Origin of the sequence: Pseudomonas sp. 382, assembly GCF_002759075.1 — a bacterium.
Lineage (GTDB): Bacteria > Pseudomonadota > Gammaproteobacteria > Pseudomonadales > Pseudomonadaceae > Aquipseudomonas > Aquipseudomonas vlassakiae.
In genome coordinates this window covers 168,567-226,237 of sequence record NZ_PEMX01000007.1, presented here as the reverse complement: position 1 = coordinate 226,237, position 57,671 = coordinate 168,567, and the positions used below count along the sequence as shown (strand labels likewise).

At 62.2% G+C, this 57,671-nt stretch carries 41 protein-coding genes and 2 pseudogenes (2 of these 43 cut by a window edge); 21 read left to right on the top strand and 22 right to left on the bottom strand.

All coding sequences use genetic code 11. From position 1 onward, the window contains the following. Window positions 1-8: the 3' portion of a YkgJ family cysteine cluster protein gene (locus tag CQW31_RS11230; RefSeq protein ID WP_003249225.1), read on the top strand. Its footprint begins 397 nt before the window's first position; the window shows 8 of its 405 coding nt (coding positions 398-405); the start codon falls outside the window, past its left edge; it ends in the stop codon at window positions 6-8. A 173-nt stretch (window positions 9-181) separates the two neighbouring features. On the opposite strand, the gene CQW31_RS30885 is transcribed toward CQW31_RS11230, so the two are convergent. Continuing rightward, window positions 182-772, bottom strand: coding sequence for a hypothetical protein (locus CQW31_RS30885; protein WP_143524214.1), 591 nt, complete (start codon window positions 770-772; stop codon window positions 182-184). 520 nt (window positions 773-1,292) lie between these two features. Here CQW31_RS30885 and CQW31_RS11225 point away from each other — a divergent pair. Both CQW31_RS11225 and CQW31_RS11220 read left to right on the top strand, forming a co-directional pair. Beyond that, window positions 1,293-1,571: pseudogene (locus CQW31_RS11225) on the top strand (hypothetical protein); the annotation flags it as partial. A gap of 171 nt (window positions 1,572-1,742) precedes the next feature. Further along, a pseudogene (locus tag CQW31_RS11220) lies at window positions 1,743-1,976 on the top strand (DUF3077 domain-containing protein); the annotation flags it as partial. A gap of 7 nt (window positions 1,977-1,983) precedes the next feature. On the opposite strand, the gene CQW31_RS11215 reads toward CQW31_RS11220, so the two are convergent. From CQW31_RS11215 to thiI, 3 genes are all read right to left on the bottom strand, one after another. Then, window positions 1,984-3,408: a PhoPQ-activated pathogenicity-related family protein gene (locus CQW31_RS11215; RefSeq protein ID WP_054884262.1), complete on the bottom strand. Its 1,425-nt coding sequence runs from the start codon at window positions 3,406-3,408 to the stop codon at window positions 1,984-1,986. A gap of 186 nt (window positions 3,409-3,594) precedes the next feature. Beyond that, window positions 3,595-5,415 carry a translational GTPase TypA gene (gene typA / locus CQW31_RS11210; RefSeq protein WP_054884261.1) on the bottom strand — a complete coding sequence of 607 codons (1,821 nt, stop codon included), beginning with the start codon at window positions 5,413-5,415 and terminating at the stop codon, window positions 3,595-3,597. Between the two features lie 127 nt (window positions 5,416-5,542). Further along, window positions 5,543-6,997, bottom strand: a complete 1,455-nt coding sequence (gene thiI, locus CQW31_RS11205) for a tRNA uracil 4-sulfurtransferase ThiI (protein WP_099814488.1) — start codon at window positions 6,995-6,997, stop codon at window positions 5,543-5,545. 505 nt (window positions 6,998-7,502) lie between these two features. Between thiI and glnA the strand changes: the two genes are divergently transcribed. The 4 genes from glnA to ntrC all read left to right on the top strand — a co-directional run bounded on the left by glnA (window position 7,503) and on the right by ntrC (window position 12,382). Then, complete coding sequence (glnA, locus tag CQW31_RS11200; protein ID WP_099814487.1) at window positions 7,503-8,909, top strand: type I glutamate--ammonia ligase; 1,407 nt, start codon at window positions 7,503-7,505, stop codon at window positions 8,907-8,909. Window positions 8,910-9,061: 152 nt separating this feature from the next. Continuing rightward, window positions 9,062-9,598: a chorismate mutase gene (locus CQW31_RS11195; RefSeq protein ID WP_054884258.1), complete on the top strand. Its 537-nt coding sequence runs from the start codon at window positions 9,062-9,064 to the stop codon at window positions 9,596-9,598. 265 nt (window positions 9,599-9,863) lie between these two features. Beyond that, on the top strand, window positions 9,864-10,949 hold the full coding sequence (gene glnL / locus CQW31_RS11190; RefSeq protein WP_054884257.1) for a nitrogen regulation protein NR(II): 1,086 nt from the start codon (window positions 9,864-9,866) through the stop codon (window positions 10,947-10,949). Beyond that, on the top strand, window positions 10,946-12,382 hold the full coding sequence (ntrC, locus tag CQW31_RS11185) for a nitrogen regulation protein NR(I) (RefSeq protein ID WP_054884256.1): 1,437 nt from the start codon (window positions 10,946-10,948) through the stop codon (window positions 12,380-12,382). The genes glnL and ntrC overlap by 4 nt, the downstream gene beginning before the upstream one ends. A 358-nt stretch (window positions 12,383-12,740) precedes the next feature. Here the strand turns inward: ntrC and CQW31_RS11180 are convergent, their stop codons facing one another. After that, window positions 12,741-13,178 (bottom strand): hypothetical protein, encoded by a 438-nt coding sequence (locus tag CQW31_RS11180; protein ID WP_099814486.1) that lies wholly within the window; start codon window positions 13,176-13,178, stop codon window positions 12,741-12,743. Here CQW31_RS11180 and trmL point away from each other — a divergent pair. Continuing rightward, window positions 13,177-13,638 (top strand): tRNA (uridine(34)/cytosine(34)/5-carboxymethylaminomethyluridine(34)-2'-O)-methyltransferase TrmL, encoded by a 462-nt coding sequence (trmL, locus tag CQW31_RS11175; RefSeq protein ID WP_054884254.1) that lies wholly within the window; start codon window positions 13,177-13,179, stop codon window positions 13,636-13,638. The two genes, CQW31_RS11180 and trmL, sit on opposite strands and share 2 nt — an antisense overlap. A gap of 161 nt (window positions 13,639-13,799) precedes the next feature. Here trmL and secB read toward each other — a convergent pair whose 3' ends face one another. Genes secB through CQW31_RS11155 form a run of 3 tightly spaced genes read right to left on the bottom strand, consistent with a single transcriptional unit; the run spans window position 13,800 to window position 14,995 of the window. Then, a complete protein-coding gene (secB, locus tag CQW31_RS11165) occupies window positions 13,800-14,285 on the bottom strand; it encodes a protein-export chaperone SecB (protein ID WP_054884253.1) in 486 nt (161 codons plus the stop codon). A 40-nt stretch (window positions 14,286-14,325) separates the two neighbouring features. Further along, complete coding sequence (grxC, locus tag CQW31_RS11160; RefSeq protein ID WP_054884252.1) at window positions 14,326-14,580, bottom strand: glutaredoxin 3; 255 nt, start codon at window positions 14,578-14,580, stop codon at window positions 14,326-14,328. A 1-nt stretch (window position 14,581) separates the two neighbouring features. Continuing rightward, window positions 14,582-14,995 (bottom strand): rhodanese-like domain-containing protein, encoded by a 414-nt coding sequence (locus CQW31_RS11155; protein ID WP_054884251.1) that lies wholly within the window; start codon window positions 14,993-14,995, stop codon window positions 14,582-14,584. Between the two features lie 206 nt (window positions 14,996-15,201). Here CQW31_RS11155 and gpmI point away from each other — a divergent pair, with 206 nt between their 5' ends. The 5 genes from gpmI (at window position 15,202) to CQW31_RS11130 (ending at window position 21,846) form a co-directional block, all read left to right on the top strand. Next, the gene (gpmI, locus tag CQW31_RS11150; RefSeq protein WP_054884250.1) at window positions 15,202-16,737 is read left to right on the top strand and encodes a 2,3-bisphosphoglycerate-independent phosphoglycerate mutase; all 1,536 of its coding nucleotides are present in this window, start codon (window positions 15,202-15,204) and stop codon (window positions 16,735-16,737) included. A gap of 141 nt (window positions 16,738-16,878) precedes the next feature. Beyond that, window positions 16,879-18,174, top strand: coding sequence for a murein hydrolase activator EnvC (locus CQW31_RS11145; RefSeq protein ID WP_054884249.1), 1,296 nt, complete (start codon window positions 16,879-16,881; stop codon window positions 18,172-18,174). Between the two features lie 79 nt (window positions 18,175-18,253). Next, window positions 18,254-19,588 carry a S41 family peptidase gene (locus CQW31_RS11140; RefSeq protein ID WP_054884248.1) on the top strand — a complete coding sequence of 445 codons (1,335 nt, stop codon included), beginning with the start codon at window positions 18,254-18,256 and terminating at the stop codon, window positions 19,586-19,588. A gap of 8 nt (window positions 19,589-19,596) precedes the next feature. Then, window positions 19,597-20,364: a divergent polysaccharide deacetylase family protein gene (locus CQW31_RS11135; RefSeq protein ID WP_054884247.1), complete on the top strand. Its 768-nt coding sequence runs from the start codon at window positions 19,597-19,599 to the stop codon at window positions 20,362-20,364. 78 nt (window positions 20,365-20,442) lie between these two features. Beyond that, complete coding sequence (locus CQW31_RS11130) at window positions 20,443-21,846, top strand: serine protease (protein ID WP_099814485.1); 1,404 nt, start codon at window positions 20,443-20,445, stop codon at window positions 21,844-21,846. A gap of 77 nt (window positions 21,847-21,923) precedes the next feature. On the opposite strand, the gene CQW31_RS11125 is transcribed toward CQW31_RS11130, so the two are convergent. Both CQW31_RS11125 and CQW31_RS11120 read right to left on the bottom strand, forming a co-directional pair. Continuing rightward, window positions 21,924-26,576, bottom strand: a complete 4,653-nt coding sequence (locus CQW31_RS11125) for a dermonecrotic toxin domain-containing protein (protein WP_099814484.1) — start codon at window positions 26,574-26,576, stop codon at window positions 21,924-21,926. Between the two features lie 124 nt (window positions 26,577-26,700). After that, window positions 26,701-28,647: a BCCT family transporter gene (locus tag CQW31_RS11120; RefSeq protein WP_256587393.1), complete on the bottom strand. Its 1,947-nt coding sequence runs from the start codon at window positions 28,645-28,647 to the stop codon at window positions 26,701-26,703. Window positions 28,648-29,179: 532 nt separating this feature from the next. On the opposite strand from CQW31_RS11120, the gene betI reads away from it, so the two are divergent. The 7 genes from betI (at window position 29,180) to trxC (ending at window position 40,636) form a co-directional block, all read left to right on the top strand. Then, window positions 29,180-29,833 (top strand): transcriptional regulator BetI, encoded by a 654-nt coding sequence (betI, locus tag CQW31_RS11115; protein WP_099814483.1) that lies wholly within the window; start codon window positions 29,180-29,182, stop codon window positions 29,831-29,833. A 37-nt stretch (window positions 29,834-29,870) separates the two neighbouring features. After that, entirely contained in the window at window positions 29,871-31,343 is a 1,473-nt protein-coding gene (gene betB / locus CQW31_RS11110; RefSeq protein ID WP_054884242.1) for a betaine-aldehyde dehydrogenase, read from the top strand. Window positions 31,344-31,420: 77 nt separating this feature from the next. Beyond that, complete coding sequence (betA, locus tag CQW31_RS11105; protein WP_054884241.1) at window positions 31,421-33,118, top strand: choline dehydrogenase; 1,698 nt, start codon at window positions 31,421-31,423, stop codon at window positions 33,116-33,118. A 246-nt stretch (window positions 33,119-33,364) separates the two neighbouring features. Then, window positions 33,365-35,107: a potassium/proton antiporter gene (locus CQW31_RS11100; protein ID WP_099814482.1), complete on the top strand. Its 1,743-nt coding sequence runs from the start codon at window positions 33,365-33,367 to the stop codon at window positions 35,105-35,107. A 35-nt stretch (window positions 35,108-35,142) separates the two neighbouring features. Beyond that, complete coding sequence (gene mscK, locus CQW31_RS11095; RefSeq protein ID WP_054884239.1) at window positions 35,143-38,451, top strand: mechanosensitive channel MscK; 3,309 nt, start codon at window positions 35,143-35,145, stop codon at window positions 38,449-38,451. Window positions 38,452-38,612: 161 nt separating this feature from the next. Next, window positions 38,613-40,073, top strand: coding sequence for a protein adenylyltransferase SelO (gene selO / locus CQW31_RS11090; protein ID WP_099814481.1), 1,461 nt, complete (start codon window positions 38,613-38,615; stop codon window positions 40,071-40,073). Window positions 40,074-40,201: 128 nt separating this feature from the next. Continuing rightward, window positions 40,202-40,636 carry a thioredoxin TrxC gene (gene trxC, locus CQW31_RS11085; protein WP_054884237.1) on the top strand — a complete coding sequence of 145 codons (435 nt, stop codon included), beginning with the start codon at window positions 40,202-40,204 and terminating at the stop codon, window positions 40,634-40,636. On the opposite strand, the gene CQW31_RS11080 is transcribed toward trxC, so the two are convergent. Both CQW31_RS11080 and CQW31_RS11075 read right to left on the bottom strand, forming a co-directional pair. Further along, window positions 40,633-41,406 carry a ParA family protein gene (locus CQW31_RS11080; RefSeq protein ID WP_054884236.1) on the bottom strand — a complete coding sequence of 258 codons (774 nt, stop codon included), beginning with the start codon at window positions 41,404-41,406 and terminating at the stop codon, window positions 40,633-40,635. The genes trxC and CQW31_RS11080 overlap by 4 nt on opposite strands. A gap of 82 nt (window positions 41,407-41,488) precedes the next feature. Further along, window positions 41,489-42,382 (bottom strand): LysR family transcriptional regulator, encoded by an 894-nt coding sequence (locus CQW31_RS11075; protein WP_099814480.1) that lies wholly within the window; start codon window positions 42,380-42,382, stop codon window positions 41,489-41,491. 164 nt (window positions 42,383-42,546) lie between these two features. Here CQW31_RS11075 and CQW31_RS11070 point away from each other — a divergent pair, with 164 nt between their 5' ends. Further along, on the top strand, window positions 42,547-43,734 hold the full coding sequence (locus CQW31_RS11070) for an MFS transporter (RefSeq protein WP_249342230.1): 1,188 nt from the start codon (window positions 42,547-42,549) through the stop codon (window positions 43,732-43,734). 138 nt (window positions 43,735-43,872) lie between these two features. Here CQW31_RS11070 and hemE read toward each other — a convergent pair whose 3' ends face one another. From hemE to pilM, 10 genes are all read right to left on the bottom strand, one after another. Continuing rightward, entirely contained in the window at window positions 43,873-44,937 is a 1,065-nt protein-coding gene (gene hemE / locus CQW31_RS11065; RefSeq protein WP_054884233.1) for a uroporphyrinogen decarboxylase, read from the bottom strand. A gap of 194 nt (window positions 44,938-45,131) precedes the next feature. Then, the gene (locus tag CQW31_RS11060; RefSeq protein WP_054884232.1) at window positions 45,132-46,550 is read right to left on the bottom strand and encodes an FAD-dependent oxidoreductase; all 1,419 of its coding nucleotides are present in this window, start codon (window positions 46,548-46,550) and stop codon (window positions 45,132-45,134) included. A 106-nt stretch (window positions 46,551-46,656) separates the two neighbouring features. Beyond that, window positions 46,657-51,102 carry a glutamate synthase large subunit gene (gltB, locus tag CQW31_RS11055; protein ID WP_099814478.1) on the bottom strand — a complete coding sequence of 1,482 codons (4,446 nt, stop codon included), beginning with the start codon at window positions 51,100-51,102 and terminating at the stop codon, window positions 46,657-46,659. A gap of 374 nt (window positions 51,103-51,476) precedes the next feature. Beyond that, complete coding sequence (locus tag CQW31_RS11050; RefSeq protein WP_054884230.1) at window positions 51,477-53,096, bottom strand: AAA family ATPase; 1,620 nt, start codon at window positions 53,094-53,096, stop codon at window positions 51,477-51,479. Window positions 53,097-53,111: 15 nt separating this feature from the next. Further along, complete coding sequence (gene aroB, locus CQW31_RS11045; protein ID WP_099814477.1) at window positions 53,112-54,209, bottom strand: 3-dehydroquinate synthase; 1,098 nt, start codon at window positions 54,207-54,209, stop codon at window positions 53,112-53,114. A 94-nt stretch (window positions 54,210-54,303) separates the two neighbouring features. Continuing rightward, complete coding sequence (gene aroK, locus CQW31_RS11040) at window positions 54,304-54,822, bottom strand: shikimate kinase AroK (RefSeq protein WP_054884228.1); 519 nt, start codon at window positions 54,820-54,822, stop codon at window positions 54,304-54,306. Between the two features lie 4 nt (window positions 54,823-54,826). After that, window positions 54,827-56,095, bottom strand: coding sequence for a type IV pilus secretin PilQ (locus CQW31_RS11035; RefSeq protein ID WP_082433459.1), 1,269 nt, complete (start codon window positions 56,093-56,095; stop codon window positions 54,827-54,829). Next, entirely contained in the window at window positions 56,019-57,038 is a 1,020-nt protein-coding gene (locus CQW31_RS11030; RefSeq protein ID WP_099814476.1) for a pilus assembly protein PilP, read from the bottom strand. The genes CQW31_RS11035 and CQW31_RS11030 overlap by 77 nt, the downstream gene beginning before the upstream one ends. Beyond that, on the bottom strand, window positions 57,035-57,571 hold the full coding sequence (locus CQW31_RS11025) for a PilN domain-containing protein (protein WP_042806286.1): 537 nt from the start codon (window positions 57,569-57,571) through the stop codon (window positions 57,035-57,037). The genes CQW31_RS11030 and CQW31_RS11025 overlap by 4 nt, the downstream gene beginning before the upstream one ends. Continuing rightward, window positions 57,571-57,671, bottom strand: the final stretch of a protein-coding gene (gene pilM, locus CQW31_RS11020; protein WP_099814475.1) for a type IV pilus biogenesis protein PilM. 751 nt of this gene lie beyond the right edge of the window; 101 of the gene's 852 nt are visible here — the last part of the coding sequence; its start codon lies off the right edge, out of view; its stop codon occupies window positions 57,571-57,573. The genes CQW31_RS11025 and pilM overlap by 1 nt, the downstream gene beginning before the upstream one ends.

Sequence of the window (57,671 nt, the reverse complement as noted above, 5' to 3'; positions counted from 1 at the left end):
GACGTTGACGGTCTCGCCAGGACTCAATAGACTTTCACCTGTCTCGATGTACACGGAGCTTCCGTCAGGAAGTGTCTAGACGCCGCCACCTGGTTCCGGCCGTGCCGGTTGATGGGTTTGGTCCCTAAGGGCATCCGCGATACGACCCCCTTCATTGGGGGTTTCGTATTTTTACAGACTGCTATCGCCTTACAGGCCGTCGAATCGGTTCATTTCTCAGTTTCTTCAGTATCAGCAACCAGCCTTTGATCTTTTCGTGCCGCTTCAGCGCAGTAGGCCTATTGGAAGGATGGCCAGGGTCACGCACATAAGCACTTTCCACATGGAGCTTCAGGCTACGGGGCGAGTCTCGACGCAAGTTGAAATACACCTCATATCGGCTGCCCTCCGGATACCCGAACTGATTACCCTCGATAGTCAACCAGTTGCTATGTCCAGTAAACAGGCATTGCCGGTCAGGCAAAGAAGCAATAATGGAAGGCAACTGAACTGACAGCTTGTGACGGTTAGGGCAGAAGGCACGGCGAATTCCCCGATGATCGATCAGCAAGTGATCGTGCCCCATATGATCGAAATCCAGTTCGGTACCTTGCTTTGGGCCATAGCTGACGCAATGACTTGAATATTCGACCGCCAGCGCTACTTCCTCCATCCCTTGGCCCGGGATCTTCAATTGATGTGAGAGTGGGCGCAAATGGAGCAGACTCCACGTACTGCCTGCGACCTCAATGTGGCCACGAGCCAAGTGCTCCTTCCACCCCTTGCCCTTCATTTTCTGCCTCAACCAATTGCCAGCAGGCAGCGTACTGAGGCAATCGGCTATTGCCAAAGACAGCTTGGTAAGTAATTGAGTACAAAGAAATATGTTGTAACCGACACTGGAAATATCAGTCTTCTAGACTGTCCAAAATCTAAGCTATACACCGCCCCAGCCAAGGCAACTAAAAACTTTTCCTCTATGCATCAAGAAACTTTCCCGCTCTAGATGCAGATAATTCCTACAGGTAGTAGCTGGCGACTTCAGTCCTAGCGAAATACCCTACTAACCCTGTCGACTCGCGTCTGATTGTTACTGGAAACCTGTCCCCCTAGGCTGTCCAGATCGCTGAATGGTTCAGCGATCGGGTGTGGAAACCCGGCAATTCATGAGAACTGCGACTGTCGTTATGGCGGTTGTACGCGGAAGGCCGCAAGGCCTGCCGGGGTTCTCATGCCTGGTTTTCCACTCCGTGTACAACCGCCACCCTTTCGTGTGGAAACGAGCGGGTGGGTAAATGACATGAGAACCAGCCATGAAAAAAATCTTCCCCGACCCACCCCACCACTTCGACCTCCCGGACGGCACGACCCTCACCCACGCCATCGGCGAAAGCCTCGTCCCCCTCGACCACGTCGTGGTCAACATCACCCACTACCTGATGATCGCCTACAACCACAGCCACCGCGCCCTCGATGGCATTGAGGATGAGCGCACGCGGGAGACGCTGGTGAATGGCTTGCGGGCCATGCAGCTGGCCTGGGGGCAGGCGGATGCCTTGTCGCTCGCCTTGGAGCGTGCCGGCAGCACGCATTGTTATCCGCCTTTTCGCGGGCATGCCCGCTCCCACAGGAACTGTGCAATGCCCGAGACCTGCGCCGTACCTGTGGGAGCGGGCGAGCCCGCGAAACCGGCGAAGCCGGTGCCATCCACAACAACACTCCGGGTGAAAAACCAATGACCGAAAACAACCCGAGCCCCCCCCGGCAAAACCTGCTTCTACCAAGGCGAAGAGCACAAACAACCCCTGTTCCAGATCTGCCCAGGCATCCCCTGCCAGGACGCCCGCGATCAAGCCTCCGAACTGCTGGGCTGCGTGCGCGACCTGACCCTGACCGCCGTGATGGACAACGACCCGCAACTGATCTGGGCCGCACATTACCTCAGTGCATTAGCCAAGGCCCTGCTGGACGACGCCGAACTGGGCATGCGGCACTGAACCAGCTTCACGCGCCTGCCGCCGGGAAGCTGCGGCAAGCACCACCGTGATCGGTCGGCGGATGCTCCGGATACGTCTGCGGCAGCACACTGATCGGACTGGTGGCGATGAAGCCATCAGCGAACTTCGCTTCGACGAACTGCGCCTGCCACCCCTTGGCTGGCGCAGTACGTTGCAGGGTGAGGTGTCGCTTGGGCGCCAGCGTCTCGGACTGGTAGCGCACCCCGCAGGCATAGCGGAAGTCGCGATCCTGGCTGTTGCTTGCCGTCCAAACCTTCACTTCCAAGGGCGGCTCGGAAAAGTCGACCGCCGTCAACCCGGGCTGTTCGCCCTCTGACACCTGCACCCTCGGCAGCGGTTTGCCATCGCGCAGGCGCGTTACCACCGGCACCAAGGTGCTGACCACCTGCTGACGCACCCCGCCGTGGTCCGAGTTCGGCAACACTCTCAGGCTGGTCTGGCCCGGCAGGCGCTGCTGATAATCGGTAACCGGGTCAGGCGCGAAGAAGTCATCACCGCTGGCAGACACCAGGTACTTGGGAATCGCCAGGCGCTGCCCCTCCTCATCCAGATACTGCATCGGGTCCATCATCGCCATCAGCCGCTCGAATGCAGGGGTACCCTGTTCGTACAGCACCCCAGCCTCCTGGTAAGGCCAAAGCGCGATAGGCAAGTGACCGCCATAGCGCTTGCGCAACCCGACCAGCATGGCCGAGGTGTCGGCCACGTCGATCACGCTGGGCACGATGGCCATCACCCGCTCATCGGCCAAGGCCGTGAGCCAGGCACTCCAGCCGCGCTTCGAGGCACCGGTGATGATGAAATGGTCCACCTTGAGCCCTTGCGCACCCAGCTCCCGCTCGGCCAGATCCATCGCCCGGCTTGCCGCCGCAGCCATCGGTACATGCAGTGGCAGTTCCGGCGCAGCCCCACGCAGCGAATGCGCCCAGGTATGGGCCACGGCGTCATCTTCGCGCAGGGGGTTGGCGACATCGCTGAAGGTCACATACTGGTTGGGCACATCGCTGATCATGACCACGGCCATCTGTGCCTTGAGGGCAACCTCACGCAACGCTTCACGGGCATGATCCGGCGATTGCGCCGGCCCGTGCCGCACGCCGTTGTTCACCACCAGCAGGGCTTTACCAGGCACGGCATTGCGCGGCATGTGCAGCTCGACATCGTGCTCCCAGCGACGCGGCTCAACCACCGGTTCTGGCTCCCACACCTGCGAAACCATCTGCAGGCGACGGAATTCGTAACCAGGTTCGGAGGCTTGTTCGAGCAGTCGAGCCTCCAGAGGTGCCTGGCGGACATTTTCGATATGGCAACGGGCAACTTCCTGCGGACGTAGCTCGCTACAGTCCTGCAGAGCGCTGGCATGGATACTCGCCATCAGGCAGGGGATGGCCAGTGCGTATCGGTATTTCATGGGCTTGCTTCCTATTACAGAAAGCATTCCACGCTAGGTAGCCCCGCAACCGTATACAAGGCTTGAAGGTTGCTTAAAGAAGCGCCCTACACCAGCTTGCGACGCAGACTACAACTTGCATCCCCAGACAAACAAAAACGCCCCCGGCCTTTCGACCGGGGGCGTTTTCATTCAGCCTGAGCTAACTCAGTTCTTGGCTTTCTTGGCAGCGCGGGTACGCTCGCCTTCGTCCAGGATCTTCTTGCGCAGACGGATCGACTTAGGCGTGACTTCGCACAGCTCGTCATCCTGGATGAATTCCAGAGCCTGTTCCAGGGTGTGGCGAACCGGCGGAACCAGGGCGATCACTTCGTCTTTGCCCGAAGCACGCATGTTGTCGAGCTTCTTGCCTTTGGTCGGGTTCACGCCCAGGTCGTTGTCACGGCTGTTCAGGCCGATGATCTGACCGTTGTAGATCTCCTGGCCGTGTTCAACGAACAGCTTGCCGCGAGCCTGCAGGGTTTCCAGCGAGTAGGTCAGTGCCTTGCCGGTCTCGACCGAAACAAGAACACCGTTCAGACGGCCGGACATCTGGCCCGACTTCATGGTGTCGTAGCGATCGAAGATCGAGGTCAGGATGCCTGCACCGTTGGTCAGGGTCAGGAACTGGTTACGGAAACCGATCAGACCACGGGCTGGAATGTTGTACTCCAGGCGAACACGGCCCTTGCCATCCGGCACCATGTTGGTCAGGTCGCCCTTACGCAGACCCATCTCTTCCATGACCTTGCCCTGGGATTCTTCAGGGATGTCGATGGTGACGTTCTCGAACGGCTCCTGCTTGACGCCGTCGACTTCGCGGATGATCACTTCAGGACGGCCCACGGCCATCTCGAAGCCTTCACGGCGCATGGTTTCGATCAGCACGGACAGGTGCAGCTCACCACGGCCCGATACCTTGAACTTGTCAGGGGAATCGGTTTCCTGAACGCGCAGAGCAACGTTGTACAGCAGCTCCTTGTCCAGACGGTCCTTGATGTTACGGCTGGTGACGAATTTGCCTTCCTTGCCGCAGAACGGCGAGTCGTTGACCTGGAAGGTCATCGAAACGGTTGGCTCGTCAACGGTCAGCGGCTTCATCGCTTCCACCGCATCCGGGGCGCACAGGGTGTCGGAGATGAACAGCTCGTCGAAACCGCTGATGCAGACGATGTCGCCAGCCTGAGCTTCTTCGACATCGACGCGGTGCAGGCCGTGGTGGCCCATCAGCTTGAGGATACGGCCGTTACGCTTCTTGCCGTTGGTGTCGATGGCGACAACCGGGGTGTTCGGCTTGATGCGGCCACGGGCGATTCGGCCAACACCGATAACGCCGAGGAAGCTGTTGTAGTCCAGTGCCGAGATCTGCATCTGGAAGGGGCCGTCACGGTCAACGGAAGGCGCCGGTACGTTGTCGACGATCGACTGGTACAGGGCGGTCATGTCTTCGCCCATGGCGGTGTGGTCCAGGCCGGCGATACCGTTCAGGGCCGAGGCGTAGACGACTTTGAAGTCCAGCTGTTCGTCGGTGGCACCGAGGTTGTCGAACAGGTCGAAGATCTGGTCCAGAACCCAGTCAGGACGCGCGCCTGGACGGTCGACCTTGTTGATCACGACGATCGGCTTCAGGCCGGCTTCGAAGGCCTTTTTGGTCACGAAGCGGGTTTGCGGCATCGGACCGTCCTGGGCGTCGACCAGCAGCAGCACGGAGTCGACCATCGACATCACACGCTCAACCTCGCCACCGAAGTCGGCGTGGCCGGGGGTGTCGACGATGTTGATGTGGTAGCCGTTCCAGTTGATGGCGGTGTTTTTCGCCAGAATGGTAATACCGCGCTCTTTCTCCTGGTCGTTGGAGTCCATGACGCGCTCGTCGTTGAGCTCGTTACGCTCCAGAGTGCCGGACTGACGCAGGAGTTTGTCGACCAGGGTGGTTTTACCATGGTCAACGTGGGCGATGATGGCGATGTTACGCAGATTTTCGATCACAACTGTATCTCGATCAGAGGATTCGGTTGCCGCCAGTGTAGGCGGCGAATATGTACGGTTTGAGGCTCAGCGGGCCCGATGGTCGGGAGGGCGATGGCGGATACTGCCGCCATACAGCCCTGGCGTCTTATGTCGGACGATAAACACGCACATTGGCATGTCCCTCACTGAGCAGGTGGTGTGCGTGCAAACGGCTCATCACACCTTTGTCGCAATACAGCAGGTACTGGCGCGTAGGGTCCAGGTGCTTGAACTTGCTGTTGATCGCGTAGAACGGCATGGCCTGGATTTCGATACCTTCCAGTGCCAGAGGTTCGTCTTCCTGGGCATCGGGGTGGCGAATGTCGATGACGATCTGGCCAGGCAGCGCCTCGGCCACTTCCTCGACCTCGATGTCCTTGCCCAGCTCGTCGATCACGTGATCGATGGAGATGAACTTGGCACGCTCCAGGGCACGCTCCAGCACGGCCATGTCGAACTGCTTTTCTTCATGCTCCATGCGGTGACGCTTGGCATGGGTGGTCGGGTTCACCGAGATCACGCCGCAGTATTCCGGCATGTGCTTGGCGAAGTCGGCGGTGCCGATTTCGGTGGCCTGGTCGATGATGTCCTGCTTGTGGCTGGCCAGCAACGGGCGCAGCACCAGCTTGTCGGTGGCCGAGTCGATGATCGACAGGTTCGGCAGGGTCTGGCTGGAGACCTGGGAAATCGCCTCGCCGGTGACCAGGGCATCGATCTGCAGACGGTCGGCCATGTGCGCGGCACCACGCAGCATCATGCGCTTGAGCGTCACGCCCATGTAGCTGTTGTCGACCTTGTTGAGGATCTCGCCGACCACTTCTTCGAATGGCACGCTGATGAACAGCACGCGCTGGCTGCTGCCGTACTTCTTCCACAGGTAGTGGGCAACTTCCATCACGCCCAGCTCGTGGGCACGGCCGCCCAGGTTGAAGAAGCAGAAGTGGGTCATCAGGCCACGGCGCATCATCTGGTAGGCCGCCACGGTGGAGTCGAAACCACCGGACATCAGCACCAGGGTCTGCTCCAGCGCGCCCAGCGGATAGCCGCCGATGCCGTTGTGCTGGTTGTGGATCACATACAGGCGCTGATCGCGAATCTCGATGCGCACCACGACTTCAGGCGTCTTCAGGTCGATGCCGGCAGCGCCGCACTGCTGGCGCAGCTGGCTGCCGACGTAGCGGTCGACGTCCATCGAAGTGAAGTCGTGATGACCGCCGCGCTTGCAGCGCACCGAGAAGCGCTTGCCGGCCAGCAGGTGGCCGAAGTGGTGCTTGCACTTGGCGACGATGTCGTCGAAGTCACCCAGCGGGTACTCCTCGACCTGCAGGAAGTGGGTGATGCCTGGCGTGCAGGTGAGGCGCGCGATCATCTCGCGCTGGACCTTCTCGTCCTCGACGCGGGTGACCACTTCGAGATTGTCCCAGACACCATCGACCGCGAGCTCTGGATCAAGATCCTTGAGCACGTTGCGGATGTTCTTGCCGAGCTGGCGGATGAAACGCTTGCGCACCGGCCGGCTCTTGATGGTGATTTCTGGGAAGACTTTGACGATAAGTTTCATTGGGTTAACAGCGCGCGCAAGGCCTGCCGAAAATGAGGGGCGCGAATTATAGCGGAAATTGCTCAGGATTTGACCAACTTTTGATCAGAAGCTTTCAGATAAATGCACAGGCCAGGTTTTGTGGCGCCTGTGCCGGCCCTTTCGCGGCGGTTCGGCGCTCCGACACGCCCGCTCCCACAGGGACCCACAAATTTCCAGCACTGTGCGGTCCCTGTGGGAGCGGGCTTGCCCGCGAAAGGGCCCTTAAAGAAAGCACAGCTGTCGAGCTATGCACTTATTTGGTGCTTTACCCTGAATTCCTGCCTCCTAAGGGTGCACTTTTGTCCGCTGCCACCCCGGCAAATGCCCGCAAACGCCCCTTTTTATCTCGCCCTCGCCATTTTCGGGCACTGGCATGCAATTTGCTCCCTTGTGAGGCAGGTAAGCTTGGCCGACTATCCGCGCCCGGCAACACCCTTTTTCCAGAGCAGCGGCCCACCGCGCTCTAGACCCTCCGGAGGACAACATGTCGAAGTCGGTTCAACTCATCAAAGATCATGACGTCAAGTGGATTGATCTGCGTTTCACGGACACCAAAGGCACTCAGCATCACGTGACCATGCCGGCGCGTGATGGCCTGGACGAAGACTTCTTCGAAGTCGGCAAGATGTTCGACGGTTCCTCCATTGCTGGCTGGAAAGGCATCGAAGCTTCCGACATGATCCTGATGCCGGTCGACGAGACCGCTGTTCTGGACCCGTTCACCGAAGAGCCGACGCTGATCATCACCTGTGACATCGTCGACCCGTCGAGCATGCAGGGCTACGATCGCGACCCACGTGCGATCGCCAAGCGCGCCGAAGAGTACCTGAAGAGCACCGGCATCGGTGACACCGTATTCGCTGGCCCAGAGCCAGAATTCTTCATCTTCGACGAAGTGAAGTTCCAGTCGGACATCTCCGGCTCGATGTTCAAGATCTTCTCCGAGCAAGGCTCGTGGATGACTGGCGCTGACGTGGAAGGCGGCAACAAAGGCCACCGTCCAGGCGTGAAAGGCGGCTACTTCCCGGTTCCGCCGTTCGACCACGACCACGAAATCCGTACCGCCATGTGCAACGCTCTGGAAGAAATGGGCCAGACCGTTGAAATTCACCACCACGAAGTGGCGACTGCCGGTCAGAACGAAATCGGCGTCAAGTTCAACACCCTGGTGAAGAAGGCCGACGAAGTTCAGGCCCTGAAATACGTCGTGCACAACGTTGCCGACGCTTACGGCCGTACCGCCACCTTCATGCCGAAGCCACTGTACGGCGACAACGGCTCGGGCATGCACGTGCACATGTCGATCTGGAAAGACGGCAAGAACACCTTCGCCGGCGAAGGCTATGCCGGCCTGTCCGACACCGCCCTGTACTTCATCGGCGGTATCATCAAGCATGGTAAGGCCCTGAACGGCTTCACCAACCCGTCGACCAACTCGTACAAGCGTCTGGTCCCAGGCTTCGAAGCCCCGGTAATGCTGGCCTACTCGGCTCGCAACCGTTCCGCCTCGATCCGTATTCCTTACGTCGGCAGCCCGAAAGCCCGTCGTATCGAAGCCCGCTTCCCGGACCCATCGGCCAACCCGTACCTGGCCTTCGCGGCCCTGCTGATGGCTGGCCTGGACGGTATCCAGAACAAGATCCACCCTGGCGACGCTGCCGACAAGAACCTGTACGACCTGCCGCCAGAAGAAGCCAAGGACATTCCGCAGGTTTGCGGCAGCCTGAAAGAAGCTCTGGAAGAGCTGGATAAAGGCCGTGCGTTCCTGACCAAGGGCGGCGTGTTCTCCGACGACTTCATCGATGCCTTCATCGAGCTGAAGAGCGAAGAAGAGATCAAGGTCCGCACCTTCGTGCACCCGCTGGAATACGAGCTGTACTACAGCTGCTGATCTGATTGGCGCCTGGCGCCGATCTGAATCACCGAAAACGGCCTTCTTCTGAAGGCCGTTTTTTGTTTAATGCCCATCTGTTTCAGATGCTTCCTACAAGCAGGGCACGCCTGACAGCGCACAATCACATCCCCGACAATAAGGAGATTGCCATGCGCGCCCTACCCTTCGTGCTTAGCTTCGCCATCACGCTAGCCGGCTGCAGCGCCCCCCCACAATCTGAATTCAACCCTTTGCTTTCGGCAATCGGGCAGCGCCTGGACTTGGCATACGCCGTGGCCGTGCACAAATGGGACAATGGCGTGCCAGTCGAGGCCCCCATGCGAGAACAAGAGGTTCTGCAGCAGGTTCAAGCTACAGCGCATGACTACGGCTTGCCTCCCGAAAGGGCAGCGGCCTTTTTCAGCGACCAGATCGAAGCCAACAAGATGATCCAGTACGGCCTGATCGACCGCTGGACTGCGCTGGGGAAGCGGCCCCCTCAGCAAGCCAGAGACCTTGCCGATGAACTGCGCCCGCGCCTGGACATGCTCCAGGCGACATTGCTGTTCGAGCTGGGCAACCTGGACCGCAAGCCGATGAACGACTGCCCTCGTCAATTGACCGAAGCATTGAACAGACACGCCGGCGACCCACTCCGGCACATGGCCCTGGTCCGCGCAACCGCACAATTGTGCGTAGGACGTTGACCCCAGCAATGCTCTATATTGGTGCATAAACGTACCGAGCGCTTCTATCTGCAGCCCAAAACAGGTCACTTGAAACGATAAATCAGGGCAATCTGATCCGAATAAGCGCAATTCCAGGTCTTTATCAGGCAATTCCGCTTCTTTTCGGAGCCTTGGTTTGTTTCTTGCATTTTCCTGTGCAGAGACTGGCATCCGCGGATCCGCCGCCTGCCCGGCCATGGCCGTGCCTTGCCTGACAAGCGCCAAAAGAGGTCAACGACGCCTTATGACCATCAGCGATGCACAGCACCGTCTGCTTCTGGACAACCTGACCACCGCCACACTCCTGCTCAACAGCGAGCTGCGGCTGGAGTACATGAACCCGGCAGCAGAAATGCTCCTGGCCGTGAGTGGCCAGCGCAGCCACGGGCAGTTCATCAGCGAACTGTTCACCGAATCGACCGAGGCGCTCAACTCGCTGCGCCAGGCGGTGGAACAGGCGCACCCGTTCACCAAGCGTGAAGCGCAACTGACCTCGCTGACCGGGCAGGCCATCACCGTCGACTATGCGGTGACACCGATCCTGCACCAGGGCAATACCCTGCTGCTGTTGGAAGTCCACCCGCGTGATCGCCTGCTGCGCATCACCAAGGAAGAAGCCCAGCTGAGCAAGCAGGAAACCACCAAGATGCTGGTGCGCGGCCTGGCCCACGAGATCAAGAACCCGCTCGGCGGTATCCGTGGAGCAGCACAGCTGCTGGCCCGCGAGCTGCCTGAAGAGGGACTGCGCGACTACACCAACGTGATCATCGAAGAGGCCGACCGCTTGCGCAACCTGGTCGACCGCATGCTCGGTTCGAACAAGTTGCCGTCGCTGGCCATGACCAACATCCACGAAGTACTGGAGCGGGTCTGCAGCCTGGTCGAGGCCGAAAGCCAGGGCTGCATCACGCTGGTGCGCGACTACGACCCGAGCCTGCCAGACGTGCTGATCGACCGCGAGCAGATGATCCAGGCCGTACTGAACATCGTGCGCAATGCGATGCAGGCGATCAGCTCGCAGAACGAGCTGCGCCTGGGCCGCATCACCCTACGCAGCCGCGCCGTGCGCCAGTTCACCATCGGTCATGTGCGCCATCGCCTGGCGGCACGTATCGAAATCATCGACAACGGCCCGGGCATCCCCACTGAACTGCAAGACACCCTTTTTTATCCCATGGTCAGCGGGCGCCCGGACGGTACCGGGCTCGGCCTGGCCATCACCCAGAACATCATCAGCCAGCACCAGGGCCTGATCGAGTGTGAAAGCCACGCAGGGCACACCGCCTTCTCGATCTTCCTGCCCCTGGAACAAGGAGCCACCGCCTCATGAGCCGAAGTGAAACCGTATGGATCGTCGATGATGATCGCTCCATCCGCTGGGTCCTGGAAAAAGCCCTGCAACAGGAAGGCATGACCACCCAGAGCTTCGACAGCGCCGATGGCGTCATGGGCCGCCTGGCCCGCCAGCAGCCGGATGTGATCATTTCCGATATTCGCATGCCTGGCGCCAGCGGCCTCGACCTGCTGGCGCAGATTCGCGAACAGCATCCGCGCCTGCCGGTCATCATCATGACCGCGCATTCCGACCTGGACAGCGCCGTGGCGTCCTACCAGGGCGGTGCTTTCGAATACCTGCCCAAGCCGTTCGACGTCGATGAGGCGGTGTCGCTGGTCAAGCGCGCCAACCAGCACGCCCAGGAACAACAGGGCCTCGATGTTCCCCAGGCCTTGGCCCGCACCCCGGAAATCATCGGCGAAGCGCCGGCGATGCAGGAAGTGTTCCGCGCCATCGGCCGCCTGAGCCACTCCAACATCACCGTATTGATCAACGGCGAATCCGGCACCGGTAAAGAGCTGGTGGCGCATGCCCTGCACCGTCACAGCCCGCGCGCTGCATCGCCGTTCATCGCCCTGAACATGGCCGCCATTCCCAAGGACCTGATGGAATCGGAGCTGTTCGGCCACGAGAAAGGCGCCTTTACCGGCGCCGCCAACCTGCGCCGCGGTCGCTTCGAACAGGCCGACGGCGGTACGTTGTTCCTCGATGAGATCGGTGACATGCCCGCCGATACCCAGACCCGCCTGCTACGGGTTCTGGCCGATGGCGAGTTCTATCGAGTTGGCGGCCACGTGCCGGTGAAGGTCGATGTGCGCATCATTGCAGCGACCCACCAGAACCTGGAGTCGCTGGTAACGGCCGGCAAGTTCCGTGAGGACTTGTTCCACCGCCTGAACGTGATCCGCATCCATATCCCGCGCCTGGCCGACCGCCGCGAGGACATCCCGGCGCTGGCCCGCCACTTCCTCGGCCGTGCCGCCCAGGAGCTGGCCGTCGAGCCGAAGCTGCTCAAGCCGGAAACCGAAGAGTTCATCCGCAACCTGCCGTGGCCAGGCAACGTGCGCCAACTGGAAAACACCTGCCGCTGGATCACCGTGATGGCGTCCAGCCGCGAAGTGCTGATCGGCGACCTGCCGCCGGAGCTGCTGAACCTGCCACAGGACGCAGCACCGGTGACCAACTGGGAGCAGGCCCTGCGCCAGTGGGCTGACCAGGCCCTGGCGCGCGGGCAGTCGAACCTGCTCGACAGCGCCGTGCCGAGCTTCGAACGGATCATGATCGAGACGGCGCTCAAGCACACCGCCGGGCGCCGGCGTGATGCGGCGGTGCTGCTGGGCTGGGGGCGCAATACCCTGACCCGCAAGATCAAGGAGCTGGGGATGAATGTGGATGGCGGGGATGATGATGAGGGTGAGGACCACTGATCTAGCGGTACACCTGTAACATCCCTGGGGCCGCTTTGCGGCCCCAGCCATTTCAGCCCCGATGCACCGATCCTGTGCCCGATGCACCTCACGAAGGCACAAATCCCCTCAAAACCCGGCCAAATCACCCTGAAAGCCCAGTATTGACGGGCTTTGCAAAACTGGCACGCCCCCTGCAACAGCTAATACATATCCAGTTTCGGGGGCCCTGGTACAGGCAGGCCGGGTGACCCCTCTTTTATTCGCAGTAACGCCGCTTTCGGGGACCTCGGTACAGGCAGGCCGGGCCATCCCCTCTTTAATTCGCTGTAAGCCCTTTTGGGGACCTTGGTACAGGCAGGCCGAGATATCCCCTCTTTTATTCGTGCAGTTTCACCTGCACCCGCCAGCGCCCAGCGTCCTCTGCACCGGCCCATTCGCCGTGCAGGGGACGCGCGGCGATCACCGTCAGCAGCAACCCCTTGTCGCTCTTCTGCAACCGCCAGCCGACCGGTTTGCCTTGCAGGTCCAGCTGACCACGCTGTGCCTTGCCCTCGGCCTCGAACAGCAGTGCCACAGTGCCTTCGACGTTTTCGCCATGCAGCTTGGGCGCTTCGTTGAACCACAGGTTCAGGCCATCCTGCACCACCTCGACCTGCTCCAGCACCCGTTCTTCAGGGGCAGTCAGACGGCCAATCATCAGCCCCAGCAAAACCCCGAACAGCGCCAGGGAAAGCAGCATGCGCGGCCAGGCCTTCGAACGCAGGTCGGGTTCAGGGGTAGAATGCTCGTCATCTTCACGTTTGGAGCCGTGCATGTTTCACGTCATCCTTTTTCAACCAGAAATTCCGCCGAATACCGGCAACATCATCCGCCTCTGCGCCAACAGCGGTTGCGCCCTGCACCTGATCGAGCCGATCAGCTTCGAACTGGACGACAAGCGCCTGCGCCGCGCCGGGCTGGATTACCACGAGTATGCCACGCTCAAGCGCCACGAAAGCCTGGCCGGATGCCTGGAAAGCCTGGGCAATCCACGGCTGTTCGCCTTTACCACCAAGGGCTCGCACCCGTTCCATGAAGTGGCTTATCAGCCCGGTGATGCGTTCCTGTTCGGGCCAGAGAGCCGCGGCCTGCCGGCCGAAGTGCTGGACAGCCTGCCGGCCGAGCAACGCCTGCGCCTGCCGATGCGGCCAGGGTGCCGCAGCCTGAACCTGTCCAATACCGTGGCAGTGACCGTTTATGAAGCCTGGCGGCAGAACGGCTTTGCCGGGAGCTGATCTTTAGCCTGTACCGGCGCTTTGCGGGCACGCCCGCTCCCACAGGGACCTCACAAAGCTTGATGACTGTGCAGTTCCTGTGGGAGTGGGCGTGCCCGCGAAGAGGGCAGCACAGGCAACAAAAAAGCGCCCCGAGAGGCGCTTTTTCGATACCGGCAGAATTACTGCACGGTCGGCGTTTCACCAGCTTCCTGCATGCGCTGCAGCTCTTGCGCGTACAGGGCGTCGAAGTTGACCGGCGACAGCATCAGGGCCGGGAACGAACCGCGGGTCACCAGGCTGTCCAGGGTCTCACGGGCATACGGGAACAAAATGTTCGGGCAGAAAGCGCCGAGCGTGTGGCTCATCGACGAAGCGTCGAGGTTCTTGATCAGGAAGATGCCAGCCTGCTGAACTTCAGCGATGAAGGCTACTTCGTCGCCGTTCTTGACGGTCACCGACAGGGTAAGCACCACTTCGTGGAAGTCGCCTTCCAGGGCTTTCTGCTTGGTATTCAGGTCCAGCGCAACGCTCGGCTCCCACTGCTGACGGAAGATCTGCGGGCTTTTCGGAGCTTCGAACGACAGGTCGCGCACGTAGATGCGCTGCATGGAGAACTGAGGGCTGTTGTCTTCTGCGGCAGCGCCGTTGGTCTGTTGGTCAGTCATGGCAGATCCTTAATCCTAATGTTTTTGAATGCAGTGCAAATCAGACTGCCAGCAGCGCGTCGAGCTTGCCGGCGCGCTCCAGGGCGTAGAGGTCATCGCATCCACCGACGTGGGTGCTGCCGATCCAGATCTGCGGCACCGACGTACGGCCAGCCTTCTGGCTCATCTCGGCGCGCACCTGGGGCTTGCCATCGACCTTGATCTCTTCGAAGGCAACGCCTTTGCTCTGGAGCAGGTGCTTGGCGCGCATGCAGTAGGGGCAGTAGTCGCTGGAATAGACGATGACGGGCTTCATATCACTTCACCAAAGGCAGGTTATCGGCTTTCCAGCTGGAAACGCCACCGCTCAGCTTGGCGGCAGTGTAACCAGCCTTGAGCAGCTCGCCGCAGACCGCGCCGGACTGCTGGCCCATCGCGTCGACGACGATCAGGGTCTTCTCTTTGTGCTTTTCGAGCTCGGTCATGCGGTTGGCGAGCTTGTCCTGCGGGATGTTCAACGCACCGACGATGTGGCCGGCGGAATATTCCTTGGACGGGCGGATGTCGATGACCAGTGCCTTGTCGGCATTGACCAGCGCGGTCAGCTGGCCGTTGCTCAGGCTCTGGCCGCCACGGCGCAGTTCATTGACGAGCAGTGCAACCAGCAGAACCACGAAGATCGCCACCAGGATGTAGTGATCTGTCGCGAATTGAATCAGGTGAGCAACCATCAGCGGTGTTCCAGGCGATTGAAAATGCCGGCCAGTATACACACCCCCCCAGTGCCACCAAAGCCCGATGGGCCGGAGGTAAAGGTACCTTCATGTTACCGGGCTGCCCGCGCCGGTCGGGTGACAGGACGATTATTCGCCGTTGATGGCGCATTTGCCCTAAAATGCGTGTCTTTATCATCTTTGAACAACCGTGAGTTTGATTGATGACGAGCACGCCCAAACCTCTGGTCCTGATCATCCTGGATGGATTCGGCCACAGCGAAAGCCCCGAATACAACGCCATCTATGCCGCCAACACACCGGTCTATGACCGCCTGCGCGCCACCCAGCCGCATGGCCTGATTTCCGGGTCGGGGATGGATGTCGGCCTGCCGGACGGGCAGATGGGCAACTCTGAGGTCGGGCACATGAACCTTGGCGCCGGCCGCGTCGTCTACCAGGACTTCACTCGGGTCACCAAGGCCATCCGCGATGGCGAGTTCTTCGAGAACCCGGTGCTCACCGGGGCGGTGGACAAGGCTGCTGGCGCCGGCAAGGCCGTGCACATCCTCGGCCTGCTGTCCGACGGTGGCGTGCACAGCCACCAGGACCACCTCGTCGCCATGGCCGAACTGGCCGCGCAGCGTGGCGCCGAGAAAATCTACCTGCACGCCTTCCTCGATGGCCGCGACACCCCGCCACGCAGCGCCCAGTCGTCGATCGAACTGCTCGACGCGACCTTCGCCAAGCTCGGCAAGGGCCGTATCGCGAGCCTGATCGGTCGCTACTTCGCGATGGACCGCGACAACCGCTGGGACCGCGTGAGCGCCGCTTACAACCTGATCGTCGACAGCGTTGCCGAATACACCGCCGATACCGCGCTGGCGGGCCTGGAAGCAGCCTATGCCCGCGACGAGAACGACGAGTTCGTCAAGGCCACGCGCATTGGCGAGGCGGTGAAGGTTGAAGACGGCGATGCGGTAATCTTCATGAACTTCCGCGCCGACCGCGCCCGCGAGCTGTCGCGTGCCTTCGTCGAGCCGGACTTCAACGAGTTCCCGCGTGCACGCCTGCCGAAAATGGCGGCCTACATCGGCCTGACCCAGTATTCGGCAAAAATCGCCGCGCCAGCCGCCTATGCGCCGTCCAGCCTGGACAACGTGCTGGGCGAGTACCTGGCAAAGAACGGCAAGACCCAGCTGCGCATCGCTGAAACCGAGAAGTATGCACACGTTACCTTCTTCTTCTCCGGTGGTCGCGAAGAGCCGTTCGAAGGCGAAGAGCGCATCCTGATCCCGTCGCCGAAGGTCGCCACCTACGACCTGCAGCCCGAGATGAACGCACCTGAAGTGACCGACCGCATCGTCGAAGCCATCGAGCAGCAGCGCTTTGACGTGATCGTGGCCAACTACGCCAACGGCGACATGGTCGGCCACACCGGCGTGTTCGAGGCTGCGGTGAAAGCCGTCGAGGCCCTGGATACCTGTGTCGGGCGCATCGTCGAGGCGCTGGACAAGGTCGGAGGCGAGGCCCTGATCACCGCCGACCACGGCAACGTCGAGCAGATGGAGGACGCGTGCACCGGCCAGGCGCACACAGCCCACACCAGCGAGCCGGTGCCGTTCATCTACGTCGGCAAGCGCAAGGTGCGGGTCCGCGAAGGCGGCGTACTGGCCGACGTGGCGCCGACCATGCTGAAACTGCTGGGCCTGGAAAAACCGGCAGAAATGACCGGCACTTCAATCCTGGTCGACGCCTGATTCACTGTCCAGGGGCCGCCTGGCGGCCCCTTTGCACATGAATTCCGGACAAACGCCCCGCTGCCCCGGCAGCGAGGCGTTTTTTTTGCCTGCCCGCACGGGCATACTAAGCCAGTCTCCATCCCCGGTACGCCAAACCCCATGCTACGCGCCCTGATCCTATTAGCCCTGTCCTGCCTGCTCAGCCCGGCATTCGCCGATGAGCGCGCGCAGACCCAGCAGCAACTGGACGCCACCCGCCAGGACATTGCCGAGCTCAAGAAGACGCTGAGCAAGCTCCAGGAAGAAAAAGCCGGTGTGCAAAAAGACCTCAAGGCCACCGAGACCGACATCGGCAACCTGGAGAAGCAGGTGGAGGCCCTGCAACAAGAACTAAAAAAGACCGAGGGCGAGCTGGAGCGCCTTGATACCGAGAAAAAAAAACTCCAGAGCGCCCGCGTTGAGCAACAGCGGCTGATTGCCATTCAGGCCCGTTCGGCCTACCAGAACAACGGCCGCGAGGAATACCTCAAGCTGCTGCTCAATCAGCAGAACCCTGAGAAGTTCGCCCGCACCCTCACCTATTACGACTACCTGAGCAAGGCGCGCCTCGACCAGCTCAAGGCCTTCAATGAAACGTTGCGCCAACTGGCCAACGTCGAGCAGGACATTTCCCGTCAGCAGGAACAACTGCTGGCGCAGCGCGCCGACCTCGACACGCGCCGCCAGGCGCTGGATGCCGAACGCAGCAAACGCCAGCAGGTACTGGCCAAGCTCAACAGCGACGTGAAAGATGGCGACCAGAAGCTGCAGGCGCGCCAACAGGACCAGGCGGACCTGGCCAAGGTGCTCAAGACCATCGAGGAAACCTTGGCGCGCCAGGCCCGCGAAGCCGAAGAAGCGCGCAAGAAAGCCCTGCTCGCCCAGCAGGAAGCCGAGAAACGCCGCCAACAGGAGGCCCTGGCCGCCCGTGCGGACAGGGAAGATAGCGAGCCGCCGAAAAAGGCCCGCACCACCCTCGGCCCACTGGTTTCCAGTGACGGCGCCAGCTACGGCGGTGCATTTTCTGCAGCCCGGGGAAAACTTCCCTGGCCGGTCAATGGTCGATTGCTGGCACGCTTCGGTGATGCGCGCGGCAGCGATGCCCGGGCCAAGTGGGACGGCGTGATGATCAGCGCCAGCCCAGGTACCCAGGTACACGCAGTGCACGGCGGGCGCGTGGTGTTTGCCGACTGGTTGCGTGGCGCTGGACTTCTGGTCATTCTCGACCATGGTAATGGTTACCTGAGCCTGTATGGCCACAACCAGAGCCTGCTCAAGAGCGCCGGCGACATCGTCAAGGCCGGCGAAGCCATTTCCACCGTTGGCGACAGCGGTGGCCAGGACAGCGCAGGCTTGTACTTCGCCATTCGCCAGCAGGGCCGGCCAACCGACCCTTCGCAGTGGTGCCGCGGCTGACACATTACATACGGCATGGCGCCATGCGCTGCGCCGATGCTCCGCAGGGAGCGCTTACAGGATCAGGAGTTCGTTCGACATGCTGCACTCGCCTCGCCTCACCCAGCTGGCCCTGACCATCGCCCTGGCGATCGGTGCGCCCCTGGCCAGCGCCGCGGAGCCGGTGAAGGCCTCGCCAGCCAAGACTGCCGCAGTGCCCGCCACCGAGGTGACCGCCAAGGCACCGCTGCCGCTGGAAGAGCTGCGCACCTTTGCCGAGGTCATGGACCGTATCAAGGCGGCCTATGTCGAACCTGTGGACGACAAGACCCTGCTGGAGAACGCCATCAAGGGCATGCTCAGCAACCTTGACCCCCACTCGGCCTACCTCGGGCCTGAGGACTTCCAGGAGCTGCAGGAAAGCACCAGTGGCGAATTCGGTGGCCTCGGCATCGAAGTGGGCCAGGAGGACGGCAATATCAAGGTAGTATCGCCTATCGATGACACCCCGGCATCGCGAGCCGGCGTGCAGGCCGGAGACCTGATCGTCAAGATCAACGGCGCCCCGACCCGCGGCCAGACCATGACCGAAGCGGTCGACAAGATGCGTGGCAAGGTTGGCGAAAAGATCACCCTGACCCTGGTGCGCGACGGCGGCAGCCCGTTCGACGTAACCCTTGCCCGCGCGGTAATCCAGGTCAAGAGCGTGAAGAGCCAGCTTCTGGAAAGCGGCTATGGCTACATCCGCATCACCCAGTTCCAGGTCAAGACCGGTGACGAGGTCGGCAAGGCCCTGGCCAAGCTGCGCAAGGACAACGGCAAGAAACTGCGCGGGGTGATCCTTGACCTGCGCAACAACCCCGGCGGCGTGCTGCAATCGGCAGTGGAAGTGGCCGACCACTTCCTGACCAAGGGCCTGATCGTCTACACCAAGGGCCGCATCGCCAATTCCGAACTGCGCTTCTCCGCCGACCCGGCCGACGCCAGCGAAGGGGTGCCACTGGTGGTATTGATCAACGGCGGCAGCGCTTCGGCCTCGGAAATCGTCGCCGGCGCCCTGCAGGACCAGAAACGCGCCGTGCTGATGGGTACCGACAGCTTTGGCAAGGGCTCGGTACAGACCGTGCTGCCGCTGGCCAATGACCGCGCCCTGAAGCTCACCACTGCGTTGTACTACACGCCCAACGGCCGCTCGATCCAGGCCCAGGGCATCGTCCCCGACATTGAAGTGCGCCCAGCCAAGTTGACTGCCGACGCCAACGACAACGACACCTTCAAGGAAGCCGACCTGCAGGGCCACCTGGGCAACGGCAACGGTGGCGCCGACCGCCCGACCGGCAGCACCAAGCGCCAGGAACGCCCGCAGGACAGCGACTACCAGCTGAGCCAGGCCCTGAGCCTTCTCAAGGGCCTGAACATCACCAAAGGCGACTGACCCAGCCCATGCGTTATCTGCTGTGTCTGTTGGTCTGCCTGATGGCCGGAGTCGCACAAGCGGCACCGGCCGGCAAGGCCTATATGAGCATCATAATCGACGACCTGGGCCAAAGCGCCGAGCGTGACAGCCGCACACTCGCCCTGCCTGGGCCAGTGACCATGGCGATCATGCCCGACACCCCACACGCCACCGATTTCGCCCGCCAGGCCCACAAGGCCGGCAAGACGGTGATCCTGCACATGCCCATGGACCCGGCCACCGGCCCCTATGCCTGGCACCCCGGCATCCCCCAGGACGAACTGGCCCGACGCCTCGATGCAGCCCTGGCCAAGGTGCCGTATGCCGCCGGTATCAACAACCACATGGGCAGCCGCATGACCGCCCAGCGTGAGCCGATGGCCTGGCTGATGGGCGAATTACAGCGTCGTCACCTGTTCTTCGTCGACAGCCGCACCAGCGCCGCCACCGTGGCGGCTGCCGAAGCCCAGGCACAGGGGCTGGCGCATGTTTCGCGGGATGTATTCCTCGACGATGTGCGCACCACCGAGGCAATTACCGGTCAGCTTCAGCAAGGCATCGCCCTGGCCCGCAAGCAAGGCTCGGCAGTGCTGATCGGCCACCCTTACCCACAAACACTCGAAGTGCTGGCACGCGAACTACCACGGCTCAAAGGCCAAGGTGTCATCCTGATCAAGCTACCGCAGATGATCGCCGAGCGGAGCAACCAGGCCATGCCGGCACATGGCAAGCATGGCCGCTACAGCAACCGCTGAGCAGGCCCTTCATCTATGTACCGCCAAGCACATCGGTAGCACCTTCACCCTTCGTCCTCCATTCCATGGAGGTACGACATGCATATCCCCTCACTCCTGGCTACGCTAGGCCTGACACTCTCCAGCCACCTGGCCAATGCCAACGACATCACGCCTCCTCCCTCGGCACCACTTACCCTGTACAACAGCGCTGGCCAGAACTCGCAGTGGACAGGCGTTGGCCGGCTGATCTGGAAAAACCGACATTGCATCGGCACCTTGCTGGACAGCCGTGATGACACCCACGGTACAAGTGGGCCGGCCTACATACTGACAGCCGGGCACTGCGCTGGCGGTGTCAATGGCAAGGTCATTGTTGACCAGCCGATTACCGGCAGCATTGCCTTCAACTATTTTGTCGATACACAAGACCAGCGCCACACCGTGCCCTTGAAACGCACGGTATGGAGCAGCCTGCAAGGTGCCGACCTGGCGCTTCTGGAGGTGGATGCCACCCTTGAGGAGCTGCTGGCACAAGGCATCAAGCCGCTCAAGCTGGGCCGCTCCGCCGCATCGGGCAGCGCGGTTCAGGTAATCGGCGAACCCAGCTCAATCGGCAAAGGCCTGCGCTTGTCCACCTGCACGGAGCGCTTCCACGGAACATCCAGTGTCGGCAACTGGGTGTGGCGCAATGCCAGGCGAAATGATTGCCAAGGCCTGGATGAGGGGGCGTCCGGGAGCCCGGTCGTGGACAGCGGGAGCAACCGCCTGGTCAGCCTCGCCAACAGCATGCATGACAATGAAGTCGGTGCAATCCCGGTCCATCGCCTTGTTGGCTGCTTCAGTGCAGGTCGTGCAGACCTTGATCTGGAAGATTGCCAATTGCTGCCGGGCTTTCAACTCGAGCCGCAGGGCGGCAGCTTCAAAAAGCTGACCAAAGCGCGAAGCCTGGCTGACGCTCCTTCTGAACCTGCGCGTTGGGGCTTTCAGTTCCTGATCGATACGCCGCGCTACCGCTACAAAACCAGCACCGACGCGCTTGCTTGCGAAGACCCGGCTGGCTACAGCGGCACCATTGCTTCAAGCGAAAATCTGATCAACGACCCGATCGGTCCTGAGCCCGGTACCCACTACCTGTGCCTGATCGGCATACAGTCGCCAGACCAGCTGCCTTCCCGCGCACTCATGGCCAACAGCCTGAGCATCAAAGTTGACCTGCTGCCACCTGGCAAGCCTCAGGCCCGCGTGGCGATAGAACACTTGCCCGACGGCAGCATTCGCATCAATTGGCTGCGAGATCCGTATGTTGTCTTCTACCGGGTAAAGCGTGGTGCACCGGCAACAACAGACTGCGACGATCCATCCGGCTATCGCCTGCTGCGCGCACAAAGTCGCAATATCCCGGTCTCGGCCTTGCCCTTGAAGTTATGCAGCGTTGCCATCGATCTGATTGGGCAGCGTTCTGAATTTCACACTGATCTGCTGCAATCCGCTGCACCGTGACAGGCCGCCCGAGCCTGCTGTACCCGCACGTGACTGCCAGGTACAGCAGGCTAGCGCCCGCCGTGTTGCCGGGTGGATCAATGGAACGGGATGATTCCCCTGGCTTGCTCCAGCGTCAGCTTGCCGCGGTGGAGCCGCTGTCCTGCAACTGCAGCGAGGCGGTTACTCATACGACGCTGACTCCAGGTCTTCAGGTGACCGGCGACAAAGTCTTCGGCGAAATCGTCAGGTGACTGGAAATGGAAATGCGCAGCCCAAAGGTTGCGTTTGCCTGGCAGACGCAGTACCCGGTATTCGTCAAAAGCAGTACCGTCCTGCATGGTCCGCCGCTCGTTGTATTCAACCGTGATCAGGCCCTCTGCATGGAGGAAGCGCAGGGCCTCGGCGGAAGGGTAGTTGGTGTCCGTGTAAAGGGTGGTGAGTTGCAGCTTTTTCTCTGCACGCAAAGCGTCCGCCTCTCGCTCCAAGGCCCTGAGCAGCGTGTCGTTGCCACCCGCCTCACGCACCATGCTCGCCGCCTGAGCCAGTTTGTCCAATTGCTGGTCGAATAACCGGGCCAGCAAGGCACCCTTGATATCGTGCAGCACATAGGACTCGGCTTTTTCCCGCAGCGCGTTGTTCTCGTCCCGCAGGGACTGTATCCACATGGCAAGATCGCTTGGGGGAGCTTCGTCAGACAACGAGGGCCGCTTGCCTTCACGCTGGCGCCATTCGCCATCCACCTGCTCGAAGGTGGCCAGCACTGCTTCGCTGACCGCCTCCCGCACCTCAAGCAAGCGCTGGCCCTGCACTTCGATCTCGGTCCCGATCAATAGCTGGCCCTGAGCATTACGCACCAGCCGCTGCGGTTCGCCGGAAACCGGATACGGCGAACGCTTGGCAGGTACACTGGCATCATCCTGCTCGCGAATTGCCCCGACCAGACGGCTACCCGCATCCAGTTTGAGCTTGCCGACATGTTCCTGGTATCGATCGATCATCGCCGGCTCGATCAATGCCCCGCCTTCCTTGCGAATACGGTCGCTGTTTAGCAGCGCAGCACTGTATTCATCCCAGGCTTCCTGCAGGATGACTATCCTGTCCGCTGCCGACAGATTGGAAAAGTCCAGCTCGCCGTGAGCTTCAGCGGCATTGCGCAGACTCAGCCCGGTCAGCTCCTCCCGGTAGCCGGCAAGTGCGCTCTGCCCGCCGTCATTGTCGAGGTGCAACGCCAGGTCAGCCAGGTTCAATACCTGGTGGAAACGCAGCTGGACCGTGTTGAATCTGCGCAGGGCAATCAGTTGCGCAACAGTACGCACCGGTTCACCCGGCGAACCGGTAATCGCGAATTCGTCTGCAGTGTCAGCCAGCAACTGGTCAAGATTTTCGTACCCTGCGAGGATGCGATCCTGCAGGCCGACAACGTATTCCAGTTTGCTACGCAACTGCTGATACAACCCAGCGACTTCAGCAATGGGGCGCCCATCCAGCGCTTTTTGAATCGCGACCAGTTCGGGATAGTCGGCAAGGCCCCAAAGCTCATTTACGATGAAGTCGCTATTACGGATAAACCCCTCCCGCACAGTTACTTCGTGCTGGGTGAGCACCGCATCCCAACCGCCTTTCAGCCGTTCACTGGTAAATTTCGGTTCCCTGATGGTCGCCAGCAGCGCCAGTATTGCCTTTTCGGCGCTGACTGCGGTTTCCAGCTGCTGTATGGATTGGTCTCTCTGCCTGAAGTCATCCCGCTCCAACTCGGTTATGCGTTGATCGTAGCGCTGAAGCAGGGCTTGCAACTTCGTAGCTTCTTCTCCCTCAGGCAATGCGGACTGTTGTTCCGCTGCCTTGGCCCTGAGGTCCTTGAGGCCTTGCAGCTTCTTCTTCGCCTCCAGTGAACTCATGGCCATCCTGCCAAATTGCGCTCTTGCGAGATTGACCTGTTGGTCCAGTTGGTTGATCTGTTGATGCAATTCGCGAAAACGGGTTGCCAGCCGAACGCGCGCGGAGTTTTGCTTCATACCGCCGCTCAGGCGCAGTGCCGTGTCCACCCGCCAGACGCCATCGACAAAATCCAGCCAAGGCCCTGGGTTACCGTTGGAATCGACCACCCGCACGCCATCTGGCAGTCGTTCCACCCGATAGGCATCCCCGGCCAAGGCGACGTAATAGTCGTCATCGATGCGGTACAATCCCGCCGTGGCAGCATTGCTCGACGGTTTCAAGCCGTTGAGCAGCACACTTGAACGCATGGCCTGGAGTGCTTCCCGCTGCGCGCGCGGTAACCAGTTGAAGCCGCTCTGGCCCCGCCAGGAAAAATCGAGCCAGCGAACAGGCAGCGTTTCACCAGCAACCACCGCCTCCTGCGCAGGAGCGACAGCGATTTCGGCAAAAGCTCCGCGCTGCGCCTCAGGCCCTTCGACTGCTGCCGCACCGGGCAACTCATGCTCGGGAGTGTTCTGGGCAGGTTGCCTGGCATGCAGCAATACCATGCTCAGGTTCAATATCAGGTCGGCCGTTGCAGCTGCACGGTCAAACTCATCGCCACGCTCCAGCGCTTCCAGGTCGTGCTGCAAGGACACCAGCAATTGCACCAGCCAGCCCACTGATGCCACCGGCCCACGGATCACCAACGTCACGACATCGAACAACAGCCATGCGCCCTCGCACAGGGTTTGCCAGCGGTTTTCGGCATTGGATACCGTCTGTTGATCGGCGAGGCTGACCAGCAGATCTCGATTCGCCGCGTAAACTTTCTCGTCAATGCCGCCATGCCAGTAGGTGATGGCCAGCTGTGCGGGCTCTGGTCGAACAGGCTGAACGAAGGGATCTACGCCAATGCTACTGATGTGAGGTTCGCTGAAACCACCATGGTCGTATATGGCCCTGACGCTCGGCTCCATCCAGTCGAGAATACTGTCCTGCAGCAGCTTCGACTCGCGCACATGTTCGAGCAGGTCCGACAAACTCGCATATTCACGAAGCGTGTCGCGTGCGAACAAGGGGCGGTAAAGCAGCGCCAGTGAAGGTTCTGCACAATACAGAATGTACATGCAGCGGACTGGGTCCGTTTTCAAAGACGTTGCGCTGCGCTTGAAGGCCAACGGAATCAACATCATTCGCGGCGTGAGCGGGTCAACATGACCGGCACAGAAATCCACAACACATTGCAGCCCAGGCTCACGAATCTTGCCATCAAGCTTTGCATTCATCGCAGCGGCGAGCAGAGCTGCACGCCATTCACCACCCAACCGTCTGACCCGGTCTGCGCGTTTGGCCGGGTCGTCCAGTTGCGCGGCGACATAGGCGGGATAATGCCTTCCGATATCTACCTTGGTAACGAGTGCTCTGGCCGTATCGGCATCAAACCATGATGGCGTGTCACCCCCGCTGCGCAGGTAGATTCGCTCGATGCTTGCCCCCTTGAGGGAAGCGAGGTTACCGATGGCAAATTCAGTAAGCGTCTTGCTGCCAGCGAAGACCAGTGGTTCGCCGCCACCAGTACCTGTTGCCGATCCTCCCGGCATGCCACGGGCCAGGTAAAGGTCAAGCATCAGGTCATCCGGAGAGCTGTCAGCCCCATGGTCCTGGCAAATTTGCGTGATTAGCCGTTGGCGAGCGTAATCGGTCAACGACTGAATGCCGTCCAGTGCTGCGATGCCGCCCGAGTCGAGCTGATGAAGCGCAATCTGCAGCAATGCGGCGCTACAGGCAAAGCTGTCCTGGGCAGCGCTTGCCAGGCAGCCCGGAGGTGCCTTCACGGCAGGGGTTTCATCCTGATAAACCTCGAACCAGGACGAAGGGTCGCTTAGCTGGGCAAAACGCTGCTCAAGGGCCGGTACATCCTTGATGTCGCCATAGCGGGCGTGCTCAACCCTTTGCAGCAGCGTCTCGAGCAAAAGTGAAACCTGCTGGGAAAATATGTTTCCCTTGACCGGATAGCGTTGCCAGGTCATCTGTTCGAAGGCGTAGCCTTGCGCCAGTTCGTCACGCAATCCGAGGCCAAACGCGCTCAACGAGTCGAAGCTGCGCACTGCGCCCGAAGGGGCGCACCACAGTACGACTTCGCGCTCATCCCATTCGCCACATACCAGCATCTGGCACTGCATCTGATGATGCTGCTGCGACGCACTGATCAGATGTGTCTGGACGAAGTACACCGGAGGTTGATCATCACCGCCATGAAGCAGGCCACGGATACACGCTTGCTCCTGTGGAGCCAGACCTTGCCAGGGCAGGCCGCGTAGCAGAGCGATCCTGAGCAGCAACTGCAACCAACTGTCGCGACTGACTCCGGCGCTGCCCTTGGCCCGCCAATAGGCGACCTGGGCCTCGCAGAAGTGCTGTGGAAGCTGCTCCAGCAACTGATTGAGTGCGGGAGACAAGCCTGACAGCTGGCGAGTATCGAATTCTGTCGTCGAACCGGCGAAACGATGAATGCCGGTAAGCCCGAGATTGTAATAGCGGCCATCAGCCAGTGGCTCGATGCTCAGCAGCTGCGGATCGAGCAAGGCTTCCAGTACCCGATCCACCAGGGGAGCGGTGGTCCAATAGGTGCTCGAAGGGTCCGGGCTGTCCAGCATCAGCGGGTCAGCCGTTGTCAGAGCGGGGGTGACATCGGCCAACCACGGCAGCTCTGCCAACAACAAGCGCAGCAGTTGTTCACTGGCAACCTGGCGCAGGGTCGGTCTGTCGCCAAACTGGCTGGCAACGGCCTGCCTGAAATCGAAGACTGGAAGCTGGGATCGGATCATGCTGGGTACCTCCGCTCTGAAAAGCGCTAGGCTGCGGCAATCAGGCCCGGGTCCCGCACTACATTTTGCTTCAAAAAAAAGGCCTTGCTCCGTTGGGCAAGGCCTTCTTTTCAACGTCCTGACATCAGCTGTAGACACGCCCCAGCAGTTGGCGGTGGCTTTCGAACTGGTCCAGCACATCGCGCACGATCTGCTCCGGCGTAAAGCCCATAAGGTCGTACTCCTGGCTGCCATCGTGCAGGTACACCTCGGCACGGTAGAAGCGCTGGCGCACTTCCGGCTCGCCTTGCACCGGCGCCTCGCTCGGCGCTGCCATGTAGCCGTCCAGGCTCACTTCGTAAACGAACGGGTTGCCCTCGTCCATCATCACCCGCAAGCCCATCGTGTTGCGTGACTGACCAACCCGGGTTTCCACCTCGAAGCCCAAGGTCTGCAACTGCGCGGCGGCATCTTTCAGCGCCGGGCTGACGTGCTTGTCCATGAAGCGCTGGACCACGGCCTGGGTGGGCTGCAGTTCCAGCTGGGTCAGGCGCTCGGAGAAGCCGCGGCGGCCACGGGCGGCCAGCTCGGCACGCTCCTGCTCGACGGCCACGTCCTGCTTCATGGCCTTGTACAGGCCGAACATGAACAGCACCAGCACTACCGAGAACGGCAGGCCGGCCAGCACCACCATGGTCTGCATGGCTTCGAAGTTACCGGCGAACAGCAAGCCGATGGTGACCAGGGTGATGACCACCGACCAGAACACCACCATCCAGTGCGGGGCGTCTTCGTCGACCTTGCCGCCTTTGCACGACAGGTTGGCCATCATCACCGCGCCGGAGTCGGCCGGGGTGAGGAACAGCACGAAGCCAACGAATACCGCCACACCGATCACGATCTTGGCCGCCGGGAAGTATTCCAGCAGCTGGTAGATCGACATCGACGGCTGTTCAAGCGCGGTCTTGCCCAGCTCGACCGCGCCCTGGTTGATTACCAGATCCAGCGCGGTGTTGCCGAAGATCGACAGCCAGGCCAGGGTGAAGCCCAGCGGGATCAACAGCACGCCGCTGACCAGCTGGCGCACGGTACGGCCCTTGGAGATACGGGCAATGAACATGCCGACGAACGGGCCCCAGGAGATCCACCAGGCCCAGTAGAACACGGTCCACAGGCCCAGCCAGCGCTCGGACTTGCCGGCTTCGCCTTCGTACACGTAAAGGTCGAAGGTCTTGAGCACGATACCGTTGAGATAGTCGCCGATGTTCTGCACGAAGCCATTGAGCAGGTGCAGGGTTTCGCCGCCCAGCAGCACGAAGATCAGCAGACCACTGAACAGCATGATGTTCAGGTTGGACAGGCGACGAATGCCGTTCTCCACACCCGATACAGCCGCCACGGTGGCCACGCCGGCCATCACCAGAATCACCACCAGCAGGTTGGTCTTGCTGTGGTCCATGCCGAACAGGTATTCCAGGCCGGAGGACACCTGCATCGAACCGATGCCTAAGTTGGTCACCAGGCCCAGCAGGGTGACGAACATGCCGAAGATGTCCACGGCATTGCCCGCAGCGCCTTTGACCCAGCGCTCACCCACCAGCGGGTAAAGCGCCGAGCGCAGGGCCAACGGTTGATTGTGGCGGTAGGCGAAGTAACCCACGGCCAGGCCGACCAGGGCGTAGATCGCCCAGCCATGCAGGCCCCAGTGCAGGAAGGTCAGTTGCAGGCCCTGGCGCGCGGCCTCGAGGCTGGCAGAGGTGCCTTCTGGCGGGTTGAAATAGTGGTCCAGCGGCTCGGACGCGCCGAAGTACAGCAGCGAAATGCCGATACCAGAGGAGAACAGCATGCCGGCCCAGGCACCGTAGCTGAAGTCAGGCTGGTCGTCCTTGCCGCCAAGCTTGAGCTTGCCGTAGTCGGAGAAGGCCAGGTAGACGACGAACAGCAGATAACCGCCGATCACCAGCATGTAATACCAGCCGAAGGTGCGCGTCAGCCATTTCTGGGCTACGCCCAGCACCTGGCCGGCAGTTTCAGGTACAGCGATCAACAAGGCAGTCAGAACGAGGATCATCAGCGCGGAGGTGAAGAACACCACGCGGTTGACCCGGACCCTCTCGGCGGGGGGCTTGGTAAGTGAGGCAGAACTCATTGCACGAATGCTCCGGGCAGTACGGCTTTGGAGGCTAATCAGTCTTTCCCGAGCAATTGGTGGAATTCCGCCACTGCATCAGGTGTTATAAAAGCACCCTGGAAACCGCGATCCCGAATCGATACGTTGCAAAAAACAGACAGGTGGCCTGCTGAAAATGCCACGCCCTCCACTTGGGTGCGCGCATTCGTCACAGATCACCCCGCCCGCTCCAAGGGCCTGTCGCAGGCCAGTGACCGTACGGCAGAATCTGCATTTCGCCTCGCTCATGCCCGTCAACGCCTTGTATTCCGGGGGTTACGCGATTTCCTGGGGTGTCAATCCGTGCCTTCTCGACCGCCTGAAAGACTGTCAATGGCACAAATTGTCGCAGAGCTTATTCTTTATTGATTGAACGTTCAATCAAAACAAAATAGACTGGCCTTCGCCGAGTCAGCCGCCTGTCGTCTGCTCGCAGGCCTGAGGAGATAGCAAGATGCCCAAGGTCGGTATGCAACCCATCCGCCGCCAGCAGTTGATCGAAGCCACATTGCAGGCGGTCGATCAGGTCGGACTGGGTGACGCCAGCATTGCGCTGATTGCCCGTTTGGCCGGTGTGTCGAACGGCATCATCAGTCACTACTTTCGGGACAAGAACGGCCTGATCGCAGCGACGATGGGTTACATCATGAACATGCTCAACGAAGGCGTTAGAGCACGTCGCCAGGCCCTGACGGACGACAGCCCGCGCGCCCACCTGAAAGTGATCATCGAGGGCAACTTCGATGCCAGCCAGGTGAACGGCCCGGCAATGAAAACCTGGTTGGCCTTCTGGGCTTCCAGCATGCACCAGCCCGATTTGCACAGGTTGCAGCGGATCAACGATCACCGCCTGTATTCCAACCTGTGCTGCCAGTTCCGCCGCGCCCTGCCGCTCTACCATGCGCGCAAGGCAGCCCGCGGCCTGGCAGCCCTGATCGACGGCCTGTGGCTGCGTGGTGCCCTGTCGGGAGATGCATTCGACACCGACCAGGCGATACGGATTGCATACGAATACATGGATCTACAACTGGCTAAACAGCACACCCTGGACACAGACGACCAGGCCGCTGATCAAGCGCGCACCCTTGCCCACCCGGCAGGAGCGTGACGCGCAGCCAACCACACACTGCACTTGCGAGGACACTATGGCCCGTTTCGGAACGCAAAAACTCTACATTGATGGTGCTTACGTCGACGCTGGCAGCGATGCCACCTTCGAAGCCATCAACCCGGCTACCGGCGAAGTCCTCGCCCACGTGCAACGTGCCACCGAGGCCGACGTCGAGAAGGCTGTGGAAAGCGCCGAGCGCGGCCAGAAGGTCTGGGCCGCGATGACCGCCATGCAGCGTTCGCGCATCCTGCGCCGTGCCGTCGACATCCTGCGCGAGCGCAACGATGAACTGGCCATGCTGGAAACCCTGGACACCGGCAAGTCGTACTCGGAAACCCGCTACGTCGACATCGTCACCGGCGCCGACGTGCTGGAGTACTACGCGGGCCTGGTACCGGCCATCGAAGGCGAGCAGATCCCCCTGCGCGAATCGTCCTTCGTCTACACCCGCCGCGAGCCGCTGGGCGTAACCGTCGGCATCGGCGCGTGGAACTACCCGATCCAGATCGCCCTGTGGAAATCCGCCCCGGCCCTGGCCGCTGGCAACGCGATGATCTTCAAGCCGTCGGAAGTCACTTCGCTGACCACCCTGAAACTGGCCGAGATCTACACCGAAGCCGGCCTGCCGAATGGCGTGTTCAACGTCCTGACCGGCAGCGGCCGCGAAGTCGGCACCTGGCTGACCGAGCACCCACGCATCGAAAAAGTCTCCTTCACCGGCGGCACCACCACCGGCAAGAAGGTCATGGCCAGCGCCTCGAGCTCGTCGCTCAAGGAAGTCACCATGGAACTGGGCGGCAAGTCGCCACTGATCATCTGCGCCGACGCCGACCTGGACAAGGCCGCCGACATCGCCATGATGGCCAACTTCTACAGCTCCGGTCAGGTCTGCACCAACGGCACCCGCGTGTTCATCCCGGCGGCAATGAAAGCGGCCTTCGAAGCCAAGATCGCCGAGCGCGTTGCCCGCATCCGCGTTGGCAACCCGGAAGACGAGAACACCAACTTCGGCCCGCTGGTCAGCTTCCAGCACATGGAAAGCGTGCTTGGCTACATCGCCAAAGGTAAAGAAGAAGGTGCCCGCGTGCTGTGCGGCGGCGAGCGTCTGACTGCCGGTGATTTCGCCAAAGGCGCCTTCGTGGCCCCGACCGTGTTCACCGATTGCACCGACGACATGACCATCGTCAAGGAAGAGATCTTCGGCCCGGTGATGAGTATCCTCACCTACGAAACCGAAGAAGAAGTCATCCGCCGCGCCAACGACACCGACTACGGCCTGGCCGCCGGTGTCTGCACCAACGACATCTCCCGCGCCCACCGCATCATCCACCAGCTGGAAGCCGGTATCTGCTGGATCAATGCCTGGGGCGAATCGCCAGCCGAAATGCCGGTTGGCGGCTACAAGCAGTCGGGCGTCGGCCGTGAGAACGGCGTCAGCTCGCTGGCTCAATACACGCGCATCAAGTCGGTCCAGGTCGAGCTGGGCGGCTACAACTCGGTCTTCTAAGGCCCTGTCCCGCCACGCCCGTTGCCACCGCACGGGCGTTTCCGCTCCCTGATCACCGCCAACACGAGGGTACTTTCATGTCCCAAGAATTCGATTACATCATCGTCGGAGCAGGCTCCGCCGGTAACACCCTGGCGACTCGCCTGACCGAGGACGCCGGCGTCACCGTACTGCTGCTGGAAGCCGGTGGCCCCGACTACCGCTTCGACTTCCGCACCCAGATGCCCGCCGCCCTGGCCTTCCCGCTGCAAGGCCGCCGCTACAACTGGGCCTACGAGACCGACCCGGAGCCGCACATGAACGGCCGCCGCATGGAATGTGGCCGTGGCAAGGGCCTGGGTGGCTCGTCGCTGATCAACGGCATGTGCTACATCCGTGGCAACGCCATGGACTTCGACGGCTGGGCGAAACTGCCAGGCCTGGAAGACTGGACCTACCTCGACTGCCTCCCGTACTTCCGCAAAGCCGAAACCCGCGACATCGGCCCGAACGACTATCACGGCGGCGAAGGCCCGGTCAGCGTGACCACGCCAAAGGCCGGTAACAACCCGCTGTTCCACGCCATGGTCGAAGCCGGCGTGCAAGCCGGCTACCCGCGCACCGAAGACCTCAACGGCTACCAGCAGGAAGGCTTCGGTCCGATGGACCGCACCGTAACCAAGCAGGGCCGCCGTTCGAGCACCGCCCGTGGCTACCTGGACCAGGCCAAGAAGCGCCCGAACCTGACCATCGTCACTCACGCCCTGACTGACCGCGTACTGTTCGACGGCAAGCGCGCCATTGGCGTGACTTACCTGGTCGGCGACAGCGAAGAGCGCGTCGAAGCCCGCGCCCGCAAGGAAGTGATCGTAAGCTCCGGCGCCATTGCTTCGCCGCAGTTGCTGCAGCGTTCCGGCGTTGGCCCGCGCGCCCTGCTGGAAAGCCTCGACATCCCGGTGGTACACGACCTGCCGGGCGTCGGCGAAAACCTGCAGGACCACCTTGAGCTGTACCTGCAGTACGCTTGCACCCAGCCGGTGTCGCTGTACCCGTCGCTGCTGTGGTGGAACCAGCCGGCCATCGGCGCCGAGTGGATGTTCAACGGTACCGGTATCGGCGCCAGCAACCAGTTCGAGGCGGGTGGTTTCATCCGCACCCGTCCGGAGTTCGAATGGCCGAACATCCAGTACCACTTCCTGCCGGTCGCCATTAACTACAACGGCTCCAATGGCGTGAAAGAGCACGGGTTCCAGGCACACATGGGCTCGATGCGCTCGCCAAGCCGTGGCCGCATCCAGGTCAAGTCGAAGGACCCGCGCCAGCACCCGAGCATCCTGTTCAACTATATGGCCACCGAGCAGGACTGGCAGGAGTTCCGTGACGGCATCCGCCTGACCCGCGAAATCATGGCCCAGCCGGCGCTGGACCCGTACCGCGGTCGCGAGATCAGCCCGGGCGAGCACGTGCAGACGGATGAAGAGCTGGACAAGTTCATCCGCGAACACGCCGAAACCGCCTTCCACCCGTCCTGCTCGTGCAAGATGGGCACCGACGAGATGGCCGTGGTCGACGGCGAAGGCCGCGTGCACGGCATGAAGGGCCTGCGTGTGGTCGATGCGTCGATCATGCCGATCATCATCACCGGCAACCTCAATGCCACCACGATCATGATCGCCGAGAAGATCTCGGACAAGATTCGCAACCGCAAGCCGCTGCCGCGCAGCACCGCCAAGTACTACGTGGCCAACGGTGCACCGGTCAAAGGCAAGCCAATGCGTGAAGTGAAGCAGGCGTGAGCCTGCACCGGCCCCTTCGCGGCTGAAGCCGCTCCCACACGGATTGTGCAGTACCTGTGGGAGCGGCTTTAGCCGCGAAAGGGCCCGCATAGGCAACACCACGAAAGGCACCCTCCGAGGTGCCTTTTGCACATCTGCAGAAACGCTTTACAGCCTGCCAATTCATCAGGTTAGAATCAGTTGGCACGCGACTTGCCAAGTCAAGGAGCCAAGCCCCCTTCCCGCGATATCCCGGAGTACCTGCCTTTGGATGCCAGCACCATCAACAGCCTGTTCTTGATCGGCGCATTGCTGGTGGGCGCAAGCATCCTGGTCAGCTCGCTGTCATCGCGCCTGGGCATCCCCATTCTGGTCATCATTCTCGCCGTCGGCATGGTCGCCGGTGTCGATGGTGGCGGCATCATCTTCAACAACTACCCGACCGCCTACCTGGTGGGCAACCTGGCATTGGCCGTGATCCTCCTTGACGGTGGCCTGCGCACGCGGGTGGCGAGCTTTCGCGTGGCCTTGTGGCCGGCGCTGTCCCTGGCCACCGTCGGCGTGATGATCACCACCGCGCTAACCGGCATGGTAGCTGCCTGGCTGTTCAACCTGAGCCTGATCCAGGGCCTGCTGATCGGCGCCATCGTCGGCTCCACCGACGCCGCCGCGGTGTTTTCGCTGCTCGGCGGCAAAGGCCTGAACGAGCGGGTTACCGCCACGCTGGAAATCGAATCGGGCAGCAACGACCCGATGGCGGTGTTCCTCACCGTCACCCTGATCGACATGATCGCCAGCGGCCAGACTGGCTTGCACTGGAGCCTGCTGGGCCACTTGCTGCGTGAGTTTGGTATTGGCGGCCTGCTTGGCCTGGGTGGCGGCTGGCTGATGCTGCAGCTGGTCAACCGCATCAACCTGGCCGGCGGCCTGTACCCGATTCTGGTAGTTGCCGGCGGCCTGGTGGTGTTCTCGCTGACCAATGCCCTGCACGGCAGCGGCTTCCTTGCCGTATACCTGTGCGGCCTGGTGCTGGGCAACAAGCCGATCCGCAGCCGCCACGGCATCCTGCACATGCTCGACGGCATGGCCTGGCTGGCCCAGATCGGCATGTTCCTGGTGCTGGGGCTGCTGGTCACGCCCCACGACCTGCTACCGATCGCCCTGCCCGCGCTGGGCCTGGCGCTGTGGATGATCCTGGTGGCGCGCCCTCTGTCGGTAGTCGCCAGCCTGCTGCCGTTCAAAGCCTTCCATGGTCGTGAGAAAGGCTTCATTTCCTGGGTTGGCCTGCGCGGCGCGGTGCCGATCATTCTGGCGGTGTTCCCGCTGATGGCCGGCCTGCCTGACGCCCAGCTGTTCTTCAACCTGGCGTTCTTCATCGTGCTGGTGTCGCTGCTGGTGCAAGGCACCAGCCTGCCGTGGATGGCCAAGCTGCTGAAGGTCACCGTACCGCCAGACCCGGCGCCGATTTCCCGCTCTGCGCTGGAAGTGCACATCACCAGCGAGTGGGAGCTGTTCGTCTACCGCCTGGGTGCGGAAAAATGGTGCATCGGCGCCGCCCTGCGCGAGCTCAAGATGCCCGAAGGCACGCGTATCGCCGCGCTGTTCCGGGGCGAACAACTGCTGCACCCGTCCGGCAGTACGGTACTGGAGGTAGGCGACATGCTCTGCGTGATCGGCCACGAACATAACCTTCCGGCGCTGGGCAAGCTGTTCAGCCAGGCACCGCAGCGCGGTCTGGACCTGCGTTTCTTTGGCGACTTCGTGCTCGAAGGCGATGCCGAACTGGGCGCGGTGGCCGCACTTTATGGCCTCAAACTGGATGGCCTGGACGCGAAAATGCCGCTGGCGCAGTTCATCCGACAGAAGGTCGGAGGCGCTCCAGTAGTAGGCGACCAGGTCGAATGGCACGGCACGATCTGGACCGTGGCGACCATGGACGGGAACAAGATCCAGAAAGTCGGCGTCAGATTCCCCGAAGGAACGCGACCCGGACCAGGATTGTTCCTCTAAACTCCGTTTCTGCCTGATCCACAAGTAGTCTGCCTATGTCCCTGCGCGTGTACCTTCGCACAGCCCTGCTGGGGTTGTGCCTGTCCATTTCTTTCGCGGTCAACGCGGCAGAAGCCCCGACCACCGCCAGCATCCAGAACAGCCTCGACAAGATCGCCGAGCGCAAGCTGCCCGAGGCCGACCAGAAGGCCCTGCAGCAGGTGCTCGAGCAGACCTTGAACCTGCTCAACAGCAAGGAAGACAGCGAGAAGAAGCTTGCCGCGCTCAAGCAGCAGTTGGCCAGCGCCCCCAAGGAAACCAGCGACAGCCAGAAGGAACTGGCCAAGCTCAAGCAAAGCAAGCCCCAGCCAGTCGCCCAGCGCTATGCCAGCCTGAGCGTGCCACAGCTCGAGCAGATGCTCAGCGAGCGCAACACCCAGCAGGGTGATTTGCAGAAGGCGCTGTCCGAAGCCAACAGCCTGATCATCAACTCGCAGACCCGCCCCGAACGGGCCCAGGCCGAGATCAGCAACAACCAGACCCGCACCCAGCAGATCAACAGCAGCCTCAAGAGCGGCAAGGACGGCGGCAAGCCGATCAACGCCGACCAGCGCAACCAGCTCAATGCCGAACTGGCCTCGCTCAACGCGCTGACCCTGCTACGCCGCCAGGAGCTGGCCGGTAACGGCCTGCTGCAAGACCTCGGCAACGCCCGCCATGACCTGCTGATCGAACGCGCCGCGCGTCTGGAGCAGGAAATCCAGGACCTGCAGACGCTGATCAACGAAAAACGCCTGGCCCAGTCCCAGGAAGCCGTTACCCAGCAGTCGATCGAAGCGCAAAAGGCCGGCGGCAGCAGCCTGCTGGCCACCGAGAGCGCGGCCAACCTGAAGCTCTCCGACTATCTGCTGAAAAGCACCGACCGCCTCAACGAGCTGACCCAGCAGAACCTGCGCACCAAGCAGCAGCTCGACAGCCTGACCCAGGCCGACCAGGCACTGGATGAGCAGATCAACGTGCTCAAGGGCAGCCTGCTGCTGTCGAAGATCCTCTACAAGCAGAAGCAAGCACTGCCGCACCTGAAGCTGGACCGCGACCTGGCCGACCAGATCGCCGATATCCGCCTCTACCAGTTCGAGATCAACCAGCAGCGCGAGCAGATGAGCAACCCGGTGGCCTACGTCGACAAGCTGCTGGCCAGCCAGCCGCAGGAAGACGTCACGCCGCAACTGCGCAAGGCCCTGCTGGAAGTGGCGATCACCCGCAGCGACCTGCTCGAACGCCTGAACCGCGAGCTGTCGGCGCTGCTCAACGAATCGATCACCCTGCAGCTCAACCAGAAGCAGCTGCTGGGCACCGCTCAGGGCCTGCGAAACACCCTCGACGAACAGATGTTCTGGATCCCCAGCAACAAGCCGCTGGACTGGGACTGGCTGCGCCTGGTGCCGGAACGCTTCCCTGAACAGGTTGCCAGCCTGCCCTGGGGCTCGGGCATCAAGGAACTGGCCGACGGCCTGAGCCAGCGGCCGCTGCTGTTCCTGCCGCTGCTGCTGGCGATCGGCGCCCTGCTGTGGCGGCGCAAGTACCTCTACCAACGGCTGGGCAAGGTGCACCAGGACATCGGCCACTTCCGCCGTGACAGCCAGTGGCACACCCCCCAGGCCATTCTGATCAACATCCTCCTGGCGATGCCGGTCAGCCTGGGCCTGGCGCTGTGCAGCTATGCCCTGCAGATTGACGCCCGCGGGCAGAACGCCAACCTCGGCGCGGCGCTGTGGCAACTGGCCCAGGCCTGGTTGGTGTTTTACACCGCCTACCGCATCCTCGCGCCTGGCGGCGTGGCGGAAGTCCACTTCCGCTGGCACAAACCGCAGGTCGAATTCCTGCGCGGCTGGGTACGCCGGTTGGGCACCGTGGTGCTGGCGCTGGTTGGCGTGGTGGCAGTCGCCGAGCACCAGCCTTCGGCCCTGGCCGACGACGTGCTCGGCATCGGCGTGGTACTGACCTGCTACGCACTGATGGCCTGGCTGCTCAGCCGTTTGCTGCTGAGCAGCCCGGCGCACCGCGACACGTCGCTGTTCCGCAGGGCTGTCGGGGTGGCCTTCACCGCACTGCCGATCGCGCTGTTCGTGGCCGTGTGCTTCGGCTACTACTACACCGCACTGAAACTGACCGACCGGCTGATCTATACCCTCTACCTGCTGCTGTTCTGGCTGGTCATCGAGGCCGCCTTTGTCCGCGGCCTGTCGGTCGCTGCACGGCGCCTGGCCTACCAGCGCGCGCTGAGCAAGCGCCAGGCTGCCAAGGAAGGGCTGGATGGCGAAGTCATCACCGAAGAGCCGACCCTGGACATCGAACAGGTCAACCAGCAGTCGCTGCGCCTGATCCGCCTGGCCCTGCTCGGTGGTTTCATCGCGGGCCTGTACTGGGTCTGGTCGGACCTGATCTCGGTATTTGCCTACCTCAACAATTTCGTCCTGTACGAGTACACCAGCGGTACCGGGGCCGCCGCCAGCATGGTGCCTATCAGCCTCGGCGACCTGCTCGGTGCGCTGGTGATCGTCGGCATCACCTTCGCCCTGGCGGGCAACTTGCCGGGCCTGCTGGAAGTGCTGGTGCTGTCGCGCCTGAACCTGGCCCAGGGCAGCGCCTATGCCACCACCACGCTGCTTTCGTACACCATCGTCGGTGTCGGCATCGTCAGCACCCTGTCGACCCTCGGGGTGAGCTGGGACAAGCTGCAGTGGCTGGTAGCGGCGCTGTCGGTGGGCCTGGGCTTCGGCATGCAGGAGATCTTTGCCAACTTCATCTCCGGCATCATGATCCTGTTCGAGCGCCCCGTGCGGATCGGCGACACCATCACCATCGGCAACCTGTCCGGCACCGTGAGCAAGATACGCATCCGCGCCACCACCATCACCGACTTCGACCGCAAGGACATCATCGTCCCCAACAAAACCTTCATCACCGGCCAACTGATCAACTGGTCGCTGACCGACACGGTCACGCGGGTGACGCTGAAGCTGGGCATCGACTACGGTTCTGACCTCGACCTGGTACGCGACCTGCTGCTCAAGGGTGCCCACGAGAACCCGCGCGTGCTCAAGGACCCGGAACCGATCGTGTACTTCCTGAACTTCGGTGAGAGCTCGCTGGACCACGAACTGCGCATGCACGTACGTGACCTTGGTGACCGCAACCCGACGCTGGACGAGATCAACCGCTACATCAACCGCGAGTTCAAGGCCCACAACATCAAGATCTCGGTACGCCAGGTCGAAGTGTTCCTGATGGACCCCAAAGGCGGCAAGCAGCAGCTGATCCCGACGGAGCAACCTAAACCGGATGGCACTGCACCGGCCTGAGTGGGCTCGAATGCTTTATTCTGTGCTGAATCCTTGCGAGGGCTACGCCCTCGTTCGCGGGTAAACCCGCTCCCACAGGGACCGCGCATTACCTGTGGGAGCGGGCTTGCCCGCGAAGGGCCGCAAAGCGGCCCCTTGGCACCGATCTCCAGGAGCAGCCCGTGAAAGCCCTCGACCAACTCACCTTCGACAACCGCTTCGCCCGCCTGGGCGATGCGTTCTCCACCCAGGTCCTGCCCGAGCCGATCGCCGAGCCGCGCCTGGTGGTGGCGAGCGAGGCGGCCATGAGCCTGCTCGACCTTGCCCCGGACCAGGCCGATCTGCCGTTGTTCGCCGAGCTGTTCAGCGGTCACAAGCTGTGGCAAGAGGCCGACCCGCGGGCGATGGTCTATTCCGGCCACCAGTTCGGTTCCTACAACCCGCGCCTGGGGGATGGCCGCGGCCTGCTGCTGGCCGAAGTGCTGAATGACCAGGGCGAGCACTGGGACCTGCACCTCAAGGGCGCCGGCCAGACGCCTTACTCGCGCATGGGCGACGGCCGCGCCGTGCTGCGCTCGTCAATCCGCGAGTTCCTCGCTTCGGAAGCCTTGCACGCGTTGGGCATCCCCAGCAGCCGGGCCCTGTGCGTGATCGGCTCGAGCACCCCGGTGTGGCGCGAAACCCGCGAAAGCGCGGCAATGCTCACCCGCCTGGCGCAGAGCCATGTGCGTTTCGGGCATTTCGAGTACTTCTACTACACCAAGCAGCCGGAACAGCAACGCGTGCTGATCGACCACGTGCTGGAGCAGCACTACCCCGAATGCCGCGATGCCGAGCAGCCTTACCTGGCTATGTTCCGCACCATCGTCGAGCGCAACGCCGAGCTGATCGCCCGCTGGCAGGCCTATGGCTTCTGCCACGGGGTGATGAACACCGACAACATGTCGATCCTCGGTATCACCTTCGATTTCGGCCCTTACGCCTTCCTCGACGATTTCGACGCCAACTTCATCTGCAACCACTCCGACGACCGTGGCCGCTACAGCTACGCCAACCAGGTGCCGATCGCGCACTGGAACCTCAGCGCCCTGGCCCAGGCCCTGACCACGGTGATCGAGGTGGAATCGCTCAAGGAAACGCTGGGCCTGTTCCTGCCGCTGTATCAGGCGCACTACCTCGACCTCATGCGTCTGCGCCTGGGCCTGACCACTGCAGAAGACGACGACATGGCGCTGGTCGAGCGCCTGCTGCAGCGCATGCAGAGCGGTGGCGTGGACTACAACCTGTTCTTCCGCAAGCTGGGCGACCAGCCCGTCGCCGAGGCGCTGAAAGCAGTGCGCGACGACTTCATCGACCTCGCCGGCTTCGATGCCTGGGCCGCGGATTACCTGGCCCGCTGCGAGCGCGAGACGGGCAATGCCGAAGGCCGTCGCGAGCGCATGCATGCGGTGAACCCGCTGTACGTGCTGCGCAACTACCTGGCGCAGAAGGCCATCGAAGCGGCCGAAGCGGGGGATTACAGTGAGGTGCGACGCCTGCACCAGGTGCTGAGCAAGCCGTTCGAGGAGCAAGCTGGCATGCAGGCCTATGCCGAGCGCCCACCGGAGTGGGGCAAACATTTGGAAATCAGCTGTTCTTCATAAATCCTGGGCCGCTGCGCGCCCCTTTCGCGACACAAGGCCGCTCCTACAGAACGGCGCGAATCCTTGTAGGAGCGGCCTTGTGTCGCGAAAGGGCTGCGCAGCAGACCCAAAAATCTCAAGGAGAAGAAATGTCCGACCCACTGGTAATCCCCTGCCCCCACTGCAACGGCCTCAACCGCCTGCCGGCGGCGCGCCTGGGTGACGCCCCGAAATGCGGCCGCTGCAAACAGGACGTGCTGCTGAGCCAGCCTTTCGAACTCAGCGAAGCCAACTACGCCAGCCAGATCAAGGGCGACCTGCCGCTGCTGATCGACGTCTGGGCTGACTGGTGCGGCCCCTGCAAATCCTTCGCCCCGACCTTCGAACAGGCTGCCCGCCAACTCAGCGGCCGCTGCCGCCTGGCCAAGCTCGACAGCGAAGCCCACCGCAACCTGGCCGGGCAGCTGGGTATCCGCTCGATCCCAAGCCTGATCCTGTTCAAGAACGGCCGCGAAATCAGCCGCCAGGCCGGGGCGTTCCCACTCCAGTCGTTGCTGGAGTGGGTGCGTAGCCAAGGGGTCTAAGCGTTTTCTTCAAGCAGTGAATGCAGTTCTACAAACTGCTGCGTCAGCTTGTGCCGCGGCTCCAGGTGAATCAGCGGCAGGCTGGCATGGTGCGATTCACGCATTTTCACCGAGCTGCCCAGGTACACCGGTAGCACCGGCAGCCCTTCTCCCAGCAGCTCTTCGAGCATCTGCTGAGGCAGGCTGGCGCGGGACTGGTACTGGTTGACCACGATGCCTTCAACCTGAAGGTCTTCATTGTGGTCCTCCTTGAGCTCTTCGATCTCAGCCAGCAGGCCGTACAGTGCCTGGCGCGAGAAACTGTCGCAGTCGAAGGGAATCAGCACGCGATCAGCGGCGATCAATGCGGAAACCGCGTAGAAGTTGAGTGCTGGCGGCGTGTCGATGTAGATCCGGTCGTAGTCCTCGTCCAGCTCGTCGAGCAACTTACGCAGCTTGTTGATCTTGTGCTTGGCTTCCAGCTTGGGTTGCAGGTCGGCCAGCTCCGCCGTGGCGGTGACCACATGCAGGTTGTCGAACGGGGTTTCGTAGATATCGACCTTGTTCTTTTTGCTGAACGGCCCGCTGGACAGGCTCTGCTTGAAGAAGTCGGCAATACCCATGGGGATATCGTCGCCGGTGAGGCCGGTCAGGTACTGGGTCGAGTTGGCCTGGGCATCCAGGTCGATCAGCAAGGTCCGATAACCTTCGCTGGCACTCACAGCCGCCAGGTTGCAAGCGATGCTCGACTTGCCCACGCCACCTTTCTGATTGAACACCACGCGCCGCATGATTGACCTCCGTGTATCAACGAATGCCCGAGTATGTGGCGGCGCAGCGGCAATGGCCAGTGCCATTTGCCCGTTCGCCGGCTCAGGCCGCCATCAGCCCCGTCAGCAACTCGGCAAACGCCCGGGCCATCGCCGAACCGCCACGTTCACGCTGCACCAGCCACACTGCCGACATCGCTCCTTCATCCAGCAGCGTGCGGTAGACCACGCCTTCGATGCGCATGCGCTGGAACGATGCCGGCAGCACCGAGACCCCCAAACCCGCCGACACCAGGCCGATGATGGTCATTGCCTCCCCCGCTTCCTGGGCAAAGTGCGGGCTGAACCCGGCCTCGCGTGCCAGGCTCAGCAACTGCGCATGTAATCCGCTGCCATAGCTGCGCGGAAAGAACACGAACGGTTCATGGGCCAGGGCGGCCATGTGCACGCCATGTTCCGTGCCTTGCGCCAACGGATGCGAGGCATTGATCACTGCCACCAGCGGCTCGCGGAACAGCTCCGTGGCCACCAGGCCCTCCGGCAGCGGCATCGGCCGCATCAGACCGACTTCGATGGATTCGTCGAACACCCCTTCTGCGACATCCCGGCTGCTCATTTCCTTGAGGTTCAGGTGCACTGCAGGGAAGCGCTGGCGAAAGGCATGAATGGCCTTGGGAATTTTCGACGTGAACGGCGCCGACGAGGTGAAGCCGATTTTCATCTCACCCAGTTCACCCAGCTGCGCACGGCGCGCCACATCGGCCGCCTTCTCCACCTGCGCCAGCACCTGGCGCGCCTCTTCAAGGAACAGGCGACCCGCCTCGCTCAGCTCGACCCGACGATTGGTCCGCTCGAACAGGCGGGCGCCCAGTTCCTGTTCCAGTGCCTGGATCTGCTGGCTCAACGGCGGCTGGGAGATGCCCAGTTGCTGGGCCGCGCGGCCGAAGTGCAGCTCTTCGGCAACGGCGATGAAGTAACGCAAATGGCGCAGTTCCATGATCGGCTCCAATCAGGTCGCTAAACGTCTCAAATAGGTCGAACAATATATTGGATCTAATCATTAGCCAGCTATATGCTTTTTTCATTGCGCCAGAGGTACCGCCCGTGAAAACTGCTGTAGCCCCCCTTCCTGCCGGCCCAGAACCCGCCCCCCTGAACGACATGTGGATCGAAAAAGGCACCCCCGCCTTCATGAAGACTGTGCTGGCCCTGTTCAGCGGCGGCTTCGCCACGTTCGCCCTGCTGTACTGCGTACAGCCGATGATGCCGCTGCTGTCGAAGGAGTTTTCCATCAACGCGGCGCAGAGCAGCCTGGTGCTGTCGGTGTCCACTGCAATGTTGGCGTTCGGCCTGCTGATCACCGGTCCGATCTCCGACCGCATCGGCCGCAAGCCGGTAATGGTCTTTGCCCTGGTCTGTGCCGCCCTGTCGACCCTGGCCAGCGCGGTGATGCCGAGCTGGGAGCTGGTGCTGGCCAGCCGCGCTCTGGTGGGCCTGTCCCTGAGCGGCCTGGCGGCGGTGGCAATGACCTACCTGAGCGAAGAAATCCACCCGCAGCACATCGGCCTGGCCATGGGCCTGTACATCGGCGGCAATGCCATCGGCGGCATGAGCGGACGCTTGATTACCGGGGTACTGATCGATTTCGTCAGTTGGCACACGGCAATGCTGACTATCGGTGGCCTGGCCCTGGTGGCGGCGCTGGTGTTTTGGAAAGTGCTGCCTGAATCGCGCAATTTCCGCCCGCAGTTGATAAGCCCGCGTAGCCTGCTGGACGGCTTCGTCATGCACTTCAAGGATGCCGGGCTGCCTTGGCTGTTCCTCGAAGCCTTCTTGCTGATGGGTGCCTTCGTCACCCTGTTCAACTACATCGGTTACCGCCTGCTGGCCGAGCCGTATCACATGAATCAGGCGCTGGTCGGCTTGCTGTCGGTGGTGTACCTGTCGAGGATCTACAGCTCGGCGCAGGTCGGCGCACTGGCTGACAAGCTGGGCCGGCGCAAGGTGTTCTGGGCCAGTATCGTGGTAATGGCGGGAGGCCTGCTGATGACCCTGGCGACCCCGCTGGCGCTGGTTATCGTTGGCATGCTGGTGTTCACCTTCGGCTTCTTCGGTGCGCACTCGGTGGCCAGCAGCTGGATCGGCCGCCGCGCGCTGAAGGCCAAGGGGCAGGCTTCGTCGCTGTACCTGTTCAGCTATTACGCAGGGTCCAGCGTAGCCGGTACGGCCGGTGGGGTTTTCTGGCACCAGTGGGGCTGGAACGGCATCGGCCTGTTCATTGGCAGCCTGCTGGCGGTGGCGTTGCTGGTGGCACTGCACCTGAGCAAGCTTCAGCCGAAAACGGCTTGAAGCCCATTCGCGGGTGAACCCGCTGCCACAGGGACCGCGCCTAACTGGAGCTCAGCGCTGTACCTGTGGGAGCGGGTTCACCCGAAGTCAGAGTAGAAAAAGCCCGGCACATTGGCCGGGCTTTTCGTTTCAGAGCGCTTACTGGTGATACTGCGCCGACAGCTCGTGCACGGCGTTGATGAACACGCCGGCATGTTCCGGGTCGACTTCCGGGGTGATGCCATGGCCCAGGTTGAACACGTGGCCAGTGCCCTTGCCATAGCTGGCCAGGATACGCGCCACTTCCTGGCGGATGGCTTCGGGCTTGGCGTACAGCACGGTCGGGTCCATGTTGCCTTGCAGCGCAACTTTGTCGCCGACGCGGCGGCGAGCGTCGCCGATCTCACAGGTCCAGTCCAGGCCCAGCGCGTCGGCACCGGCATCGGCGATGCTTTCCAGCCACAGGCCACCATTCTTGGTGAACAGGATCACCGGCACTTTGCGCCCTTCGTGCTCGCGGATCAGGCCGCTGACGATCTTGCGCATATAGGCCAGGGAGAACTCCTGGTAGGCCGCCGCCGACAGGTTGCCGCCCCAAGTGTCGAAGATCTGCACCGCCTGGGCACCCGCGAGGATCTGGCCATTGAGGTAGCTGGTAACCGACTGCGCCAGCTTGTCCAGCAGCAAGTGCAGGGCTTGCGGGTTGTCGTAGGCCATGGCCTTGGTCTTGCGGAAGTCCTTGGACGAGCCGCCTTCGACCATGTAGGTGGCCAAGGTCCACGGGCTACCGGAGAAACCAATCAGCGGCACACGGCCGTTGAGCTCGCGACGGATGGTGCTGACCGCGTCCATCACGTAGCCGAGGTCTTTCTGTGGGTCAGGGATCGGCAGCGCTTCGATGTCGCCCGGGGTGGTGATGGTCTTCTTGAAGCGCGGGCCTTCGCCGGTTTCAAAGTACAGGCCAAGGCCCATGGCGTCGGGGATGGTGAGGATGTCCGAGAACAGGATCGCCGCGTCCAGCGGGTAGCGGTCCAGCGGCTGCAGGGTCACCTCGCAGGCAAACTGCGGGTTCATGCACAGGCTCATGAAATCACCGGCCTTGGCGCGGCTGGCGCGGTACTCCGGCAGGTAGCGGCCGGCCTGGCGCATCATCCAGACAGGGGTGACGTCAACGGGTTGCTTGAGCAGCGCACGCAGGAAACGATCGTTCTTCAGGGCAGTCATGTCGGCATCCGGAAAAATAGTGCGGGCATTTTCTCAGACGCCAGCGCAAAAGGCACGGTCAAGGCCATGCGTTTTGTCTATTAGGTGCCACAGATCAAGCGTTTTTGTATACAAAAGCTTCGCGGGCACGCCCGCTCCCACAGGTTCTGCGCTGAACCCTGTGGGAGCGGGCGTGCCCGCGAAGAGGTCGAAAGTCAGACTTCCAGGTAATCCAGGATCCCTTCGGCGGCGTTGCGGCCTTCGAAGATCGCCGTCACCACCAGGTCCGAACCGCGCACCATGTCTCCACCGGCGAACACTTTCGGGTTGCTGGTCTGGTGTTTGAACTTGGCTTTCTCCGGCGCCACCACGCGACCCTGGCTATCCAGCTGGATGCCATGCTGCTCGAACCACGGTGCCGGGCTCGGGCGGAAGCCGAAGGCGATCACCACGGCGTCGGCCGGCAGGATCTCTTCGGAGCCTGGGATCGGCTCGGGGCTACGACGGCCACGGGCATCCGGCTCACCCAGGCGGGTCTCGACAACCTTCACGCCTTCGACCTTGTCCTCGCCGACGATGGCGATGGGCTGGCGGTTGTAGAGGAACTTCACGCCTTCTTCCTTGGCGTTCTTCACCTCTTTGCGCGAACCCGGCATGTTGGCTTCGTCACGGCGATAGGCGCAGGTCACCGACTTGGCGCCCTGGCGGATCGACGTGCGGTTGCAGTCCATCGCGGTGTCGCCACCGCCGAGCACCACCACCTTCTTGCCTTGCATATCGACGAAGTCTTCCGGCGACTTCTCGAAGCCGAGGTTACGGTTGACGTTGGCGATCAGGAAGTCCAGCGCATCGTGGACGCCTGGCAGATCTTCACCCGGGAAACCACCCTTCATGTAGGTGTAGGTGCCCATGCCCATGAACACGGCGTCGTATTCGGCGAGCAACTGTTCCATGGTGATGTCCTTGCCCACCTCGGTGTTCAGGCGGAACTCGATGCCCATGCCGGTAAAGACTTCGCGGCGATTGCTCAACACGGACTTTTCCAGCTTGAACTCCGGGATGCCGAAGGTCAGCAGGCCACCGATCTCCGGGTTCTTGTCGAACACCACCGGGGTCACGCCACCCCGCACCAGCACGTCGGCGCAGCCCAGACCAGCCGGGCCGGCACCAATGATGGCGACGCGCTTGCCGGTTGGCTTGACCTTGGACATGTCCGGGCGCCAGCCCATGGCAAATGCCGTGTCGGTGATGTATTTCTCCACCGAGCCGATGGTCACAGCGCCGAACCCATCATTCAGGGTGCAGGCCCCCTCGCACAGACGGTCCTGCGGGCACACACGGCCGCACACTTCCGGCAGGGTGTTGGTCTGGTGCGACAGTTCGGCCGCGGCCAGGATGTTGCCTTCGGAGACCAGCTTCAGCCAGTTGGGGATGAAGTTGTGTACCGGACACTTCCACTCGCAATACGGGTTGCCGCAGCCCAGGCAACGGTGCGCCTGCTCCACGGACTGCTGCGGCTTGAACGGTTCGTAGATTTCCACGAACTCCTTCTTGCGCTGGCGCAGCAGCTTCTTCTTGGGGTCCTTGCGGCCCACTTCGATGAACTGGAAGTCGTTGTTCAGACGTTCAGCCATTTTTCAAAACCTCTTTACCGCAGTTGCCAGCCTCAGGCTGCAAGCTGCAAGACGATCACTTGAGCACGACAGGCCCCGCGCACGGGGCCGTCACTTGCAGCTGTTCTTACTGCGGGTTGGCACGGGTGCTGGACAGCAGTTGCTTGAGGTTGGCCGCCTTCGGCTTGACCAGCCAGAAGCGTCGCACGTAGTCGTCCAGGTTCTCGAAGAGCTCACGCCCCCACTCGCTGCCGGTCTCTTCCACGTATTCGCCAAGGACCCGCGCCAGGTGGCTGCGGTAGGCTTCCATCGCCTCACCACTGATCCGCTGGATTTCCACCAGCTCGTGGTTGAGCTTGTCGACGAAGCTGTTGTCCATGTCGAGCACGTAGGCGAAGCCGCCAGTCATGCCAGAACCGAAGTTGTAACCGGTCTTGCCCAGAACGCAGACAAAGCCACCAGTCATGTATTCACAGCAGTGATCGCCGGTACCCTCGACAACAGCGTGGGCGCCGGAGTTACGCACAGCGAAGCGCTCGCCCGCGGTACCTGCGGCAAACAGCTTGCCGCCGGTGGCGCCGTACAGGCAGGTGTTGCCGACGATGGCGCTGTGCTGGGTGGCGAACGGGCTGCCGGCGGGTGGCACGATGGTCACCTTGCCACCGGTCATGCCTTTGCCGACGTAGTCGTTGGCGTCGCCTTCCAGGTGCAGGTTCAGGCCACCGGCGTTCCACACGCCGAAGCTCTGGCCAGCGGTACCCTTGAAGCGGAAGGTCACCGGCTTGTCTGCCATGCCCTGGTTGCCGTACAGCTTGGCGATTTCGCCAGAGATACGGGCACCAATGGAACGGTCGCAGTTGCAGATGTCGAGGCTGAACTCGCCACCGGCCTGGTCGCGGATTGCCGGCAGGGCCATCTCGACCATCTTCTCGGCCAGCTCGCCCTTGTCGAACGGCGGGTTGTTGTCGACTTCGCAGAACTGCGGCTTGTCGGCCGGAATGTGCGAGCTGCCCAGCAGCGGGGTCAGGTCCAGGTACTGCTGGCGCTCGGTGTCGCCTGGCAGCACGTCGAGCAGGTCGGTACGGCCGATCAGCTCGCCGAGGCTGCGCACGCCCAGCTTGGCCAGCCACTCACGGGTTTCTTCGGCGACGAAGGTGAAGAAGTTGATCACCATGTCGACGGTGCCGATGTAGTGGTCCTTGCGCAGCTTCTCGTTCTGCGTGGCAACGCCGGTGGCGCAGTTGTTCAGGTGGCAGATACGCAGGTATTTGCAACCCAGGGCGATCATTGGCGCGGTGCCGAAGCCGAAGCTCTCGGCGCCGAGGATCGCTGCCTTGATCACGTCCAGGCCGGTCTTCAAGCCGCCGTCGGTCTGCACCCGCACCTTGCCGCGCAGGTCGTTGCCGCGCAGGGTCTGGTGGGTTTCGGCCAGGCCCAGCTCCCACGGGGCGCCAGCGTACTTGATCGAGGTCAGCGGCGAAGCACCGGTACCACCGTCGTAACCGGAGATGGTGATCAGGTCGGCATAGGCCTTGGCCACGCCGGCGGCAATGGTGCCAACGCCGGCCTCAGCCACCAGCTTGACCGAAACCAGGGCCTGCGGGTTGACCTGCTTGAGGTCGTAGATCAGCTGGGCCAGGTCTTCGATCGAATAGATGTCGTGGTGCGGCGGCGGCGAGATCAGGGTCACGCCCGGTACCGCATAGCGCAGCTTGGCGATCAGGCCGTTGACCTTGCCGCCTGGCAGCTGGCCGCCCTCACCAGGCTTGGCGCCCTGGGCAACCTTGATCTGCAGCACTTCGGCGTTGACCAGGTATTCCGGGGTCACGCCAAAGCGGCCGGTAGCCACCTGCTTGATCTTCGAGCTCTTGATGGTGCCGTAGCGCGACGGGTCTTCACCGCCCTCACCGGAGTTGGAGCGTGCGCCCAGGCGGTTCATCGCCTCGGCCAGAGCTTCGTGAGCTTCCGGCGACAGAGCCCCCAACGAGATACCGGCGGAGTCGAAGCGCTTGAGGATGGCCTCCAGCGGTTCGATCTGGTCCAGCGGCAGGGCCTCGTCGGCGACCTTGACCTTCAGCAGGTCGCGGATCATCGACACCGGGCGCTGGTCGACCAGCGTGGTGTATTCCTTGAACTTGGCATAGTCGCCCTGCTGCACAGCGGCCTGCAAGGTGTTGACTACATCCGGGTTGTAGGCGTGGTATTCGCCACCATGGACGAACTTAAGCAGGCCACCTTGCTGGATTGGCTTGCGCGCACTCCAGGCTTCGGCTGCCAGCAGTTTCTGGTCACTTTCGAGGTCGACGAAACGCGCACCCTTGATACGGCTGGACACGCCCTTGAAGCTCAGACCAACCACTTCTTCGGCCAGGCCCACGGCTTCGAACAGCTGGGCGCCACGGTACGAGGCGATGGTGGAGATGCCCATCTTCGACAGGATCTTCAGCAGGCCCTTGGAGATGCCCTTGCGGTAGTACTTGAAGACTTCGTCGAGATCGCCGAGCACTTCGCCGGTACGGATCAGGTCGGCCAGCACTTCGTAGGCCAGGTACGGGTAAACGGCCGAGGCACCGAAGCCCAGCAGCACGGCGAAGTGGTGCGGGTCGCGGGCAGTGGCGGTTTCGACCAGGATGTTGCTGTCGCAACGCAGGCCCTGCTCGGTCAGGCGGTGGTGTACGGCACCCACGGCCAGCGAAGCATGTACCGGCAGCTTGCCCGGGGCGATGTAGCGGTCGCTCAGTACCAGCTGGGTCTTGCCGCTGCGCACGGCTTCTTCAGCCTGGTCGGCGATGTTGCGGATGGCCGCTTCCAGGCCGACGCTCTCGTCATAGTTGAGGTCGATCAGTTGGCGGTCGAAGCCTTCGCGCTCCAGGTTCATCAGCGAACGCCACTTGGCGGGCGAGATGACCGGCGAGCTGAGGATGACCCGCGAAGCGTGCTCCGGGGACTCCTGGAAGATGTTGCGCTCGGCGCCCAGGCAGATTTCCAGGGACATGACGATCGCTTCGCGCAGCGGGTCGATCGGCGGGTTGGTCACCTGGGCGAACTGTTGGCGGAAGAAGTCGTATGGCGAACGCACGCGCTGCGAAAGCACCGCCATCGGCGTGTCGTCACCCATCGAGCCGACCGCTTCCTGGCCCTGCTCGCCGAGTGGGCGCAGCACCTGGTCACGCTCTTCGAAGGTGACCTGGAACATCTTCATGTACTGCTTGAGCTGGTCAGCGTCGTAGCTGGCCACGCCCTGGTCGTCGGTCAGGGTCGCCTGGATGCGCAGGGCGTGCTGACGCAGCCAGCGCTTGTACGGGTGGCGCGACTTCAGACGGTTGTCGATGGCGTCGGTGTCGAGGATCTGGCCGGTCTCGGTGTCCACGGTAAGAATCTGACCCGGGCCGACACGGCCCTTGGCCAGGACTTCCTCAGGCTGGTAGCCCCAAACGCCGATTTCCGAGGCGATGGTGATGTAGCCGTTGGTGGTCGTCACCCAGCGCGCCGGACGCAAGCCGTTACGGTCGAGCAGGCACACCGCGTGGCGGCCTTCGGTCATTACGATACCGGCCGGGCCATCCCACGGCTCCATGTGCATGGAGTTGTATTCGTAGAAGGCGCGCAGGTCGGCGTCCATGGTCTCGACGTTTTGCCAGGCTGGCGGCACCAGCATGCGCACGCCGCGGAACAGGTCGATGCCGCCGGTGACCATCAGCTCCAGCATATTGTCCATGCTCGACGAGTCGGAACCGACGCGGTTGACCAGTGGACCGAGCTCTTCGAGGTCGGGGATCAGGTCGTTGGCGAACTTGGTGCGACGGGCCATGGCCCAGTTGCGGTTGCCGGTAATGGTGTTGATCTCGCCGTTGTGGGCGAGGAAGCGGAACGGCTGCGCCAGCGGCCATTTCGGCAGGGTGTTGGTGGAGAAGCGCTGGTGGAACACGCAGATCGCGGTTTGCAGGCGCTCGTCACCCAGGTCCGGATAGAACGCCGCGAGATCGCGCGGCATCATCAGGCCTTTGTAGATGATGGTCTTGTGCGAGAAGCTGCAGATGTAGTGGTCGGCGTCGTGGGCGTTGGCCACGGACGAGCGGCGACGGGCACTGAACAGCTTGATGGCGAATTCCTGATCGCTCAGGCCTTCACCGCCAATGAATACCTGCTCGATCTGCGGCAGGCGCTCCAGGGCCAGGCGGCCGAGCACGCTGGTGTCGATCGGGACCTTGCGCCAGCCGACCAGCTTGAGGCCGGCCGCGACGATTTCGCGGTCCATGTTGGCGCGGGCGGCTTCGGCTTTGACCGGGTCCTGGTTGAAGAACACCATGCCGACGGCGTACTGCCTTGGCAGCTCGACGGCGAAGTGTTGCTGGGCCACGGCCCGCAGGAATTGATCAGGCTTCTGCATGAGCAGACCGCAACCGTCACCGGTCTTGCCATCGGCGTTGATACCGCCGCGGTGGGTCATGCAGGTCAGTGCCTGCATGGCGGTTTGCAGAAGGTGGTGACTCGGCTCGCCCGTCATATGGGCGATCAGGCCAAAACCACAGTTGTCCTTGAATTCTTCGGGATGGTACAGACCTGTTTTCATAGACACTTTCTCACCAGGTTCACCTCTCAACCGGAGGTAAATCTCTTTTATGTACAACCACTTACCATCCACGCCGATCAAACGCCAGCTTTTTTGCGGTGGCCATGGAAAACCATTGTTGCACAGCGACAGTCATACCCACAAATTTTCATGTCTCACCATTGAAAATTTATGTCGCAATTTTGAATGTTTTTGCGCCATGCGCCGTGATAGCGGCTTGGCTCGAGTCTGAAGCGTTTCAGCCAGGTCTGCAACAGAGGCTTGTGGCCGGCAGTCTGGGACAGAAAAGCCTGCCGCGCGCAGGCGCAGCAGGCTAGTCGGATGTCGTTAATCGCTCAGCAACTGGGCGACGGGGTGATGCCGCCCGGAAGGTATCAGCGGGCCGAGGCCAGCTCTTGTTGGACGCTGGCGACGGTACGTGGCCAAGGTTTACCAGCCTGGACCTTCGCTGGCAAGTTCTTGATTGCCGCAACCGCTGCGTCGCGGCTGGCAAAATTGCCGTAGGTGACCACGTAGAGCGGTTTGCCCTGGAGGTTTTTCTTGAAGTAGCGATACTCGCCACCCTGCTCCTTGACGAAGGCCTGGGCCGATGCTTCGGAGCTGGTGCCGAGGATTTGCACCACGTAGTTGCCGGGTTTCTGGCCCGAATACCAACCGCCGCTGGCGCTGCCACTGGCGACCGGCTTTTCCACCGGTTTGGCGGCTGGCTTGGCAACAGCGACCTGAGTGGGTGCCGGGGCCGGCTTGGCAGGCGCAACCGGCTTCACTGGCTGGGTAGCGACAGGCTTCGGCGCAGGTACAACCGGCTGCACAGGCGTGGCAGCCTGGGCCATGCTCGGCGCCGGGCCGGCAGGCACGCCCTGTGGCGGTGCGATGGTGGTCACGGTCGGCGGATTGCCAGGCTGCAGGGCGGTGTTGCCCGCTGGGCCACCTTCTTCGCCATCACCCATGCCGGCAGCTTGCGCCAGCGGCTCGCGCATCACGGGCTGGGACTGCCCGACCAGCGGCAGCGGCATCGGCTGCGACTGGCCAGAGAATTCGATGGCCGGGCTGCCGTTGTTGGACTGGGCGGCGCCTGGCTGGCCCTCGCCCAGCGGCAGCTGGGCCTGGGCTACAGGCGCTTCGGCTGGCGCCTTGTCGCCTTTCTTCGGCATCAGAACTGCAGCACCTACGGCGACCACGACGACAGCGGACAGCGCGAGTACGTGTTTCTTAGGCATTTTGAACCCCATGGATGGTCGCTTGACCGTGGTACGGCTGGCGATCATGGCTTCGATCAAAGTATCGCGGGCGACCTGGTTGATGTTGCCAGGCCATCCGTCGGAGTTTTCATGAATATCGACCAGCTGTTCACGGGTGAACACCTCGATGCCCCGGCCAGCGCCTTCCAGGCGTTGCTCCAGGTACTCGCGGGTTTCTTCCTCGTTGTAGGGGGCGAGTTCAATGATATGGAAGCGCTCTTCCTCGACCTGAATCTCATCCAGCCCGGCAATCAGCGAAGGCTCGCCGAACAGGAACACGTGCGGGCGCCCTTCCGGTAGCCCGGCCGCCAGTTCCAGCAACGCTTGGAGTGCCGACTCGTCGAGTTGTTCCGCATCGTCCACCAGCAAATAGACTTCCTGACCGGTCAGCGCCAGCTGCACCACCTTGTTCAGGATCGCCTGCACTTCAGGCTGGGCCACTTCAAGTGTTTGCGCCACCTGACCGAGCACGCTGGCAGCGTCGCTGGCACCACGGGCCGACACCACCACGCTCAGCACCGTCTGCTTGTTGGTGCTGGCCACCAGGGCCTGGCGCAGCAGGGTCTTGCCGCTGCCAACCGGGCCGGTAACCACCAACATCAGCTGGCTGTAGCGGGCCAAGTGATGAAGTTGGCCCAGCACCGGCTTGCGCTGGGCGGGGAAGAACTTGAAGCCGGGCACACGCGGTGCGAACGGATCGTGGCTCAACTGGTAATGTTCGAGGAACGCCTCATCGGCATGCAAACTGGTCATTACGCTGTCACAACCTCAAAGCTGGGCCACGATCGCGCGGTAATCCGCCGACAGCGTGGCCTGAAGAATCTCTTTCGGATAGTCGTCGGTAATCACGGCCTCGCCCAGCTGGCGCAGCAGCACCAGCCGCAGGCGGCCATCGAGTACCTTCTTGTCGACTGCCATATGCTCCATGAAATGCGCCGGGGTCATTTCCTGTGGTGGCACCACCGGCAAACCTGCGTCCTGCAGCAGGTGGATTGCACGATCACGCTCGGCCTGGTCGATCCAACCCAGGCGCATGGACATTTCCAGGGCCATGACCGTCCCTGCGGCCACGGCTTCACCATGCAGCCACACGCCGTAGCCCATGTGCGTTTCGATGGCATGGCCAAAGGTATGCCCCAGGTTCAGCGTGGCGCGCACGCCCGACTCGCGCTCGTCGGCGCCGACAACGGCTGCCTTGGCAGCGCAGGAGCGACGGATCGCTTCAGTCAGGGCAGCGGGTTCGAGGGCGCGCAGGGCCTGGATATTGTCTTCGAGCCAGCCCAGGAATGGCTTGTCGCAGATCAGGCCGTACTTGATCACTTCAGCCAGGCCCGCCGACAGCTCGCGCGCAGGCAGGGTCTTGAGGCTGGTGGTATCGATCAGTACCGCGTTGGGCTGATAGAAAGCACCGACCATGTTCTTGCCCAACGGGTGGTTGATGCCGGTCTTGCCCCCCACCGAGGAGTCAACCTGAGACAGCAGGGTGGTCGGCACCTGGATGAAATCGACGCCACGCTGGTAGCAGGCTGCGGCGAAGCCGGCCATGTCACCGATCACGCCGCCGCCGAGGGCGACCACGGTAGTACGGCGGTCATGTCGCGCCGTCAGCAAACCGTCAAAGATCAGTTGCAGGGTCTCCCAGTTTTTATGGGCTTCGCCGTCCGGCAGGATCACCGGCAGCACCGAGTAGGCGCCAAGGGTGTTGCTCAGGCGTTGGAGATACAGAGGCGCGACGGTTTCGTTGGAAACGATGGCGACCTGCCGCCCGCGGATATGCGGCGCCAGCAGTTCGGCCTGGTCCAGAAGGCCTTCGCCAATGTAGATCGGGTAGCTACGCTCGCCCAGGTCGACCTTAAGTGTCTGCATGTATCCCCACAATGTACTTGGGCGCGGCGCCGGCTGTTCGACCCGCGCGGTAACGTTGAACCTCGCCTCGGCGCTGGCCGAGAATAGTCCCGGCTTAGCGGGGCGGCAACTGCTGCAGGCGCTCCAGAATATCGAGCACCACCATGCGCGGTGGCCGCTCGTCGGTTTCCACCACCAGGTCGGCGATTTCGCGATAAAGCGGGTCGCGCGCCTCCAGCAAGGCGCGCAGGGTCGCCTCCGGGTTGGCCGTGCGCAGCAACGGGCGATTGCGATCGCGCGCAGTGCGCCCGACCTGTTGTTCCACCGAGGCGTGCAGATAAATGACCCGGCCGCCCCTGTGCAGGGCTTGGCGGTTCTCCGCACGCATGACTGCGCCGCCACCGGTCGCCACCACCACGCCATCGAGCGCGCAGAGCTCGGCGATCATCGCCTGCTCACGGTCACGGAAGCCCGGTTCGCCTTCTTTGTCGAAGATCCACGGGATATTGGCACCGGTCCGCAGTTCGATTTCCTTGTCGGAATCTTTGAACAGCAGGCGCAGCTCTTTGGCCAACAGGCGCCCTATGGTGCTTTTACCAGCGCCCATGGGTCCTACAAGTATCAAATTTCGCACAGAATCAACGACTCACAGCAATCGCCTGGTCACTCATGATACGCGGAGTCAGGAAGACCAGCAGCTCGGATTTTTTCTCTTGTAATGCATCGCGTCGAAACAGCCGCCCAACATACGGCAGATCGCCGAAAAATGGCACCTTGTCGACCACTTTGTTTTGCGTGGTCGAGTAAACGCCACCGATGACGATGGTTTCACCGTCCGCCACACGGACCTTGGCATTGACCTCGTTCTTGCGAATCGGCGGCACGTCGTTCAGGGCATTGACGAAGTCAGGCTCGTCCTTGGTCACCTTGACGGTCATGATGACCTTGCCATCCGGGGTGATTTGCGGAGTGACCTCCAGCGAGAGCGAGGCCTCACGAAAGGCGATCGAGGTAGCGCCACTTTTGCTGGTTTCCTGATAAGGCACCTCGGTGCCCTTGAGAATCCTCGCGGTTTCCTTGTCAGCCGTCACTACCTTGGGCTGGGAGATGATTTCACCGTTGCCGCTCTTTTCCATGGCGCTGAGTTCCAGGTCCAGCAACAGGCCACTGCGCAACAGGCCGACGCCGATGCCGGCACTGCCTCGCTCCATGCCCAGGTCGACGAACAGGTCCTTGCCCAATCGTGGCGCTTCCCCATATAGCTGCCGCCCCCAACGCACGCCCAGGCCTTTCTCATAGTCGACGTTGGCCTCCACGATGCGCGCCTCGATCTCCACTTGCCGCACCGGCACGTCCAGCTGAGCGACCAACTGCCGCAAATCGGCGAGGCGATCCGCAGGCTGGTGGGCGACCAAGGTGTTGGTGCGAGTGTCGACGCTCAGGCTGCCACGACCGGTCAGAATGCCGTCGTCCGTCAGGGTTGCCAGCAACAGCTCCGCGAGCTCGGCAGCCTGTGCGTGATGGATCGGCAGCAGCTCACGCTGCAGGGGTTGCAGCTGCGCATCCAGCTCCTGCCCGATGCGGGCACCGCGGGATTGTTCGGCCAACTCGGCGGCTGGCGCCACCAGCAGCACATTCCCCTCTTCGCGCCGAGCCAGCCCTTTGCTACCAAGGACCAGCTCCAACGCCTGGTCCCATGGGACTTCGTGCAACCGCAGGGTTACATTGCCCTGCACCGTATCGCTGGCCACCAGGTTGATCCCGGCGTAGTCCGCCAGCACCTGAAGTACCGAGCGCACCTCGACATCCTGAAAATTCAGCGAGATGGGCTCACCCCGATAGGGCGCTGCCATGCACAACTGACTGGTGAGTAGCGCCACCGTCATCCATTTCAATAGCCATTTCATCACCGTCGCTGGCCTCCATTGTCACGCTCTTCCTGAGCGTCAGCATTACCGTGCGCTCACGCCACACGCCCCCGAGGAACAGCCGCTCACGCACGTTCAGCTGGCGCTCGCCGACTTCCACCACAACACCTCCATCGCGCCCCAGCCGATCACCGGGGCGCACGCGATACAAGCGACCTGCCGCCGACAGCAACGCTTCGCGCTGCGGCCCCCGCTGCAGGCTGCCGACCATCTGCAGCTGAGCCAGCGGCACGCTGGCAAGCCCCGCCTGGGCAATTCGCGTAGCCCATTCGGAAAACGGATCGAGCACCACCGGCAACATCTCACCGCGAGCAGGTCTATCGGCCAAGGTTGAGGGCTCAGGCACTTCACCATCGGCTTGATAAGCATGCACGCGCATGCCCAGGCGCAACAGCCCGGGCCTGTCCTCGGCAGGTGCCAGCCACAAGGCTTCGGCGCGCAACAGACGAACCTGGCCGAGCCAGTCGTCCAACCACATCCGCAGCCCCGAATAGCGCCCAACGACCTGCACGTCCAGTGATGTCTGGCAATAGCCAGGCTGGTGGTTTACCTCATCAAGTACATCGAGGCGTTCGAAGTGCAGGCCATGCGCATGCCCCGAGGCTGCGAGCTGGTCCAGCAAATCGCTCATGTCGGCCCCGGCGGCAAGGCGCCAGCGAGCATCCTGCAGATGCTGTCGTGCAGCATCGAGGCCCTCGCGCATCCGTGACAACGCCAGCACTTCGGCAGCCCTGGCTTCATGCACCTGGAGCAGGCGAACTTGCCTGGCCTGTTCTTCCTCCTGAAGCTGCAACCAGTACGGCAAACGAAACAGGCAACCGCCCCCCACCACGATAAGGCCTACGGCGAACGGCAGCGCGCGGCGAACGAGCTGCGAACGCTCGATGAGGGCCAGCCATTCGCCTTTCTGCAACAGATTCACGACCAGAGCGCCGACATGCGGGCCAACAATATGAACGCGTCGCCGCCCGGCTCACTCTTCAGGCTTTTGAGCTCCAGTTCACGCAGCGCACCGGAACGTTCCAGTTCACGCATCAGCTGGGCTACGACTGCGCCGGAGGCAGCCACGCCGACCATGCGCACCTGGGAGCCCTGCAGTTCGAGCCTGAGCAGCTGGACGCCCTCCGGCAGCGCCCGCTCCAGATCCGCAAACACGGCTGTCACCCGCCCCTGTCCAGCACGCAAGTCAGCCAAGGCCGCCGTCTGCGCTCGCACTTGCTCGTAGGATTGCCGGATACGATCATGCTCACCCCTGTGCACTTCAAGTACATCGATAGCGGCTTGCTGACTATTGTTGGCAGCGGCTTGCTGACGAGCTCGCTGACGAGCCAACTGGTCTATAAGCAGCACCGCAGACAACGCCACGACAGCCGCCCCCACCACCATCAGGCGCAAACGCCTGAGCGCTGCCAGGCGCTGCCGCTCTCGCCACGGCATCAGATTCAGGCGCAACATCAATGCACGCTCCCCATTGCCAGCGAAAACGCCAAGGCCATCCGGCCGTCGCGGCAATCCACCCCAGCCACGGCCGGCAAAGGCCGGCACGGCAAGCCGA

Bases quoted from the DNA above. Each gene is read 5' to 3' on its own strand.
- CQW31_RS11145 (WP_054884249.1), top strand. From the start codon at position 16,879: ATGCTACGCGCCCTGATCCTATTAGCCCTGTCCTGCCTGCTCAGCCCG.
- CQW31_RS11080 (WP_054884236.1), bottom strand. From the start codon at position 41,406: ATGCGGCGCGTGGTGTTCAATCAGAAAGGTGGCGTGGGCAAGTCGAGC.
- gpmI (WP_054884250.1), top strand. From the start codon at position 15,202: ATGACGAGCACGCCCAAACCTCTGGTCCTGATCATCCTGGATGGATTC.
- ntrC (WP_054884256.1), top strand. From the start codon at position 10,946: ATGAGCCGAAGTGAAACCGTATGGATCGTCGATGATGATCGCTCCATC.
- betA (WP_054884241.1), top strand. From the start codon at position 31,421: ATGTCCCAAGAATTCGATTACATCATCGTCGGAGCAGGCTCCGCCGGT.
- CQW31_RS11050 (WP_054884230.1), bottom strand. From the start codon at position 53,096: ATGACCAGTTTGCATGCCGATGAGGCGTTCCTCGAACATTACCAGTTG.
- CQW31_RS11070 (WP_249342230.1), top strand. From the start codon at position 42,547: ATGTGGATCGAAAAAGGCACCCCCGCCTTCATGAAGACTGTGCTGGCC.
- CQW31_RS11195 (WP_054884258.1), top strand. From the start codon at position 9,062: ATGCGCGCCCTACCCTTCGTGCTTAGCTTCGCCATCACGCTAGCCGGC.
- CQW31_RS11215 (WP_054884262.1), bottom strand. From the start codon at position 3,408: ATGAAATACCGATACGCACTGGCCATCCCCTGCCTGATGGCGAGTATC.
- aroB (WP_099814477.1), bottom strand. From the start codon at position 54,209: ATGCAGACACTTAAGGTCGACCTGGGCGAGCGTAGCTACCCGATCTAC.
- trmL (WP_054884254.1), top strand. From the start codon at position 13,177: ATGTTTCACGTCATCCTTTTTCAACCAGAAATTCCGCCGAATACCGGC.
- betB (WP_054884242.1), top strand. From the start codon at position 29,871: ATGGCCCGTTTCGGAACGCAAAAACTCTACATTGATGGTGCTTACGTC.
- CQW31_RS11075 (WP_099814480.1), bottom strand. From the start codon at position 42,382: ATGGAACTGCGCCATTTGCGTTACTTCATCGCCGTTGCCGAAGAGCTG.
- trxC (WP_054884237.1), top strand. From the start codon at position 40,202: ATGTCCGACCCACTGGTAATCCCCTGCCCCCACTGCAACGGCCTCAAC.
- hemE (WP_054884233.1), bottom strand. From the start codon at position 44,937: ATGACTGCCCTGAAGAACGATCGTTTCCTGCGTGCGCTGCTCAAGCAA.
- CQW31_RS11180 (WP_099814486.1), bottom strand. From the start codon at position 13,178: ATGCACGGCTCCAAACGTGAAGATGACGAGCATTCTACCCCTGAACCC.
- CQW31_RS11125 (WP_099814484.1), bottom strand. From the start codon at position 26,576: ATGATCCGATCCCAGCTTCCAGTCTTCGATTTCAGGCAGGCCGTTGCC.
- gltB (WP_099814478.1), bottom strand. From the start codon at position 51,102: ATGAAAACAGGTCTGTACCATCCCGAAGAATTCAAGGACAACTGTGGT.
- CQW31_RS11035 (WP_082433459.1), bottom strand. From the start codon at position 56,095: ATGAAATGGCTATTGAAATGGATGACGGTGGCGCTACTCACCAGTCAG.
- CQW31_RS11130 (WP_099814485.1), top strand. From the start codon at position 20,443: ATGCATATCCCCTCACTCCTGGCTACGCTAGGCCTGACACTCTCCAGC.
- betI (WP_099814483.1), top strand. From the start codon at position 29,180: ATGCCCAAGGTCGGTATGCAACCCATCCGCCGCCAGCAGTTGATCGAA.
- CQW31_RS11135 (WP_054884247.1), top strand. From the start codon at position 19,597: ATGCGTTATCTGCTGTGTCTGTTGGTCTGCCTGATGGCCGGAGTCGCA.
- CQW31_RS11060 (WP_054884232.1), bottom strand. From the start codon at position 46,550: ATGGCTGAACGTCTGAACAACGACTTCCAGTTCATCGAAGTGGGCCGC.
- thiI (WP_099814488.1), bottom strand. From the start codon at position 6,997: ATGAAACTTATCGTCAAAGTCTTCCCAGAAATCACCATCAAGAGCCGG.
- glnL (WP_054884257.1), top strand. From the start codon at position 9,864: ATGACCATCAGCGATGCACAGCACCGTCTGCTTCTGGACAACCTGACC.
- CQW31_RS11140 (WP_054884248.1), top strand. From the start codon at position 18,254: ATGCTGCACTCGCCTCGCCTCACCCAGCTGGCCCTGACCATCGCCCTG.
- CQW31_RS11025 (WP_042806286.1), bottom strand. From the start codon at position 57,571: ATGTTGCGCCTGAATCTGATGCCGTGGCGAGAGCGGCAGCGCCTGGCA.
- CQW31_RS11155 (WP_054884251.1), bottom strand. From the start codon at position 14,995: ATGGTTGCTCACCTGATTCAATTCGCGACAGATCACTACATCCTGGTG.
- secB (WP_054884253.1), bottom strand. From the start codon at position 14,285: ATGACTGACCAACAGACCAACGGCGCTGCCGCAGAAGACAACAGCCCT.
- grxC (WP_054884252.1), bottom strand. From the start codon at position 14,580: ATGAAGCCCGTCATCGTCTATTCCAGCGACTACTGCCCCTACTGCATG.
- mscK (WP_054884239.1), top strand. From the start codon at position 35,143: ATGTCCCTGCGCGTGTACCTTCGCACAGCCCTGCTGGGGTTGTGCCTG.
- glnA (WP_099814487.1), top strand. From the start codon at position 7,503: ATGTCGAAGTCGGTTCAACTCATCAAAGATCATGACGTCAAGTGGATT.
- CQW31_RS30885 (WP_143524214.1), bottom strand. From the start codon at position 772: ATGAAGGGCAAGGGGTGGAAGGAGCACTTGGCTCGTGGCCACATTGAG.